The following is a 41982-nucleotide window of genomic DNA, read 5'->3' on the forward strand; positions in this document are numbered from 1 at the left end:
CAGTGCATGAATTAACCTCGTCTGAACAAGTTGCACCGGAGCTTGCTCAAGCTCTTAATCCCGATTTATTGGCAGCACTGGATACCGTCCCTCGTCTCGCGGTTCTTTCGCAACACGATATCCAAGCCTACCTTGAAAAGAACCCCGCTCTTCAACCGAAGGACTGTGAACCCGACGCATGTTTTTTCGAGGTCAGTAATAACTTCGAATCCGAATTACTTTTAACCGCAACCTTGGGCCGCATAGGTAGAAAATGGGTCGCAAGCCTCACACTGACCCATCTTGAATCCAATCAAGTTATTCGCCAGGCAACCGGAGCACGCACTGGAGACAACTCAACAGCGAAGGATGCCATTCTCAATGCCGTAAGAAATCTTTTTCGAGAGGAACTCCCAGCAAAGCTTCAAGGCCCCGGCTCTTTGTCTAGACTTGGGTTTCAAGCCGCCACGCTTGGATTCGCAAAAAGAGTCAGGCAACCGGACCAACCACTGAAACGGTACCGTAAGAGCATCATATTGGATCTGGTAGCAACGGAGCTTGAATTCGACGTGGCTCCAAAAATCGACATCCTCGACAATATTTCGAGAAATGAAATTGCCGCACTCAAACTTGAATCCTTTTTGGCTCCCACCCGTGAGAATTACTTCCACTACCTCAGGGCTGAGCAAACCTGGCGAGCTTTGCGTGAAGATCTCAACCGCGTCCGTGAGATTAGGGCCCGTGCCCGCACTCTAGGTATCAAGCCAACCGCACGTCCCCTACGCTTCGAAACCCCCGCACCCGTTGAGTGGCCAGCCCAAACCGAGATCGACGCCTATGTGGCCGCTGCCACCCCAATCATGCAAGTGATCGAAACCCTTATCCAAGGCTGGCAAACCGGGGACGAAAAACTCATGGGCAGTGTTTACAGCGCGGCACACCCAACAGCTTTGAGTTATCGAATTGGACTCCGAGGCGATCAATCAGCCGCGTCTAACAAACTCTTTAGAGCTATCCCGTTTCATAACCTTTCCGCACGTATGCTTGAGGCAGCCATCGAGGCTCACGCACGTGGAGAACTCCTGATATATCTTGCTGAACTCGAACAAAACGCCGTTAAAGCGGCCAGTAGGGTCTTCCTCATCCAAGACAACGGAAGCTGGAAAATCAGACACTGGTAAGCCGAAGTTCAGTCTTATAAACCAACGATTTTCATAAACACTTAAAAACAATGAGTTTTTTTACGATTGACAAAAAAGTGAACATTGTTTATTTAATAAACATGACTCACCCAATAGACCGGCGAAGCCGCAAGAGACAAGAGCGCACACAGCTTATTCTCGCCACGGCACAAACCATTCTCCTCAATGAAGGGCTGGAGGCCGTCACGGTCCACCGTATTGCTCGGGAGCTGGATCTCACGGTTGGAGCACTTTACCGCTACTTTCCGTCCAAGCAGGCCATGCTGACCGCCTTAGGGGAAGATATCGTTCGCAGTGTCACATCGTCGCTGGGCCAAATCGCCGACATTTACGAGGCAAGTGTTCAAGACTCTCAGGCTGCCTCACCCCTCACTCCCGTGTTGGTTATTTCACGCGCCTTTATAGAAATGGCAGAGAGCTCACCAGCGCGATACCGCATGGTCGACCTCATGCTCGTCGATCCACGAAGCATGGTTCCCGAAGAGGACCGCCCAATGGTCCTTCACACTCTTTTTGAAATGCTTGGCCGAGTGGAACAACTCCTTAAACAGTCCACTGCGGAGCATCTCATTTCGGCGGGCCAGCCCCGCGAACGCACCATCGTACTTTGGAGTGCACTTCTCGGCATCAACTCCATGTTGAAAATGCGCAGACTCTACCCTGAACAAGTACCAGCAAAAAACCTCGGGGAAGATACCATCACCGCACTCTTCGTTGCCTGGGGCTGCGATGCCTCCGTATTTAAAAATCATTTCAACGAAGCAACCGCATTTTTAGAAAACCTAAAAACCGAATCAAACTCTACCCATGAAGGAGATCTCTTATGGCGCTCACTATCTTAATCGCTTTCTCGTTGGGCCTGCTCACCTGGACTTTCACTGAATACGCAATGCACAACTGGGTTGGCCATAAAGCCAAGGGTAAGAATGCATTCTCCAAAGAGCATCTCAAGCATCACCGACTCGGCAACTATTTTACACCTTGGGCCGGCAAAACCTTGAGAACCGTTGTTGTCCTCTCAAAAATCTTTGCAATCACCCTCTTTATATTTGGGACAGTAATTGCTGCAGCATTCACGATTGGGTTTGCGGTCGGATATGCATGGTACGAATATTTACACTGGAGCCTGCACGTCAACCCGCCTCGCCACAGCTATGGGAGATGGGCGCGTCGCCACCATTTCCACCACCACTTTGAAAATCCCAAAATGAATCACGGCGTAACCACGCCGCTTTGGGATATCATTTTCGGAACCCATCAAGCACCAGCAACCATTCGGGTTCCAAAGAAAATAGTGATGCCATGGCTTATCGATCCGGTTAGCCGAACCGTCTACGGAGAGTACGTCGCAGATTTTAAATTACGTTGATTTTACTTTAAGGCGACCCACAAGGCCTTCGTAGTTTTGGTCAAACTCACTGATACCATAGTGGTCCATGTGAGCCTTGACCGCGCTTAAAGTGGTGTGAGCGGAAACCTTGTAGTCCTGCTTATCCGAACCACCGCTTTTCTCAAAGAGTTCAATAAAGCACTCGACTTGATTAAGTTGACCAATGCTCATCATCCGGGCGTCCCCCAATCTCGTCCAGAGATGAACCACTCTTCCAAAGACCACAGATGCCTTGAGCCAATCTCCCGTCAGTGCCGCTACACATGCAAGATTCCCATCTGAATGAGCGAGTAATTCAACTTTAGAGCCAACTTCTCGTAACTCTTTCGCCTTTTGATACATCGTCTGCGCGGTATCGAGTTCTTTTTTCCCGAGACTAATCGTTCCGATGGTATCGTAGTGGCGCGCCAATGCCTCAGCCATCGATGAGCCCTCAATCTCTAAGCCCTCGTATTGAGAAATGATGGACCTCGATATTTTCAATGCCTCGTCTTCCTGCTCCATTTCTCGAAGCGCCCAAGCAATCGACCCCTGAATATCAATCCGAGTGCATGGTGCAGATCCTGCATCGGAAAACCGAGAATATGCTTCCCGGTAAGCTACAATCGCCTGTTCAGGCGCGCCTCGTGTACGATAAACGTCGCCTCGCACTTTGTGTAGCTCTGCAGCAAACTTTTCAAGTTCCGACTCTTGTTCCCCATCTCGCTTCTCGGGCAATTGAAGCAGCTGAAAACCACAATCTATGGCAGCCATCGACTCATCAAGCTCACCTTGATGATAACAAACCCGTGCCCTTGCCTTATAATACCGAACACGTTTCGAACGCTCAGCAATACGCCCAATACTCTCCCCGGAATAAACATCCAATATATCTTGAATCTCGTCTAATAGATCCATTGCCTCTTGAAGAGAATATTCATCAAGACGACTCTCAGCTCCCAATAAAAAACAAGTCACTGCACAATCAGGTTTGTCTCCTAATTTATAGTGGCGCCCAAGTAGAGCTTGCTCAATATTCATATTAACCAGGCTGAGCGAGTGACCCACCGATTCATGAATCCGTTTACGCTCTCGTTGAACCAATGAGTCATAACAGACCTGTTGAAAAATCTCACTTTGAAAACGGTACTCCACGGCTCCTTCGAGCACCGATGAGCCGCGGCGGTGAAGCACCCCCGCTACCCGCAGCGACTGTAAGGCCCGCTGGATTTTGTATTCAGCGATGAGATCTGCGCAAACCTGAACCATCAACCTGTCCCAAAAAACTCGGCCTACCACCGCAGCTCTTTGCAATAAGATTCGCTGAACAGGGCTCATTGCATCCAACTCTGCCTGAAGAGCGCCATGGATCGTTGGGGGTAGAACCATATCTTCTGGTTTCTCTGATACGATTGCCCAGGTGCCTAGTTCAGCATCGATAGCAAGCAGTCCCAGAGCCTGAAGAGAGCGTAGATGCTCTAGAACATAGAGCGGCCGGCCCTCAGCTTGGCCAACGATCCACTCCGCAACCCAAGCAGGAACCTCTCCCGCTGGCGAGAGGATTTCTTGAACCATTCTCGTAATGAAAACATCTTCCAGCGGTATCATTTCCAATAAACCGACCTTTGAGCCCTCAAAGAGTAACCTTGCTGATTCTTGATTTTCAGTGTTCGTCTGCATTTCCCAGCACACAAGGGTACGGGCTTTATCTCCCTGATCTCCAAGGAGGTATCTTACAAATTCTTGCATAGACTCGTCGGCTAGATGAGCATCCGCCACCACCAACACACACACAGTGTCCTCTGCTATAGCCTTGAAGAGATGCGTCAACGCCCTAAACAAAGCCTTGCGGGTCAAGTTGGTCGCATTGCCGCTCTCATGGAAGACATCGTTACCAGCGAAAAAGTTGTCCAAAAGTTCCAAGCCGGCGCCACTGATCGTTTCAGGGCCGGCCACCGCTAAGGATGATGAGCCAAGTAATGTGTGGATACCATTGCCGACTGACTCAAACTGAGTTTCCAGATAACTTTCCAAACCCTGACGAATCGGGGCCATAAAAAGATTAACGCTGCGCGTGCACCGACCATACACAATCCTTGCGCCGTGACGCTCCGATGCTACCCGTGAGAATTCGGTAACCATCCGGCTCTTTCCTGAGCCAAGAGTACCCGCAACCTTCACAAGATGAGCTGTTGAAACACTGGCTACAGTTTCTAGAGAATCCAGCAATAGATCGAGTTCGCCATCGCGTCCCAAAAACGGTACAGCCTGGCCCTCGAAAAAATCAGCCATATCGGCGATTTTCATTTCACGTTCTCGAACCACATAAAATGCTTGAACAGGTTTCGACTTGCCCTTCACATCGAAGGTACCTGCGTCCTCTGTCACATAAGAGTTCAATATAGAGCGCTGCGTATTGGATGCCACAAGAACTCGGCCGCGCTCACATGCCGACTCCAGGCGACTCGCAAGATTAACCGCATCTCCCATCACCGTATAATCGCGATGCCCTTGGCCTCCCACAAAACCAGCCACCACCATACCGGTATTGAGCCCAACGCGAATCTCTAGCTTGCTGCCTATTTCCTTTTCAAACCGCTTCGACAACTTACCCACTTCACACTGGAGCTCCAAAGCAGACCGAACAGCCCTTTCAGCATCATCTCCGTAAGAACGGGGTGCTCCGAAAAGAGCCATCAAACAATCACCGATGTATTTGTCGATGGTTCCGCCGTTTTTCACAACAACATCAGTCATGGCGTCAAAGACGGTATTCATGATGTCGCTTACTTCGTCAGGCTCAAGTCGTTCTGACAATTCTGTGAAACCAGAGATGTCGGCAAACAACATGGTAACAACCCGCTTCTCAGATGCTTTTTCGCTCCCAATCGGTAATTTAGAAATTTGGTTATTCTTAGTTGGGGAAATGAAGTCCCGAGCCGCTTGGCCCTGAACGCCGCCATCTGCCGCTACACCCTCGTCATTTCTAACCAGATGAATCCCAGAGTCCCCGGGTCTGACGATCTGCTGAACCGAGGCCACAGGAACCACATCCGAGGCGTGCTCTGAGTTATCAAAACCGCATCCACACTGATCGCAAAAACTTCCACGGGCCGGAGTGGGTAAACTGCAGGATTCACAGATACGCAGAGGCCAGACAGGGACACCACAGGCGTGGCAAAACCTAGCATTATGGCGAATATTCATCTCGCAGGCTGTACATTGGTCCAACATCATTGCGAGTTCAGCCTATCACGATCTCATAGACCAGAGCTAAGCCAACAGGCGACTCGCCGCACTGCGGCATACGTCTAGAAGCCTCTTTGTCCACCGGGTCAATAAAACACCGCTGGATCTGAACTTTCAAACTAAATACTGTGAAACGAGACACGATGCTCCGGATTAGAAGCCGGTCCATGTACTTGAGAAGGGACGCATTTTTTGCTGATTGTCCACGTTGAACCGCCGTACTACGCGAGCCAGGAAGCTGAACAACACGTCTACCGAACCGAACAACCGTGCCGGTCGATCGGCGCTCTTGCGAATACTTATATCGCCAGTGGTTCATTTCTCACACCCGCCATCCAAACGATGATGTGGAGTGCTGACCTTCTCATTCTCTGCGATACCTCTGATGCTGACTACCTGCCGATATTGGCCCACAGGCGCGCTCGAGGCTTACCTACAATATTCGAAATCAACAGTAATATCTCCGTGGCCCAACCTTGGATTCGAGGCGGGGTTTTGGACCCAAGAGAACAAAGTACCTACTACCAATTGGCCAGTCAGGCAGAAACGCTTATTTTCGCGACCTCGGCGCTCGCGGAAAATTTTGAGCACTTGGCCACCCACTGCGAGATTCTTCCAAGCCAACTCCGGGAAACCTTCGAAGCACCAAGCCCGCCCAATAAAGCAGCAAACGATGGCAACCAAAAAATTAGAATTGGATGGGGCGGCTCTAGAGGGCAGCGCGAAGACATTATCTACGCACTGCCTGCCTTAAGGCGCATTCTCGAAAATCATCCGGAGGCCACTTTGGCTATTATGGCCAACCCTGCAATCGAACATCACTTTGCCAATATCCCGTCCAACCAACTCGAATTCCACATGCCGGGAGCACTGGAGGAATACGTTTCATTCTTAAAAGGTTTGGATATTGGAATCGCTCCGCTTCTGCCTTCTGAATTCAACCATTGTCGTCATGATGTTAAATTTCTCGAGTATGCAGCAACCTCAACCGTTCCCGTTTGCTCCAACCTGCCGGTTTATCGTAACTCCATTAAGCATGGTGATACCGGACTGCTCTTTGATTCTGAACAGAACTTAGAGGTTGAGCTGGAGAAGCTGCTCACCAATAAGGCCTCGATTAATAAGATTGCCAGCAACGCTTATCATCATGTCCAACAGCACCGCATGGAGTCACAGCATGCACACAAACGCATGGAGATTTACGAAGAAGCTTGTAGTCGGGCACGGATGCTCGATACCAGCAGCGGCCGCCGCGATAGCTTTATGACGGCCTATGAGAGTCACGAAGAAGCCCCAACCTACCCCAAGACACGCTACCGCAAGATCAAATATGGACGCATGGAAAAGCTACTCTACAACGGGCAAGCAAGCATCACCTCAGACTTAGCTGAGCGTATTCACAACTTGGAACGCGCCCGCGACTTAGAGCCTGAATTTTACTTGCCTCATTTATGGCTCGGGAAAAACTACCCAGAGCCTGACCAAGCAGCTCAAGCACTGCGACAGGCGCGGGAACTAAGCCGAAAATCCTGCAGCGTTTATTTTGAATTGGCAAAAGTATTTGAGGAAGCTGGCGACATAGATCTTGCTCGTCGCACAATGAGACAGTCCGTGGAGAATGCTCCAACATACGCTGTCGGCTTAGACCTGCTAGCAGATTATGCCCTATTGGAAAGCGAACTCATCGCAGCCGAGCGGCTTCGTCAAAGGGCGCTGGAAGCCAACCCTTGGTACCGAGTGCCGGCCCGTAAGCTTGCCCAAGCTGCCTGGGACGAAGGGCGTATGGAGGTTGCGCGTAAGTTACTCCAAGAAAACATCGAACACTCACAGCCCATTTGGACAGACCACTATCTACTGGGGCAAATCTATGCCTCCGAGCACCGCTACGAAAATGCCGTCAAACATCTTGAAAAAGCTCAAGACCTTGAACCCGATTCCAGAGAGATCCTCACAACTTTGAGCCGGGTTTATCTCGCACTTGGAAAACCGGCCGAGGCTAAACTCATTATGGCAAAACTCAAACAATCACCTCGGCGCAATGTGAAGTAGGTGCTCGGCTCATCACGGTTCGCTCAAGCGAACTTCGGATTCTTTCGAACTCTACCGTTTTGAGTTCACGATCTTTAAATCAGAGACAGAAAAACACACTCTAAACCTAAAAAGATCACAGGGCTAAAACAGGGTCATGATAAACCCAATAACGACATGCACTTACACCCGCTCCTGGGTTTAACCCAAGAGGATTCAAGCCCGATCCCTGGCAAACCCTCCAAAAACAAAAGTGCGTTAAACCCCAATTATTAAACGATTTTTTAAGAAATGGGGTTTTCAGTACTCACGGGCTGTGACATCCGCCCTTCCGATAGAGGGAAAAATAAAAATACAAATATCGCCCCGGTAAGCGTCAAACTTTTGAGGCCCGGAGCAACCGAATAATTGGTAGCACTTAAGCCTCAGCGCAGAGAGGAAAGGTGTTGAAACCAGAGGGTGCCCCCCCAACGGAAACAACATCTCATTTACCGAGGACCGAAGATATGAACGTCGCAAGCAATCCCATTTTGGGGGAGGCTCACCTCCCTGAGTGTCAAGAAGAGTTCGTTAATACCATGGCTGCATTGTCAGGTATCCCTACAGGAGAACGCATCACGCGCTCAGCATTTAATGTTGATACGACAGGTGTGAACCAAAACCTAAGAGGATACAGCGCAAATCGCTCGGTGAACGAAGTGCAAGAAGTGAACAAGCTCGATTCAAACAGCCTTCTGGAGATGGCTGGCTTGAAGAAGCGCCGACGCATTCAGATGGCAGGCGCCCTTGCCGCAACGACCGCAGCGTTAACTGCGGCCGGTACGCTTTTGAGCCTTTTTCCTTTAGTTCTCGCTTAAGCAAGAAAAGCGAGAGTCCCGTCGGCGACATATTGCACAGCCAAGGCTGCTAGCAATACGCCTAGGATTCGGGTCACCACGTTGATGCCAGTGGTACCAAGAACTTTAGCAATTCTCTCGGCCAGCCTCAGAGCGGCCCAACACAACACTAAAACAATGGTCGTGCAGGCCAGTACAATGCCTGACCCCAAGGGATGCAACAACGCACCCTCACCGGCCAAAATCATAACACTTGCCATCGCACCCGGACCTGCCATGAGCGGAATTGCTAAAGGAAAGATACTGATGTCTTCCTTAGCCATCGCTTCGGCCTGCTCTTCTTCAGTTTCTCGCTCACGCTGAGCAAAAACCATATCAACGGCTATCTTAAACAAGAGTAACCCACCGGCGATTCTGAAAGCACTTAATGAGATTCCCAAAGTCGCCAGAAGTTTTCCACCGATTAAAGTAAACGACCACAATACGATTCCCGCAGCCATGGTTGAGCGGCGCGCAACCTGGCGATGGTCATCAGGGCCTAAGGAACCACTCACTCCCAAATACATCGGAACCAATGCAATCGGATCCATTACAACCAACAATGTCAAAAAGCTCTTAATCGCTAACGCTTCCATTACAAGCCTCCACGTTATTAGGAGATGGCAAATGCCACCCTAAGTCCACAAAAACCGCAAAACTGTCTCATTGAGAACAAATTTCGCTTCACTTCGTTTGATACGAATAATCAAGATCACAGGAATGTGATCTATCTTTTCAATTAGGGTCTAATGCTATTGGTTGGCTTCTCAAAATGGGAAGCTTACACCGATCTGAGCACCTGCACGGCCAACATGGCGATAACCAAGTTCAACCCGCAAATCTACGCCCTGACCCAAATGCCAATAAATGCCAGCTATTCCGCCGCCATCTGGCTCAAAAATATCTGCACCAAGCCCGATGACCAAGCCTGTGCGCGCGCCTACATATGCTGTGAGTTCCTCGAGAATATGAAAATTCCACTTCACGCCAGCAGCAGGCTCTAAAAACAAATAATCTGCGTCGCCTTTGAAATACCAAGCAACGTAACCGCCAAGTTCGAGATCGAAAGAATCGTTAAGTCCGGGAACGAATCCGTCATGCAACACGGGCATCACGAACCAGCCTGCGCCGCCAACAACATGGTTACTGACTGAACCCAAAATATCGAATCGCATATCTCTCTCAAGAGAAACATTATCCTGAATAATGGGCTGCACCTTGGCAGATACGAGGGCAGGCATACACAGGCAAATCACGGCTGCCAACACATAAAAAACAGTCTTATTGCTCATAACCTCAAACTCCGATCGCAGGTCCCTACCCTTAACCCGCTATAGCGAAAGCATTCACTCTCTGCCACACCCCTTGGACACGCAACATTAAAAAATACGGCAAAAAATGTTTAAATAGCTTGTTTAACTGCACTATTTCTTCGTCAGCCAACCATCGGCCAATGCTTCGGCCGCCTTGATAGTGGGGGCCCCCGATTTATTTCTTACTTCATGTCCATACTCTTCAAAGCCTTTAAGGCCTTGTACCAAGATACGAAGCTCTGAGCCCTGGGCACTTTGGCCCCGCACAGTCACCGCACAAGTATAACCGATAAGAGCTGCGAAAGGCCGGCCATCACGCATTCGCCAAGTAAGCTTTTTAATCTGCTGACCGGCTTCGCATCGAATCACGGCTGCAGAAAAAGCAGCCCCCGTGTTTTCCAGCGTAAGTTGTTCACCCATCGGTGTCTTATAAATCACCGCTTGGTATCCTTCAGGGCCAGTACAGGTTTTTATTTGAGATGGTCCTGCGGCTGAGACACTGCAGTCTCGAATCATATCGACATTCACAGAGCTTCGTGGGGTCGCCGCGACCGCACCAACCGGTAACAAAAGAAACACCGCGAAAGACATCAAGCCACGTATCATAGGACTCTCCTGGATATGAAACATCAACATGCCGCACTGCGCAATGTTGTTCATGGAATACTCTATCAATTTCAACATCTTGGCTACTCTTTGGGCAGCTTGCAAGACGAGAAATCAAACTGTATCTAGCCGGCCGTAGAAGCACCAGAACCAGGGAGCAAGGCAATGCCAGAAGGCGTACACGCGCGTGCAGTCAAAGATGCGATGGTCGAACCCTATCGCGAAATGACAGCTGCAGCATTCATACTCGGGGTCATTCAAGGAATCATTCTTAATCTCGCGTTTGTATACGCGGCACTTAAACTTGGATTCTCGATTGGTGGCTCAACCGTTGCGTCCATCATGGGTTACGCGTTGCTACGGGGTGTTCTTGGTAAAGGCACCATGATTGAAAACAACATCAACCAAACCATTGCCTCTGGTATCAACACCGCAGGTACGGGTGTTGTCTTTACACTTCCCGCACTCTTCATGCTGGACGCAAAATGGAGAGCCGAGGGGCTGCCTGGAATCGAGTTCGATGCTCTGCCGCTCATCATTGGCGGAATCTCCGGTGCTATCCTCGGGGTCGTTCTAATCATCCCTCTTCGCAAGCAAATGATTGACCTTGACCGATTGCGATTCCCGTCCGGTGTTGCGGTCTCAACGATTATCCGCTCCGGCTCATCAGGCATTGAGAAAGCCAAACTGCTGGGCATAGGCTTCGCCATCAGCGCTGCTTGGAAGCTCGTGATGGTTTCTGGGGCATTGGATGCACCCGGCATTCTTTCACATGAAGAGCTCAATATCAGTTTTGGCGTTATTCCTGATTACCTCTCTCCCGTCATTTATCTTTCGCTTATGAACCTCGCCGCCGGTCTTCTTTCTGGCCGAGGTGGTCTCCCATTTTTCGTTGGGGGTGTTATCGCTTGGTGGGTTGTCGCTCCCATCGCCTACAACATGGGCTGGACACCGCCCAATATTCCCACGGACCTTCTCGCCAACTTCACCGCTGGTGCCATCTCTGATGGAACGCCAGCCTTTGGCGCCCTCTACGGAAAAATGATTCGCCCTCTGGGCATCGGTGCATTGATTGGAGGCGCCTTGATGGGCGTTGTGGTCAGCTTTCCCGCTATTAAGAGCGCCATTCGCTCGCTCTCAACCGCTGCTAAAACCGCAAAGGCTGGTGGTAGCAAAGTTGGAACCGATGAATTGCCCCTCAACGTTCTAATCGCCGGCACCATTGGCGCGGTAGTTCTTTTCTTCATTGCGTCCATTCTGACTCCCGGCGTAAGCGTCCCACAGGCATTGCTTGCCTCTGTTGTGGGAACCATCTGGCTAGGCCTTGCCGGGCTTATCGTCGCCCAAGCAACTGGTATGACAGACATCTCCCCTATGAGCGGGATGGCTCTTATCAGCGTGACGCTGATGATGTTCCTCCTCAACGGAAACATTGCAGGCGCCATGGTCGTTGGTGTTGCGGTATGTGTCGCCATCGGACAAGGCGCAGATATGATGCAGGATCTTAAGACCGGTTTTCTGATTGGCGGGCGTCCTATCAAGCAACAGATTGCACAATTTTGTGTTACCTGGATTGGAGCTGTCCTTGCACTTGGAGCCATCTACGTGCTCTGGACCAATGGCCCAGGTGGACAAGGCGGATTTGGCGAGGGCACTGCTCTTCCAGCTCCCCAAGCCGGCGCACTGATGGGAATCATCGATGCTGTGCAAAGCGGCAATGTGCCTACCGACAAATACGTCATGGGCGGTATTGTAGGTGCACTGCTAGGAGCAGCTCCCATGAGTGGACTCGGCGTCTTGATTGGACTTGCAATGTACCTGCCATTTTCTATCACGCTTGGTTACGGCGTCGGTTGCCTGACCAACATGTACATCATGAAGAAAAAGGGCTCAGCCTTTGTTGAACATAAACTTGTTCCACTCGCCGCTGGATTAATTGTGGGAGAAGCCCTCTTGGGCATCGGACACGCAGCCTTCGAAATCTTCACAGGAGCTTGAGCATTATGACTACTGAATCACAATCATCGCGTTCATTCGGACCGTACATTTTTGCGGCAGGCATTCTTGTGGCAATTGCCGGCAGCGCAAAGCTTCCTCTGGAACGTGGCCAATTCCCCGACACGCTACCCGTGTTTATTGTCGGAGCAGTTGCCGCAGCCATCGGAATCTATTTATGGCGCAGGCAAATCAAAATCGAGCAGGACCAGCCTGATAATGACCCCAATGCCGTCAACCCGTTTGAGCGGCTCGAAAGCATTCAAGCCCCTCTCGCAGACCTTGGTTCAGACGCTAACGGTTTAACCACCGCCCAGCTCTGTGACCGCGTAGACGCTATTCTTCAAGAATATGTCGTTCCCTTTGCGATCGCTCGCAATAAGGTCGTCGAGAAGCTGGGGATGGACAAGGGCGCTGAACTTTTGGTTGTTGTGGCCTACGGCGAGCGCATGCTTAACCGTGCCTGGTCTGCAGCAGCAGATGAACACGCACCAGAATCAATTTCTTCAATACTAGAAGCAATAGAGGCTTTTAAAGAAGTGGCGCCTTAAGCGACGTTGTTCCGAGCCGCATATTGAGACGAGACACGGCCCTGCATCTCTTGATAGGTTGGATAAGCAGGCACAGATTCATGCCGTAACCTCAGCCATTCGATCTCCGAACAAACATTGTAGATCCCAAGAAAACTCTGAGTAAGATCTTCTTGTGATGGAGCGAAGCCCCGTGCACGAAAGTCCTCGCAGACCATTTCAAAAATGGTTTTCAATGACCGCTCGCCATCAATGTACTTCATGATTCGGCCGGTCAACGGGGTATTCGTAATCGCTATAGTCAGCCCCGTAGGATGCCGCACGACGTACTGCTCACCTGGATTACTTTCTAACCAACTACAGGTTTCCCCAAGGTTAAGCTCGGTAAACACGGGTTCCCCTCCGCAATGACAATCACTGAAAAATGGAACCATCTCTAAATCGAGAGGGCTTGCCTGTGTGTCACTTTGATACGAGCAATAAAAAGAATGGAGACCAATCTTGGAACTTACGAGTTCCGCGACCGCCTGTCTTTTTGGCAGTGTAAACTTCATCACACGGTCTAATAGATTTTCATCTTTAATATAAAGTTCAGGTCGATACTGAATCTTCTCGCCCATGGTAGCGTTGAAGTTTGTGAAACCATTCATTTCCAAACCGCAAGTATTGAGCCACTCGTATACTTCCGCCACGGTGTAAGCTCTATCCTGCGAATGCAGAAAAGTATCATACAAGTTGATAGGGTCATTAAAGAAGCCTTCAAGGTGGCGCTGCCGGTGAATACCGTGGCCAAGAAAAAACGTCTCCGGCAACGATTTCATTGCCGCCATTGTATTTTCAATTTTTTGCTCAGGTGCCTCTTTGTCATCGTTGATAAGCCCCATCATTTCCTGAACGTGATAGTAGGAAGCGCGGCCGTACTTGCCATAAACCATGAGGCCCATTGCACCGTCTGGTTTAAGCACAGAGCGCAACGCCATGAGGCCTGCTGTTGGATTTTCAAGGTGGTGCAGCACTCCAGTACAGTTGATGTAGTCAAACTGACCAATACCCATCGTTGGAACATCTAAGAGCGACCCAGAGATCCAGTTGATATTGGTAAGCCCACGAACTTCTGCACGCTTTTGGGCGACTTCTCGCGAGGCCTTACTTAAGTCCACATAATAAATTTCGGCGTTCATCTCTCGCAATTGTTCAGCTAAAAAAACAACGGCGTGCCCCGTGCCACCTCCAGCCACCAATACGCGAAAGTTGTCTCTGAAATCTTTTTTTCCACCGAAACAATAGTGGTTGATATTTTGGAGCATGTCCTGCGGCATCACCTGCAGTCGCCACGTATCGTCGTACGCCTCCACGGTTGGGAAAGGATAATCCTCATATTGCTGCTTAACGTCGGGAAGATAATTCGTACTGTCGTTCATGGAAGCCCTCCACCTCACTCGCTATCGCCAAACCACCACGCCTCGACGCGGCAGCACCACAAAAATGTATCGACGTTATCGGGTAATTCTTGAAGGAAAAAAGAGTGAAGACCGCTAAAGTTTGATCACATCTCCAGAAGACGTGGCAAAATCTCGACAAGGTTGCAGGGGCGAAATCGGTTATCTAATTGATATTGTAGTATTTTATCCCATCCATCGCGGCAAGCGCCCGGTGAACCGGGCAGCGCAAATAAATAAGTTCCACCGGCCACACCACCCGTTGCTCTACTTTGAAGGCTAGACGTTCCAATGGTTTCATAACTCTGTGCGCGAAAGAGCTCACCAAAACCAGGGATTTGCTTTTCATACACCGCAGCAAACGCTTCGGGCGTCACATCGCGACCTGTTAGCCCGGTACCACCGGTAGAAACCACAACATCAATAGCTTGGTCGGCAATACACTCCTTCAACGACTCTTCAATGGCGGCCTGCTCGTCACGAACAATCCTCTTAAACCGAACGGAATGACCTGAGTTCTCAATCCGCTCCACCAAGGTTTGCCCAGAGACATCATCAGCTTCGGTTCGCGTATCAGAGATAGTGAGGACAACGATGTTCAATGCGATAAACGGTTTTGATTCATCTAAGCCTGCCATTATTTAAACTCCAGCACGTTTCACTTCAACGGGCACTCCAGAGAAACCAGCGTTGCCGGTAAGACTGTCGAAGTGCTCTTCGTCCGTAAGGTCGTTGATGCTCACACCGGCATTCTTATTGGCCACGTCCAGGCTTGAGCCTTTCTTACCGTGACCAAAACCGTGTGGAATACTCACCACGCCTGGCATCATCGAATCTGTTTTTTCCATGGTTATCTCAAGGCTTCCAACCCGCGACTCTACAACAACGGTATCGCCGTCATCGACCCCACGCTCTTGAGCGTCATCGGGATGCATCAATAAGGTACAGCGGTTCTTTCCGCCCATTAGCCTCTTACTATTATGCAACCAAGAGTTATTGCTTCGCAGTTGGCGACGACCAATCAGAACCAATTCATTTTCGCTTTGCTCCGCATCCAGTAAAGAGCGCAGACGCTCCACATCGGCTACAATCACTTCTGGAGCTAAGTCGATAAGCTTATCTTCGGTGTAGAGACGTTCCGGCATACAGGGTTGTAATGGACCCAAATCCACACCACCACGGGTCTTTTTGACCTTGTCCAGGGTAAGCCCGTCACCAAGAGGATTAAGGCCTGCGCCATAGGCTCCGAATCGCAGCGCCATATCTAAAGCACGCGGCGGCCCACCCAATTGCTGAATCAACGAGAACATTTTACCCTGAGCCTGCTTCGCCTTACCCGGCCTCAAGGTCATCAAGCGCTTGCTGAGCTCAACAATAATTTCCCAGTCGGGCTTGGTGTTCCCATCTCTCTCAAAAAGAGGTTCACAGTATTTGACGGTGTTACGAACCGCGAAATTATGAAAAGCCAAACCAAAATGGTCTCGTTCCAGAGGGCTTACCGTCGGTAGAATAATATCGGCATGCCGCGTTGTTTCATTGAGATACATATCCACTGAAACCATGAATTCGAGTTGCTCCAAGGCTTTGTCTAAGCGCTTACCATTTGGAGTACTCAACACAGGATTGCCCGCCAACGTTACCAGCGCACGTATTTGACCTTTCCCGGGTGTATCAATCTCTTCAGCCATCACTGATACAGGCAGCTCGCCGCCAAATTCAGGTAAACCACTCACTCGGCTTTGCCAGAGATTAAAATGACCCAGGTTTCCACTTTTTCCTGCAAGATGCGCGAAGTCGACAGCTGGCTTGGTGAACATCACACCGCCGCGGCGATCTAGATTACCGGTAAGAATATTCAATACGTTGAGTAGCCATGCACTGAGGCCGCCAAACTTTTGCGTGCAGACACCCATGCGACCATAGATAGCCGCAGAGGGAGCATCACACACTTCCTGAATAATTCGCTCGATGGTTTCAGCGCCCAAGCCAACATGCTTAGAAACAGCCTCAGGTGTAAAGGGTTTACAAACCTCTCGCACCACATCGAGCCCTTTAACGTAGTTTGTCCATGGGCCATTCGAGACCAATTTTTTGGAAAACAACACATTCACCCAGGCCATCATTAACAAAGCGTCTGTGCCGGGTTTTACGAAATGGTGTTCATCGACCAAGCGCGCCGTTTCCGTTCGACGAGGATCAAAGAGGACCACTTTTCCACCGCGAGCCCGAATGGCCTTTAAGCGCTTGGGCATGTCGGGTGCCGTCATTAAGCTGCCATTCGAAGCGGCCGGGTTCCCTCCTAGAATCAACATATGATCGGTATGGTCAACATCCGGTACAGGAATAACCAACTGGTTACCAAACATGTAGAGCGCGGCAAACATGTGCGGAAGCTGGTCGGCTGATGTGGCCGAGAACCGGCTGCGTGCTCCTAGCGCCTTATGTAATACTTGGCTTGTCAGTATGCTTGCATAGTTGTGAGCGTTCGGGTTCCCCGCATAGACGGCAACAGCGCTTCGACCGTCCCGTTCTCGAACCTCGGTCAACTTCTCAGCCACGATATTCAAAGCGGTGTCCCAATCAATGGGAACAAAGCCGGACTCAGTTTTTTTCAAAGGCGTTCTCAGCCGATTGGGATCTGTATGCAGATCCTGCATCGCCACCCCTTTGGGGCAAAGATATCCCTTGCTTAGAACGTCATCTGCATCACCCCGAATAGAGACAACCTGGTTGTCTTCCACAGTTAACTCAAGTCCGCAGAGGGCTTCGCAAATACTACAGGTTCGGTAATGTTTCGTTTTCATTAGAGCAACACACAAGCAGAAAGGATACAGCGTTGTTCGGGCCGGCAATCGCCATCCACGTCACATCCACTGCACACGCCAAAGATACTGCAATCATGGACCTCGCGGCATTCATCATCTGAATCGCAGGTTCCATCTGCCGGATAACAGCTGCCGTCAAGCGGGTCACAAGCCTCCGTGGCTTCATCGCATTCAGCGGCTGAGCATGGATCTGAGCCCACCGGATTAGGAAGGCATGCTCCAAAAGTACAGGTCAAGCCGGGCTGACAATCCGTATCATCAGTACAACCGACACAAACCGTTCCCACGCATGTTCCCGTCACACAATCCGCGTCTGTCTCACATTGAAATTCTGGTGTACAAAACTGTGTAATGGCCGAGCAAAATTCTCCGTCAGGACAATCCGTATCTTCGCTGCAGTTCGGTTCGCAGATACCGGTTTGCCAATTACACGTTTGCCCTTCAGCGCATTCCATATTGATACAGTCACCGGCTGTACCAAGATCAGCTTCAACGCAAACACCTAAGATGCAGCGGGCATCGCCGGCACACATCAAGTCATCCAAGCAGCCAACACAAACACCAACCTGACACGTCATCAGCAGTGGGCAGTCGCCATCATCGCTGCAGACCGTGACCAATTCTCCGCTAAGCGGAACGCATGCGCCGTCGACGCAAGTTTCTCCAAACGAACAATCAAACACGCCGCCGCAACCACCATCTTCGATCGGAACACACTCTGACGAGGAGGCATCATCGGGGCAGGTGTAGCCATCAGGACAGTTCGCAGGATCACACGGACCGTCTGATGTTGTGTCTTCTTCGTCCTCGTCATCATCGCTTGAATCAGCGTCGGGCTCACACAAGTCCGAATCCTCATCACAGGTATAACCGGGAGGGCACTGGTCAAAAATACACCTTGGCACGCACTCTCCGTCGTCGTTGAGTGCTTGGCCCCATCCGCAATCATCATCTTCAGCATCGCTCTCTGAATCGTCTTCAGACCCGGACGATGAATCCGAATCATCCGTGTTTTCGTCTGTGGTCTCTTCAGAGCCTGCCGGGTCATATGGAGGCGCTACGCACGACACCACCAAACCCAATGCGCACAGGGTAAATATCAGCCAAATAAATTGTCGAACAAAGTCTTTGCGGCGATGCATCATCGTGAGCCTCCAGCGCTATTATCAGGTCGACAAAGCGTATACGCTACGCGTCAAACCGTCAATCAGGACATATTTTTACTTCGACTTTTCAACCACTTACGAATTAAATAGTTTTTTCCGTAAACCGAACTGATGTTTGAGGCATCTAACCTATGTCATGAGAATCAAAACCGAGAACATAGCTCATCCAGGCATCGCGACCGTATTTGAGTCACCGTCTGAAATCAGTCAGCAAGCCTGCTTCGACGAGCTTATCAAGCGCCATCATAGTCAGGCGCTTTCAACTGCCTGGCGCCTACTTGGAAACCATGACTCTTTGGCCGAAGATGCCGTTCAAACCGCCTTTCAAAAAGCATGGGGAAACTTTTCCCAACTCGAAAACCCCAAACGTCTCAAAAGTTGGTTTTTCCAAATTCTCGTCAACGAATGCCGGACAATTCAGCGTCGCCATAAAACACGAAAGCTTCTTCGTCAGATCTTTTTACCCAGCAGATCCGTTGAAATGCCTGATTCTACGGCCGACCACGGACTACAAAAACGTATTCACAAAGCCATGACCAAGCTCAGCCCTCGACAGCGCGAAGCATTTGTTTTGGTTCACCTCGAGGGATTCACGAATCAAGAAGCCGCTGACACTATGGGCTCCCCTCTCGGTACGCTCAAGAGTCACCTTCACCGAGCAACAGAGACTCTGCGCAAACAACTCCACGACATTAGACCCACGGAAGTCGAGAAAAAGTCATGACTCAGCCTGAACAAAGCGATGATGCCTGGATTGAGGCGATTGCTCAAAATTACAAGCATGAACCTGCCTCGCCTTTTGAGTTGAATACGATGGAGGCGAAAATACGCCGCGACCTTCAAAAAGGAGACCCGGGAGAACGAAATGTGTTTCCAGCATTTGCTGCTGTGTTCTCATTGCTTCTTCTCGTCGGGGCAATTGTCACTCAAACCAATCTATTCGAAGTCTCTGAACAACAATTAGCTGCAACGGTTCTAGATGAACCAACGGTTCAGCTCTTTTCAAACTACGACCCAGACAACGACCACGAAACTTATTTACCAGATGACTACATCACCATTTCACAGGTGATGTTTGACTAATACCCAGGCCCCGAAAGGATTCAGTTCAATGAACTCAAAATTATTTCTAACACTTGCTGCAGCATCTATGCTTTTCGTTTCTACCTCAGGCACAGCTTGGGCACGTGGGCATGGCGGTAAAGGCAACGCCATGGGGCCAGATCTTGAAAAGGTGGCCGCAGAGCTGGGTCTCGACTCAAGTACCGTTGCATCTATGAAAGAAATCCGGCGCGAAGCACGAGATGCCATCATGGAGATTAAATTCGAAGTTAAAAAGCTTAAAGTTGCCATGCACGATTCACTCGATGTCGAGCAACCCAACGAATCAGAGATCATGCGAATGGTTGAAGACATTGGTAAACTGGAAATCGAGATTCACAAGACACGTGTAAAGGCAATGCTTAAGGCTCGTGCTCATCTCACGCCGGAACAGCGCGATCAGTTTAAGGCGATGAAAAAAGATGCTCGTCGCAAGAACGGTAAGCGTAACAAGAGACGAGCAAATTTCTAATCAACGGGTGCGGATGCTCAAGATACCTTCTTGGGCATCGTCCTGTACTGGCTGACCTGCAATATAGGGGTCAAAGCCATTGTCTGCATTCAGATGCTTACCAAAAAATCCCACGATACTTCTTCTAGCGATTTCCTTCACAACATCATCACCTAAATCACCGCTTTGGCAGAATGAACAAAAGAGGCAATTGGGATTATCTAGAAAGTCCATGTGGCCTACTCCAAACAACTCAATCTCAATCGTCCCTGGGCGCGATGATTCAAAGAACTGACGAAAATTATCAGCTTCTGGTGCACAAGCTTGAAAAGAACCCGTTGAATCTAGCATCTCTCCTAAAATCAACACAGGTGCTTCAACATCCATCATACGATCTGGAGCAACCGGCTCATCGTCACTGTCCACAGGGTCCAGCGCCACTACTGCTCCAATACGTGCATCTTGAGAGGCTGCAAGCAGGCTTAGCTTTCCGCCGAGAGAATGTCCCACAAGCCCTACTTCACCATTCCAAGATGGGAAGTTACCGGCTCCTTCGGTTTCCAACCAGTCGATTAGTCCAGTTGTATCTGCAGCCAAGTTGCCATGGCTCATAAAGAAACCGCTCTCAGAGTATGTTTGTAAAATGGCGATGTATCCCCAGGATGCTAAATGAGCGCAGTAGCTCTCATACAGTTCACGACCCAATTGAAAGCCTGGCGATACCAAGACGATGGCATGCTCATTGCCCGTTGATGGCGTGCAGACAGTAGTGGTCATCACACGGCCATCAGCGCCGGGAAGCTCCACGCCGTCTTCGCGAGTTTGCTCATAATTGCCCGTATCAGCGATATTACCGTAGCTTGCCTGGTTATTTCCACCTTGGGAATCAGTGTCATCGCCGGTATCGGTATCGGTATCGGTATCGGTATCGGTCGTGTCGCTCGAATCTTGATTAGAATCGGTCGTATCGCCTGTGCTCTCACCGTTGTCCGAATTACCCGCGTCTTCATTGGTCGAACCATCATCGGTCGAGGGCTGAGTATCCTCACCCGCGGTCTCATCAGTACTCGAATCCGTGTTCTCGTCATCCATGCCGGCGTCATCTGCGCCAGCTGTATCATTTTGCTCTTCGCCAGCTTGCGTATTTTCTTGGTAGTTCTCAGCAGTTGAGCTTCCACAAGAAGAAGTAACTAACCCCAGTGCAAGCCACGAGGCTGCTACAACAATACATTTCAATTTCATCAATAATCCCTAAACCCATAAATTCAGTGCGCGCTATTTTATATTATTGAGGCGATGCCCCGCCCATAAGTTTCGTTACTTCTCGTAAGAGTAATTGCGAGCGAATTGCCAAAACGAGACGCTCGCTCAAAGCCGTTGCATTTCGTGCAACTTCATCAAAGGGTTGGTCCGGTAAATCCGCACCATCCAATACTCGCTCTCTGAATAATGAAAGTTCACGCTCGACCAGCGTTCCGATAGATTCGATGTATGGCTCTAGGATTTCCATCGGGAAAATATCGCCCATGCCAGCTTCCCGGGTCTCATGAATAATGCGAACCATGTCCAGGCCAACGCCCTCATAGATCCGCTCCCCGTTTTTATCGTGAGCTTCGGGTGTCATGCCCAGCTTATCGAGAATCGCCAGCTCATCTTCAGAAATTTCCAGTTTGAGAATCTCGCTGCGGCTCAACACATCGCCAGCCTCATCGGCATTACGGTCGAAGCGGCTTGCGGAGGTTGATTGCTCGATCACTTCACCTATGCGCCCCAACCGTCGTCGCATCTCAATATCGATGTCGTCGCGGATGTTTGCACTCGGTGCTGGCTCTAAGATTTCGCCAATCATTTTGAGAGGAAAGAAGTGATTGCTTTGTAAATCTTTAATCACTTTGACCCGCTCGGCGAGAACCGGATCGTACCAAGCCATGTTACGACTGGTTTTGAGCGCGGGCCCAGGAAGTAACCCTTCGGTCATATAATACTTAATCGTAGGCGTAGAAACGCCTGACATAGCAGCCAATTTTGAAATTTTGACCAATGAGGCCTTATCCACCGGGTTCGCCTGAGGCATGTCTTGTTTCTCCCAACACGTCGTAGAGTATCTGCCCAACACAGAAGTGGCAAGTTGAACCTTCCACTTTTCCGAAGGTCTTACTTTCCACTTCTCGATATAACAAGATTCGAACGCTGGGCAAAACTGTCCAGTCCTGATCGATAACCAAGATTCAAATTAGGTTCTTTTGTAAAGGAATTCTCGGAACAAGGGATTGGGAAAAAGAAGCCAGGAAACGATTAAGTCACTAATAAGATTAGCTATTTTATCTTTTCGAAGTAGGGACCCAGTTGCATTTGCGGAATCATAAATCGCAACGCCATCACACTGCCTTTTGAACTAGCATCAACCCGAATCACTCGCGCTGGCGTGCTAAACGGCATTGAGCCATCCTGAAGATCGATTTCCATCACGACCAAGGTGTCTTTGGTGTAACCACGCTCCACTAGACAGCTGATCCCACCATAGCCCAGGCTCAACGGCTTGAAAAATTGCTTTCCTGGAATCATTTCACGCACATTCACCGGGGCGGGATAGCGCTTATGAGCACGTCTTTCAGGGCCATGGTACTGCGTTACGGTCGCGTTATGTTGCACAACAATGCCTCACATCTTCACTGGCGCGTCCCTGCGCCATCAACTCAGAAGATAAGGGGCGTTAAGCAAGAGATCAAAAAACTCGCAAACTCAACAATCTGCAGTAAATCTAGGAACTTATGACTTTGGCTTCAGAGCAACGAAGAGACCGGCAATCACCAACAACCCGCCGATGATCTCCAAAGAGCTGGGGATCTGCACCAAAAAGACAAAAGCCAGGACCGCCGCGCCAATGGGTTCCAAGAGCGTCACCGCGGTGACTGTGGAAGCTGGTAAGAACTTCAGAACATAGTTGAGCCCGTTATGCCCAATCAGTTGCGGGCCTGCGACCAAAGCCGCCAACAAGAGACACTCTCGAAGGCCAAACCCCCAAAGAGGAGCCCCTGAGACCACAACCACGGGCAAAAGTGCCAATGCAGCAACGCCGCAGACCACCCACATATAGGGCATGACCGCCATGCGCTTGCGCACCTCACTGCCGATCACGAAATAGGCTGCGCCGCTTATTCCACCTAGAATAGCGAGCCCATCGCCCACCCATTGCCCTCCTCCACCGAAGCCATCGGTCATCACACCCACGCCTGGAATGGCAACCGCTAAACCCAGCCAGAACTGGCGTACCGGTGGCTTGCGTAAAACGCCCCACTCAATCAAACCGGCCCAAATCGGAGCAATCGTAACCAATAAGGTAGACCTCATCACCGGGATATAGCGTAAGGATGCGAACCACGTGGCAAAGTGGATTGCCAAGAATAACCCCGCCAGCGCCATGCGCCAAGCTTCACGCCATTGAACCTGGCGACAAAATGGTGCGAGGACGACGAATGAGCCCAGCATACGCCACCAAGCGATGACTCTGGCGTCCACCGTTTCATTCGATGCAACCAGGACCCCAGCTGAGCTAATCGTTGTGACCGCCACAAACAGGACGACAACCGCCCGCATGGGGACATTGGGCTCAACCGCTTTTTGGATATCATTCGACATAACAACCGTGTACCGAAGCGGGGCGCTAATGTGAAACCCATAAAACGACAGGCGTTCTCTAAACCTTTTATCGACCGAAATGGGAATCCTATGCTAGAATTTTAGCAGTGGATAAAAGAACAACCACAAGCGGAGCGGGGTTGATTTTGAAGTTGCCGTGGGACCGAGACAATCGCAGGAAATTCGAGCGTATCCGGGTGCTTGTGCCCTGTAAACTCATTGCTGGCGACAAGACATTTCTTGGTAAGACTTACGATATTGGACTTGGCGGTGCTAGGTTTGACGCAGGTCTAGAACCCGATCTTCCAAATCAAGTACTCGAAGACTTCGGCAACCTTCATCTGCTCTTGCCGGAAATAGAAATCGTTATTCACAGTAAGATCTTACGAGCTGCCTCAACTTTTGTCGCGCTTCAATTTACCACCGAGAACCCTACGGAGACGATGAAGATTCTCAAAGATTTCCTCGAAACTCAGGTAAGTTACATCAACCTCTAACTCACAGAGCTTTGCGCCACGCACCCAGAGGACACTCTTTGTTTGCTGCGCGTCGTATTTTCGAATTCTGCCGCGTTGCACCTGCAAGATCACTGTGTATATAGACCACGAAAGCTTCAGACCGCGAGAACGTCTATGACTCAAGTCCAAACATACCTCGATCAGTTCGCTGCCTTGGTGCCAAAGCACGGTGGGCCCATACCTTGGACCCTTTCTTTCGACTTTGGAAAACACGACCAACATATGGTTTTTGGTGCCATTACACATGGTAACGAGACCGGAAGCCTCCCCGGCTTCGTCCAAATGGCGCAAGCCCTGGCAAACGGTGAGTTTGAGTACGGCGGCCGCGTCACCCTGATGCTTGGAAATATCGAAGCCTGTAAAAAAGACCAACGCTTTCTTGAGGCCGATCTCAATCGAGTCTTCCTTGAGGAGGCTCCAGAGAGCCTCGAAAAGAAGCGGGCTTTTGAAATGATGGAAGTCCTCAACCAGGCCGACGTCTTCATCGATTTTCACCAAACCATCGAGCCATCTGAAAAACCGTTTTACATTTTCCCTTTTCATGAGTCTGGATACCAATGGGCTAAACTGCTCGGCGGTGGCACCAGCTTGATCACACGTGACTCCCGCCACGCTTTCTCCGCAGGTTGTGTTTGCGCGGATGAGTTCGCTCGCAACCGCGGTATTCCCGGCATCACATTGGAAATGGGCCAAAAGGGGATCACGGAAATTGCCAAAGAGCTTACATGGCAAACCATGGAACGCGCATTGAACGCATTGAATGCCGTCGCCGCGGGACAGAGCATCAAAGCACAACTCGAAAGCTCAAACCCGCCGGAATTTGAATTTATCGAAATTCAATATGCAGAAAGCTTCTCCGGGCCCGGTAGCCAGCTTGAACCAGGCCTTCTCAACTTTACCTGGGTTGAAAAATCCCAAGTGATTGGTAAGCACGACGACGGGTCCGATATGGTAGTGCCGCAAGCGGGTTACTTGGTCTTTCCAAAGTATCCACAGCGTGACGAGCATGGCATTGTTATCGGCCGAGCGCCGGGACAAATCTATAATCTTGCAGTAAAAATGGATGAACATCCATTAATTGCATTTGCGTAAAGAGCAACACGTGACGACAAAATCCATAAAACCAATCAGCGTACCCTCTATTGAGGCCCTCGAAACAGCGCACTCGTTTCCGGCCCAGTACCTCATCAAGATTATTGGTCCTGATACTGAAGCCTTTCGCGCCGATGCGAAAACAATCTGCGTGAAACACTTGGGACCCGATGCACAAATCGAAACGAGTGAGCGCCAAAGTAAAACCGGTCAACACTTGGCATTAACACTCAGGTTTCAAGTTGCTACCCCACTGCTGGTCCAAGAAATTTATAAAAACCTAGCTCAACTCACCGGACTTAAGTTTATAATTTAGCTGCCGATATGACACGCCTATCTTTAAAGATATTCTCACTGCTCTTTGTCCTGAGCACTTCTCTCCTTGCTACGACCGCGCATGCCAAACCTGCCCCAGATATTTATATCAGTGAGTCTAAAACGTCCTTGGGAGCCGATGCTTTAATCTTGAGGGGCTCACCCACTCAACTAAACGCAGAAGCAATACCTGAACTCTATGCATCAGACGCATTTCATATATCAAACAACCATACACCATCTTTAGGCATAACCGATGATGTCGTTTGGGTAGCGTTACCCATCAAATTGATATCTTCAAAATCAGGGAAATTCTATCTAGAACTCGGTTACTCTCAGCTCGATTCGGTCACTCTCTACCAACTCACAGAGAACTCGCTCGAACATCTTCACTCTACTGGCGATACATACTTTTTTAATCAGCGCCCGATCATCCATCGCCACTTTATCTTCCCCATTGACCTCGCTGATTCTCAAACCAACACATTCTTCTTGCGAATAGAGACAACGGGCTCCATGCAGTTCCCGATTAATCTTTGGACTCAACGCGCATTTTGGGACCATGACCAAGGCAGACTATTCCTCCAGGCAATCTACCTCGGAATCATTCTCGTTATGGTCATCTACAATCTCTTTCTCTTCGTTAGTACTCGGGAGCGCGTCTATCTTTATTATATATTAAGCATCTCTTCGATCGCAGCCATGCTTCTTACACTCACAGGCATGGGTTTTCAGATGATCTGGCCCGACGCGCCCGCATTCAACAACCTTGCGACCCCATTGTTTATTACACTGGCCACCATCTTCTCTGCACGCTTTGCGGACGACTTCCTCTCACTTCCAATTCAATTACCTTGGGCCTCACGTATTCTGCGATTCATTGCTTTTGCTGGCCTGATTAATCTCTTCATCATTCCCTGGGCGCCCTACACCTTTAATATTCGTCAATGCGGAGTCGTTTCCGTCTTTTGCCTTGTCATGAACCTAACCGCTGGCTCTATCTGTTTTCAAAAAGGCGACCGCTCGGCCGGGTATTATATGTTGGCATGGTCCACATTTCTAATCGGCGGCCTGAGCGTGGCTTTGAACAAATTTGGCATCATTAGCAAAGCTCCTGCATCGGAATATGCTCTACAAGTAGGATCCGCTCTGGAGGTTATTCTTCTCTCGTTTGCCTTGGGTTATCGAATGAACCTACTGGAAGAGCAAAATCACGAGGCCAACCGGCAGCGCACGATGCTTCGCAAAGAGATGACGAGCCACCTACAATCACGATTGCACATCTTTTCTAGAGTCACCTCGGAACTGAATAAACCTCTCGGCGAGATGCATCGTTTGCTGCGCTTACTTTCAGAGAACATGGTCGGCGCCTCAAGCGTTGTAGACTTTCTCTTCCCGGGCAGTATCGGCGATGACAACAAAACCAAAATCGATCTTGAACGCAGTGTCGAAGAGCGAAGATCCCATTTGAAGACTTTGGATGAGTCATTTAAGAACGTCTCTCTTGTGGTCCGCGAACTTCAAGGCATGGGAGTAGTGGGTGGCCGGCTCAACGAAAAAATATCTCTGCAACACCTCATTAAAAATGCACTTGAGCGCGTGAAAAATGAGCACGGTGTACGCAATTATCAGAAGATTAGTTTGAAGATAGATAACTCAAACCTAGACGATATTGGGCATACCTTTGGTAATCCATACATCATTGGACATGCCACCTCCGCAATCATCTTAAATGCTTTTACTTATTGCCTCGACTCCCTCAATCCCTCCGTACTGATTGTCGTCACCGAAGGCGCTCAAACTAGAACCATTACTGTTAAGAATAATGGACCGGCCATACCTCTTGATACGGTATCCACTCTCTTTGATCATTCTCGGTCTGTTACGGGCAACCAAGCTACCAGCTTACCGGTCCTGAGAACCGTTCTGCAGCAACAGGGCGCGAATGTTCGTCTGCTCGATTCAGGCAACCAAAGTGGATGGGTCCAATTTGAGATTATTCTACCCAAGAATAAAGCGATAAGACCACAATCGGAAAGGACTGTGGCATGAAGTACTTCTCTGTGCTCTTGGCTGTACTGTCCTTTCTAGCACCGCAGTACGTTTCTGCTGATCCTGTCAAACCCTGGACTCTTGGAAATACGAACACTGAACAACTCATGGGGAATGGGTCGCAGTTCATATTTTTCGACCACAACAACGACCTAACTCCATTAGAAGCCATGCGATATGCTCGAGAAGGAAAGTTCACAACAGTCGCAATCGAGACTCCCTCTTTGGGTTACACCGAAACGACAACTTGGATTTACATCAAGTTAGATGCAGCGAATATTTCCGCTAAGGATTGGTACATCGTACTCAGAAACCCTTCCCTGAGTTTAATCGACGTCTACGAGTCTTCAGGCAGCCGAACCATTCCAAGGTGGCGAACAGGCAGTACTCGCTCCTTTTACTCCCGTCCGGTTTCTCACCGAGACTTTCTCTTTCCGGTCGACTTCAAAGTTCACACAAGCCAAGAGTTTTTAATTCGGGTTCGCTCTGCAATTGCAATGCAACTCCCTCTCTCAGTACAAAGTTACGATGGGTTTTGGGCTGACGAACAATACCACCAAGCTCAGATAGGGCTCTTCTTCGGTATGGCCATCGTCATGGTCATCTTTAATCTCTTCATTTTTCTGATGATTGGTGACCGTGGCTATATTCCGTATGTCATCTTTGTCATTTCACTGACAACATTCCTCGGTACCATTGAAGGGCTCGGCTACCAGTTCTTTTGGCCGGAGAGTTCGCGTCTAAACGGGGCCGCACTCACGGTATCTCTCGCCGCATCTGCCGCATCTGGACTGCTCTTTGTAAATTGGTTCCTCGAAATGGAGACCATTCGGCCTCGAACCTCTATTGCTCTAACCCTTGTAACAAGAATGCTCTGGCTTGTGGCTTTAGCTGGAATCTTTATGCCCTTTAGCACCGTCATCAAGCCCGCCATTGGACTGTCTGTTCTCGGCGTAACCATCGCATTTGTGACGGGCTTAGCGGAATGGAAGAATGGCTCGGCCACTGCAAGGTATTTTACCATCTCGTGGCTCGGCATCGTCTTTGGCGCATTCGCGCTTGCATTTAGTAAGCTGGGTTTTATTCCTCGTACTACTATTACAACCTACAGCTTGCATTATGGAGCCGCCGCGGAATTCGTGATGCTGGCCATGGCTTTAGGTGCTCGAATCAATCGTGTGCGAGAAGAAACAGTACAAGCCGACGCTGAATCCGAAAAACTACGCCGCCAACTCAATAAAGAGATGGAAGCCAGGATTCAAATCTTCTCAAATATAGCTCAAGCACTGGATAAACCACTGCGTTCCCTGGAGGATGCTGCCGGGCATTATCGCCAAAGCTTAGCAAGCGCGACCTACATCACCGACTCCGTGTTCGACCTCTCAGATGGTACCACACAGGTGAATGATATGAGTCTGCGCGCAGAAAAGAACAATATCGACCAGCGTCATCACCTAACGGCGCTTGAGCGGCATTCCCAAAGACTGGCCGACGTTGTTGAGGAGATGAATGCTTTAAGCAACGAGCCAAAGAAATCAAACCGCCTTATCTCGCTCAACGAGCTTTGGGAAAGAGCCATCGAAGATAGCCGCCAATCGGTTGGAGATGTTTTTAGTCATGTTCAATTTAAAGAAAATATCTCCAGCGCTTCCTCACAGGTTCTGGTGCATGGAAACCCGTTTATTCTAACAGATGCACTGAACTCGATGCTTACCTACGCTATTCGGCATGCGCTCACCGGCAGAATGCCTGTCTTACACGTGCGCATGACAGAGGAAAGCAACTGCGTTCGATTACTCTTCGGCAGCAATGGTAATCCCATCTCGCCAGAACTGGCTTTTGAAATCTTTGATGTTGAAAATGAGTCCATTCAAACTGACTTAGCTGTCACGCGAGCAATTATTCAACAACAAGGTGGCAATATCATTCTACGCAACCCTGGGCGTGCAGACCGAGCCACCGAGTTTGAGTTCACATTGTCCAAAGAGAGTTCCGGTTTATAGCCAGTCCGAGATGTAAGGAATGAGGTCATTCATATACCGATAAAGGCCTTTGCGACTCGACTTAATTTGCTTACGTTGATGCAATGTTAACTTACGTGCACTGTACGCTCTTCCCTGAACCACAACTTCTTCAAGGGTCGATAGATTCTCTAAATCCTTAGATGGGTCACTGGAGAGTACGAGTAGATCTGCTTGAGCGCCCTCTTTTATAACTCCGGTATCTTCCAAGCCAAGCCGCTGAGCCGCCACCACTGTAGCCGAGGCCAAAGCCTGCTCGCTTGACATACCCGCCTGAACCAACAAATTCAGCTCATCATAAAAAGACGCTCCGGGGACGATATTATCCATCGGGCTATCGGTACCCACCATGATCGGGACACCTGCTTTATGGAGGGCTTTAACCGTTTTCATCATTTTCGGAATAGCCACCTTAGCCGATTTTCGAACACTTTTTTTCAAGCTGTAATAATGGGTTCCATTCGTGTCTGAATACCAGTCGGGCATAAGTCTGAGCTTCGGTTTCGGTAATTTTCTATTCTTATGAGAAGCTAGGTATCCGATACCAACAAGGGAGGGTACGTGAGCCGACTTGTATAACTGCGCCATCCGAACCGAGATTCCAAGGCGCTCCTTATTGAATTTTTTACGCCATGACTTCAGCCAACCTGACACATCTTGGGTTCTAAAGCCCGGTGACACCACATCGAGCACACCGTGCAGGTGATGCACCTCGTCCATACTGGCGCCTTCAATCCCAAGTCGGTTATTCATACGACCGACGACCGGAAGCCCCAGTTCCTCAGAACGTTTCTTGATCGCTAAAAATACTTGAGGTGGCAGCGTTGGGTATACTTTAATGCAGCTCGCTCCGGCCTCATGCCGCGCATTCACCGCTTCAATCGCGTCCTCGGGGTTATCTAAATGCTCGGAAATCGAAGTGCCCTGAGGTCCATCTAACGGTGTTCCACAGCCCAGCAGTCTCGGACCGATTCGTTCACCCTTCGAGATATCTTGAGCCAGTTCAAAAATTTCATCTCCATCACTCAGGTTACGCACAGTGGTTACGCCATGCATTAAATAGAGTGTATTAAAGAGTTCTAAGTCGGGCTGGAAGCGCGGCGAATGAACATGAACATCGATTAAACCCGGCATCACATAACGAGCGATATTGCGGCGCTCTGTCTTCGCTGCCGGTACAATCGATTCGATGACCCCATTTTTAAGCGTGATGGTTTGATGTGAAAGTATGGGTTGTCCTGGATTAATGATGTGGACATTCGCAAAAGTTTTATCGAGGGTCAGTGGAACAGCAAGAGCCGGTAAAGCTGCGATATTCCAAACGATGGTCAACACACTTAGTGCGAGCACTATAATTGTGATGAAGGCATACCCTACGACCCTAAGCATTCGAACCCGACTTTCCAGCTGTAAGCTTTAGTGAAAACCTATATCGCAGGTTCGAGATCGCTACCAATTAGACAATGGTTAGCGGGTCGCGGCTGGCGCCAGCCTTCTCGAGGCGTTCGAGGTAATCGCCCCATAGGTGGTCTTGATTCTCACCCAACTCATAGAGCCATTCGAAGCTATAAAGACCTGTATTGTGGCCATCGTCGAAATCAATCCGAACAGCATAATTGCCCACCGGCTCGACCAATTTGATGCCCACCTTCTTCTTGCCTGTCTGCAGAACCGATTCGGACTCCGTATGTCCTCGAACCTCTGCTGAAGGGCTATAAACCCTCAGAAATTCATAGGAAAACTCGAATTCTTTTTCGTTCGAAAAAATCAACAACATCTTGTTGTCATCGTTATTAAGGCGAATCTCAGTCAATACCGGTGCCAAGTCCATCTCTACATTCCTCCTACAGGTGAAAATGTGTCTATCAGACTGAAGCGATAGATCCAGCCCGTATTTGCAGGGCTGACCCACCCCTGGTAGACCACCTCGCCAATAAAACTCGGAGAATTTTATGCGCTACATAACACTTACATCTTTGATATTACTTGCCGCCTGCGCAAACCAAAACCAGTCCGTCACAACTTTACCCTCACCGGAAGCCCAGTCCATGCAAGCCCCCATTGCTCAAATTAAGCCCCATGTTACCCAGCTTCATGGAACCCAACGTACCGATAACTATTTTTGGCTACGAGAAAAAACCAATCCGGAGACCATTGCGTACCTAGAGAACGAAAATAAATATACCCAAGCGCAAATGATTCACACAGAAGCGCTTCAAAAATCGCTTTATGACGAGATGCTGCACCGGATTGTCGAGGACGATGCATCCGTACCGAATCGCAAAGGCGACTACCTTTATTACTCGCGCACGGTAAGCGGGAAGCCCTACTCTATCTATTGCCGAAAAGAGATAAAACCAGATGCGCCCGAAGAGATCCTTCTTGATGTCAATGCGCTCGCCGATGGCAAAAAATACATGGATCTCGGAATATTTGAAGTAAGCCCCGACCACAGCATTCTCGCGTTTTCTACGGATTCCAGCGGTTATGAACAATTCACCCTGCAATTCAAAGATCTCAAAACAGGAAAAATGCTTCCAGACACCATTGAGAAAACTTACGACTCGGCCGCTTGGGGCAACGATAACGCAACGATATTCTACACCACTGTCGACGAAGCCAATCGCCCATACCGGCTGCACAGCCATCGCCTCGGCTCTGAAAGCCAAGACGACAAGATTGTTTACGAGGAGGCCGACGACCGGTTCTTCCTCAACGTAGAGAAAACTCGGAGTGGACAATTCATCACGATGTCACTCGAAAGCGCCATCACAACAGAGGTCCATACGATCAACGCCGATACCCCAAGTGAAGCCTTGAAAGTCGTGCTACCTCGCCAACAAGGTCACGAGTATGGAATCGACCATCACGGCGACCATTTCTACATACTCTCCAATTTAAATGCCCAGAACTTTAAACTTCTACGTACTCCCACAGCAAAGACAAACCTCGACTCATGGCAAACGGTCATTGAGCACTCCGACTCAGTTACCCTCAATAGTATCGCTGCGTTCCAAAACTACTTGGTCCTCTGGGAGCGGTCGGACGGGTTGCCTCAACTGCGGATCAAGGAACTGAACACGCAAGGTGCTGAACATAGAATTTCTTTCGACGAGGCAAGCTATGACGTCTGGCCCAGCACAAATGAAGAATTTTCAACTGATATCTTCCGCTTTAAATACACTTCCATGAAAACTCCAAGCTCTGTCTTTGACTATGACATGAAGACAAAGAGCAAGACGCTGATGAAAGAGATGCCAGTTCGTGATTACGACCGCTCGCAATATGTGACCGACCGAATTTTCGCGGAAGCCAAAGACGGCGTTAAAGTTCCAATATCGATTATTCGCAAAAAGACTGTGGCCGCCAATGCCAAAGCTCCCATGCTTCTCTATGGATACGGTTCATATGGCTATCCCTATGACGCATCGTTTCGTTCAAGCTGGTTTTCATTGCTCGACCGGGGCATGACGATTGGCATCGCTCATATCCGAGGAGGCGGTGAATACGGCCGCCAATGGAAACTAGACGGCAAGCTTGAAAAGAAAATGAACACGTTCACTGACTTTATAGCCTGTGCAGAGCATCTCACTCAAAATGGCTACACCCAATCAGACAGACTCATCATCGAAGGACGCAGCGCAGGTGGGTTGCTCATGGGTGCGGTCATGAACATGCGCCCCGACCTCTTCAAAGCAGTCGTTGCAGGCGTACCCTTTGTGGATGTTGTAAACACCATGCTCGATGAAACGATTCCGCTGACCGCCATCGAATGGGAAGAATGGGGTAATCCGAATCAAGAAAAAGATTTTCACACCATCAATGCATACTCGCCATACGATAACATCAAGGCGCAGAACTACCCCGCAACGCTTATCCTCGCGGGCCTCAATGACCCAAGAGTCCATTACTGGGAACCCGCTAAATTTACGGCGAAACTACGAGCCACCCGAACGGGTACCCAGAAACTACTACTAAAAACCAATATGGGCGCGGGGCACGGAGGTTCTTCAGGTCGTTATGGTCGGCTCAAGGAAAAAGCTTTTGAATATGCTTTTATGCTCGACCAGATAGGCGTGACAAAATAGGTCGTGGATTGAGCACCGAATCCATAATTGTGAAACGGTGCTCAACTCGCGCTTTAATCTCTACGATCACAGCAGTCCCTAGTTGTTGAGTGCGCCGCCGTTTATCCAGCTGCCAATCACATCAATGTCTGACTCTGAAAGCATCATTCCTGAGCCAGGCATCACGTTTCCACCAGAGTCTGGTGGGTCATTCGCAATCTTATCGAAAAGTGATGAGTTCGCAGCATCTCCAGGAACGACATACTTGGTAAATCCGCCAACGGTATCAGCACTCACGTCGCCGTTGAGCAGTACATCGTAAGTTGATGCTGCATCGACAAAGAGTACGTTCGAATTGTAGTATTCTTGTCCCGCTGCATCATGACAAGCACTGCAACGCGATTCGATAAGCGGCCAAACATCACCACTGTAGGTAACTTCCCCACCGGCGCCGCCGCAAGCGGTTAGTCCAAGAGTTAATAGCAAAGAGCAGAGTAAGAGCCTCATGTGCATTCCTTTCAAAGAGCTGTCGCATGAATAGGTCTGAATCATAAGTCTCTAGGGTCATTGCGTCAATTAACATCATCCTCGGTCAATACTTCATCAACACAGCTGACCAAAGCGTCACCATAATGCTCGCCGGCTATCATGCCCCCACCATTTTCAACCGAACAAACCTGAACGGGATCAGATGGCTGGCTCGAGACAACAATTTCAAAAAGCCGTCCATCTTCAACAAGTGAATCTAAAAACTGAAATTCGCCATCGCCCGATATTTCAAGCGCTGAGTTCCCCAAGGACAAGACCAAGCCCGCCCCAGTTAATCCCGTCACATTACCACCCACAGCATAGCGGTTGGTCGTGCACCGTACTTCCAAGCTCGTCACGTCTGAACCGTTGAGCGTGCCCTGACCATTTTCCACCACACAGGTTTGATTTGGCCCTTCTGGCTGCTCTAAAACTTCGACCGAAAAAGACGAACCGTCCGGCAGATATGCGGATTGAAAGGTCAGATCACCATTGGCCTCAGGTTGAAGCTCCCAAGTGCCATTGAGGCTCACAGTCAGGCCCTCGCCTGCCATCCCCGACAGCAAACCACCTACGCGAAAGGTGTTCACGCTGCAGCTCACTTCTAGATTCTCAATATTGGCTGCATCGATAACTCCTGAAGCACCAACAATGACACATTCCTGACTTGGGATGCGGGGCTGATTGGCCACCTCTACACTGTAAGTCTCTCCAGGCTGGAGGGGAGAATCTATAAATCCAAACGTACCATCTACCGCTACTTGGATTTGTGCATCGTCATTAAGCTCCAGAACGAGCCCTTCGCCTTGAAGACCTGCGACCGAGCCAGAGACATAATAAACTTCGTCCTCAGGGTCGGGGGTATCCGATGCATCATAAACGTGGGTGTGAATGACACCGTCAGTGCCACAAGAACAAAGTAAAGCCGCGAGACATAACAAACGACTGGGTTGATGCCAGGTTACACGCTGATTCATTTAAAGAGCTCCCAAACGCGGCGACTCCGACATTTGGGCAAATGTAGGGCGCCTCGAAGACGTGTCCTACGACCTTCAATCAACAAAATCAATGCTTAGGGCGTGAGGTACGTCTTCTTCGGGTTCATGATCCCATTGGGGTCAACGTGTTCTCGTGCTGCTTTCAGCATTCCCACACCCAAAGTCGATTTCTCAGCCTCAATCCATGGAAGATGATCCATCCCGACGCCGTGGTGGTGACTCATCGACGCCCCATGCTCACTTATGACTTGGGAAGCGGCTTTTTTAATCGCAGTCCATTGCTCCATCTCGCGCCCGGTGGCTTGCCCAAAGACAAACGTAAAATACAGGCTGCACCCATCATGGTATGAGTGAGAAACGTGGCACATCACCAATGCTCCAGCACCAGGATGAGCGGATTCTGCACGAATTGTGTCGTTGATTGTTTGAATCACGGCTCGGTGCAAGGTGCTTACTTTAGACCAACTGATCGCAGTTTCAAGGGTGTCGACACCCAGACCACGGTCCATCAAAGGGTCTCGTAGATAGGGCATCTCAAAACGATTTTTATACCAATTCTCACCAGCCTTCGGACCAACGGGCAAACCGCCGTGCTTCATGCATATGATATTGGTCTGCGCCACAGCCGGCTTCACATGACTATTATTGCCTTCGATTCCCAAAAGGAGAATACATGCGCCGTCCCCATAACCCGTTGCAGACAACACGTTATTCGTTAAAGCCTTTAGAGTCGTTTCTTCCGTTCCCAGAGACTTAAAATCCATCAGGAAAGCGGTCTCATCCGGATCTGAAAGACGTGCCATTGCGATCGGGATTTCCTCTTGAACGATCTCTCGCAATGCATCCACACCAGAGGCGAAATCTTTAAACAAATAGCCGCGATAATCACGTGCAGGAGGAAGCTTATGAATCTTCACCGTCGCTTCGGTAATAATACCTAAAGTCCCCTCAGAGCCCGCTATAAGGTGATTTAAGTCTGGTCCGGTGGATGCATGCGGAATGGATGCAACCGTGCCCCACTCGCCATTGGGGCTTACCACCCGCGCTGAAACCAACCATTTGTCGGCGGCTCCATAACGATTGGACTGTTGACCTGCACCCTTGGCGGCAATCCAGCCACCCAAGGTCGAGAACTCAAAAGACTGTGGGTAATGCCCAAGCGTAAAGCCTCTGTCTTGTAGAGCACGCTCGAGCTTCGGACCATAAACACCGGCTTGTACAGTTGCCGTCATCGAAACGGTATCAATGGCGATAATATTTTCCATCATGGAGAGGTCTACTGTCCACACACCTGCGTGGCCCTCCTCACCGATGGCTTCAACGCCGCCCACCACGCTCGAGCCGCCCCCGAATGGAACAACGGCTACATTGCGCTTCACTGCAAGCTGCATAATCGCTTCTACTTCGGCCGTTCCTTTTGGATAGAGAACAACGTCTGGAGCGCCTGGTAACTTGCCAGTTCGTAGTCGTAACAAATCTCGATAGCTTCGGCCCAGCGCATGAAAGACGCGCTCATATTGATCGGTACAAACACGCTCTTCACCCAAAATGGCGACGAGCTGCTTGCGCGTTGCTGCGGTCAGTTTAGATTTACCCGCATCGACTTCTTCCCATTTTAACGAAGGGGTGTCCGGTAGTTCGTGACTTCCCAAGTGGCCCTGCACGAACTTCCAAAAGTCGGTGTCTTTACCATGGAAGGGAAAACTTCGTCCGTGCCAGCCCCAACCATTCCACTTCAATCGTTTGCGCGAGTAATCCATAATTTTTCCTCTGAGCATGCAGCCAGTAATGCTTTGGTCCGCCTGCACCATAAAAACTTTGCAAGGCATCGGCAAGGTTATGACCCCTTGCGTCAAAAAAAAGGCTACTTATTATGACTTCCACCACAATACGCCTAGCTTCACAAAGTAGCCCAAAACGAGATAGGCTCCTAAGGGTTCAAAAAGGAAATCACGATGAAGAAACCTCAAGTGCCTGATTTAAATAATAAAATTGTTCTGATCACCGGTGCCACAAATGGCATCGGAAAGCAGACCGCCGAGGCAATCGCACCCAGCGGCGCTACATTGGTGATCGTCGGACGCAATCCTGAAAAAACAGCCCAACTGACCGCAGAACTCCAATCAATGCCTGGCGCAGGTAAAATCCACAGCCTGATTGCCGATTTAAGCTCTCAAGCAGACATCCGAAAACTCGCCGAGGAGTTTAAAAGTTCATTCAGTAGGCTCGATATCCTCATTAATAATGCAGGTGCTCTTTTCACAAGCCATGAAACCACCGTCGATGGCTATGAACGAACCTGGGCCCTTAATCACCTCAACTACTTTTTACTGACGACGCTTCTCAAAGATCTACTCCTCGCCAGCGCGCCTGCTCGGATTGTCAATGTGTCCTCAGATGCACACAAGCCGGCTAAAATGCTTTGGAACGACCTCCAATTCAACCAAGCAACTTTTGCATCGGGCTGGCCTGCTTACTGTCAATCTAAGCTGGCCAACATTCTGTTCACGAAGGAGTTGTCTCGAAAGCTTGCGGGCACGGGAGTCATCACCAATTGCTTGCACCCCGGCTTCGTGAATACCGGATTTGCCAAAAACAATGGTAAATTAGCCAAAGCTGCGATGCTGATTTCGCGTCCCTTTCAACGTAACGCACTCAAAGGTGCAGAAACCGTCATCTGGGCTGCCACAAGTATCGATGCAGGAAAGCTCTCTGGGGAATACCTTTACGACTGTAAGGTTCGCAAACCAACGAGAACCGCTAGAGACGTTGCCGATGCCAAACGGCTATGGAGCCTAAGTGAAGAAATGACCACGACACAGGGTGCCTGGGCCACCGCTTAGACCACTCCATTGGCTACAGAGTTAAGAGATTCAATTTACTGGGCTACCGATAGGTGCGGTCGCGGATGAACCGTTTGTGAAATGAGCTGAACCCAATGGCGGGGGCTTTGAGTCTTGGTGATACTGCCGTGCGCGCCTGCCAACATCGCCGATGCAAGCTGATCTTGCTCATCGAACATCGTCATCACCAATACTTTAACTTGTGGGTAGTCGTTACGTATTTTCCGGATGAAATCGGCACCACGTCCCGTACCGAGACAAAAGTCGACCAGTAAAACATCAACGACTTGGGAATCTAATATACCAGTGACCTCAGCAGCCGTAGAAGTCTCAGCTACAACATCTAGCTTCGCTTCACCTGACAAAAAGCCGGTAAGTCCCATCCGAAAAACCGGATGCTCATCAAACAATAAAACCCTAATCTTAGGGTCGAGATTTTTTATAGTAAGGGATGCAACTGGTTTTTGAGACATCTTCAACCTCAAAGCCGCACGTGCACAAGCCGGCTCTAAATTATTCATATAAGATTTCAATATAAGCTCCCGAGAAAGCCGAGGCGCCCATAACATACCAAACTCAAAGGTCCAGAAAGCAGCATTTATACCAAGTGGTTTATTTTGAGACCGCGAACCATTCAAAAGTGGACTGCCGACAAGCACCACTTTGTCGACAGTCCTAAGCATACTGAGCCCATGGGGCCAGCAGGCGATAAATCGTATGCAGCTTTGCCGGTTTGCCGGTAAGACTCTCTTACTAAAAGCCAAAATCATGCCATCTCCAGATTTTTGGGAAAACTCTTATTAATCAGGTCTTTCTTTGATTTTTGTTCGATTTACATTTTTCTAAATCAACAAAAATGTCATTTCCTGGAGATAAAACGACGTTTTGGTGGTTCTAATCGTCATTCGCACCCAACGTCCAAGCTCGCTATAGTGAACGCTTAAAGCCGTTTTAAATACGACGAAGACGAAATAAACGATGAACCTGTCAGAAGCTGAGTTTACATTTTTTCAAGAGCTGATCATCCAGCGATCGGGCATTGAAATGAAGTCCCGTAAAAGAGCGGTCGTTGCTCAGCGTCTGGAACCCCTCATGGATGAACTTGGACTTATCGCTTTTGGTAAGCTCATCGACCTCATCAAACTAAGCGGTCCCAAAAGTAGTATATACCGGCAAACCATCGATGCACTCCTCACGGCTGATGGCGGACTGTTTCGCGGATTTGGTGCTTATCGCTTTATGAAACACATCGGCATTCCCGAACTGATGCACATCAAGGGGCCGGACAAAAAGCTGAGGATATGGTCTATCGGTTGCGGAGCTGGTGAAGAGCCCTACTCCATAGCCATCGCACTGCGCAACAGCATCCCCGAACTCAGTAAGTGGGATGTGGAAATCATCGGCACCGATATTGCGACCAGCAATATCGAAAAGGCTCGAACCGGACTCTACTATAAAAAAGACATTGCCCGCGGGGCTCCTAAAGAGCTTGTAGAAAACAACTTAGAGTCATTCGGTAAACAATGGAGTATCAAGAAAGAGCATCGAGAGTGGGTTCAGTTTAAGACCATGAACATTCTTAAGCCTTGGGCTGAATTACCCATTTTTGATGTCATCCTGATGCGCAATGTTTTGCTCTACCTAGATGCCAACGGTAGAAATAACGTCATCGCTAAAATATTAAATCAAGTGCATGAGCATAGCTTCATATTCCTGGGTCCCGGTGAGCTGCCTCCCTGCTCTCACCCCATGTTTATGTCCGTCTCTGATGAGCGAATCAGTGCTTATCGTCTGATGCCTGAGCTCATGGAGTCGGCTAAGACCAAACCCCACGCACCTAAAAAACCAGAGCCATCACAAGGCCCTGATTCAGTGATGCTCTCCGGCGTCATGAAGCTTACGCCAACCAATTCCGACCTAATAAAACTCTCCAAACTCGTGAGCGATATTTATCTATTTCGGGCAATGCCGCCTCACATCATTGATAAAGTTTGTGACCGGCTAGAACTTTTTGGCTTTGGGAATGACGAAGCCCTGATTAAACAAGGTCAGCAAGGCGAAGCTTTCTTCATCCTCTTAGACGGAAAAGTCGACGTCATCGTCAACCGGAGCCTGTTTCGAAAAGGTACAACTCTGGCGACTCTTGAGGCGGGAAACATTTTCGGTGAGATGTCCTTGATTATGGATCAACCATGCAATGCCAGTGTGGTTGCGTCGGGTGGTGCACGTGCATTTCTCGCAAGTCGAAGTCTTTTTGAATATTTACTCGTAGAAAATGAGCCCTTCGCCCAAACCATCCAAGAAATTATTATTGAACGTACGGCAGACTCTTCAGTAAAAAATCAAACGAAAACAAAAACTCGACATGTAAAAAAATTAGCCCCCACACCAGATGAGAGCGATGCTCCGCTGAGTGCCGTCAAGCCCAACACAGCCTCCAAGACAGACCTAGAGTTCACTCAAGTCATGCAACTTCCACTCGACAATCAAGTCTACGGCCAGCTCTCTAAACTGGTTCGCAGCATTTATCTTTTCAAAGGACTGCGGGCTGGTGAGATCGATTCAATCTGCCAAAAAATTAAACTCTATGGGTTTCCAACTGACCACGCCATTCTCAAGCATGGTGAAGATGGGTCTTCATTTTACATCATTTACGAAGGCAGCGTGAAAGTAATGAGTAAGGGTGGATTTTTAAAAAAAGGAATTGAACTCGCCAAGCTGGGACCGGGTGATGTTTTTGGAGAGATATCACTCATCCTCGACAGACCTTGCGGAGCCAATGTGATTACCGACGGCTCGATGAAAGCTTTTCGCGTAAGTAAAAATCTCTTTGACTACCTCTTTGAAGAAAACAAAACATTCGCAGCCACCGTCAATGCCATAGCCCTTCAAAGGCGCGCTGACACCGCAGTTAAAATGCAGATGTCCTAGTCTCAACTGAACCGATTCGAACCAACTCACCAGGAGTATTTATGTCCCAAGAATCCCCAACACACCCTCCTGTTACAAAAACTGAAATTGGTGGCTGGGCCTGTTTTGATTTTGCAAACTCAAGCTATGTCACCGTCGTCATTACCGTCATTTACGCTCCTTTTTTCGCAGAACATATTGTTCCCGCAGAATCCGGGTTACGAACATCCTACTGGTCTCTAGCCATCGCAATCAGTACGCTTATCGCGTTGACCATGGCTCCGCTGGTAGGTGCAATTTGCGACTTGAGTGGTAACAAAAAAAGATATCTCATTGCCACCACCTTGGTATGTTCTGTAGCAACAATGCTTCTAAGCATGGTCGGTCCCGGAGATATTGAATTTGCGATTATTCTCGTGGCCCTAAGTTACGCGACGTTCATGCTCAGTGAGAGTTTCTGTGGTGCGTTCCTAACAGATATCGCTACTCCCAAAAATATGGGAATCATCTCAGGCATTGGTTGGGGAGTTGGATATTTTGGCGGGATTGCCAGCCTCTTAATGGTCAAAGCACTTGTCACCGCGGATCCCGCAACAGACCTCCCCCTTTATATTGAGCAAAACCAAACCGCGATGGGAGCTACGGGACTCTTTTTCTTGGTCGCAGCATTACCGACATTTTTGCTAGTAAAAAATCGTACCGCGCCCAAGCCCGGCTTTGAGGAAGCGGCCCTTGGAACACTCTTTTCCGAAGGCTTTAAACAGCTCAAATCCACCCTAGCCAATGCCAAAGAGCACGATACTTTTTTTAAATTCTTAAGAGCCTTCTTGTTTTATTACGCGGGAATGTCAGCCTGTATAAGCTTCTCCGG

General features: G+C 49.4%; 37 protein-coding genes. 19 read left to right on the forward strand and 18 right to left on the reverse strand.

Features of this window, described 5'->3' with window-relative positions:
- The 3 genes from HOK28_08675 to HOK28_08685 all read left to right on the forward strand — a co-directional run.
- On the forward strand, positions 1 to 1160 hold a 1160-nt coding region (locus tag HOK28_08675; protein ID MBT6433150.1), incomplete at its 5' end, for a hypothetical protein.
- Between the two features lie 101 nt (positions 1161 to 1261).
- The gene (locus HOK28_08680) at positions 1262 to 2023 is read left to right on the forward strand and encodes a TetR/AcrR family transcriptional regulator (protein ID MBT6433151.1); all 762 of its coding nucleotides are present in this window, start codon (positions 1262 to 1264) and stop codon (positions 2021 to 2023) included.
- Complete coding sequence (locus HOK28_08685) at positions 2005 to 2550, forward strand: sterol desaturase family protein (GenBank protein ID MBT6433152.1); 546 nt, start codon at positions 2005 to 2007, stop codon at positions 2548 to 2550. Before HOK28_08680 ends, HOK28_08685 begins: the two co-directional genes overlap by 19 nt.
- Here the strand turns inward: HOK28_08685 and HOK28_08690 are convergent.
- Complete coding sequence (locus HOK28_08690) at positions 2542 to 5787, reverse strand: AAA family ATPase (protein MBT6433153.1); 3246 nt, start codon at positions 5785 to 5787, stop codon at positions 2542 to 2544. The genes HOK28_08685 and HOK28_08690 overlap by 9 nt on opposite strands.
- Before the next feature lie 204 nt (positions 5788 to 5991).
- Here HOK28_08690 and HOK28_08695 point away from each other — a divergent pair, with 204 nt between their 5' ends.
- Positions 5992 to 7848 (forward strand): tetratricopeptide repeat protein, encoded by a 1857-nt coding sequence (locus HOK28_08695; protein ID MBT6433154.1) that lies wholly within the window; start codon positions 5992 to 5994, stop codon positions 7846 to 7848.
- Positions 7849 to 8333: 485 nt separating this feature from the next.
- Positions 8334 to 8684, forward strand: coding sequence for a hypothetical protein (locus tag HOK28_08700; GenBank protein MBT6433155.1), 351 nt, complete (start codon positions 8334 to 8336; stop codon positions 8682 to 8684).
- On the opposite strand, the gene HOK28_08705 is transcribed toward HOK28_08700, so the two are convergent.
- The 3 genes from HOK28_08705 to HOK28_08715 all read right to left on the reverse strand — a co-directional run bounded on the left by HOK28_08705 (position 8681) and on the right by HOK28_08715 (position 10699).
- A complete protein-coding gene (locus HOK28_08705; protein MBT6433156.1) occupies positions 8681 to 9298 on the reverse strand; it encodes a MarC family protein in 618 nt (205 codons plus the stop codon). The genes HOK28_08700 and HOK28_08705 overlap by 4 nt on opposite strands.
- 171 nt (positions 9299 to 9469) lie before the next feature.
- Positions 9470 to 9994, reverse strand: a complete 525-nt coding sequence (locus HOK28_08710; GenBank protein MBT6433157.1) for a hypothetical protein — start codon at positions 9992 to 9994, stop codon at positions 9470 to 9472.
- Between the two features lie 132 nt (positions 9995 to 10126).
- Positions 10127 to 10699, reverse strand: a complete 573-nt coding sequence (locus tag HOK28_08715) for a hypothetical protein (protein MBT6433158.1) — start codon at positions 10697 to 10699, stop codon at positions 10127 to 10129.
- An 87-nt stretch (positions 10700 to 10786) separates the two neighbouring features.
- Between HOK28_08715 and HOK28_08720 the strand changes: the two genes are divergently transcribed.
- Together HOK28_08720 and HOK28_08725 are read left to right on the forward strand one after the other, a co-directional pair.
- Complete coding sequence (locus HOK28_08720; GenBank protein MBT6433159.1) at positions 10787 to 12619, forward strand: peptide transporter; 1833 nt, start codon at positions 10787 to 10789, stop codon at positions 12617 to 12619.
- A gap of 5 nt (positions 12620 to 12624) precedes the next feature.
- Complete coding sequence (locus HOK28_08725; GenBank protein MBT6433160.1) at positions 12625 to 13167, forward strand: hypothetical protein; 543 nt, start codon at positions 12625 to 12627, stop codon at positions 13165 to 13167.
- Here the strand turns inward: HOK28_08725 and HOK28_08730 are convergent.
- The 4 genes from HOK28_08730 to HOK28_08745 form a co-directional block, all read right to left on the reverse strand.
- Positions 13164 to 14567, reverse strand: coding sequence for a class I SAM-dependent methyltransferase (locus HOK28_08730; protein MBT6433161.1), 1404 nt, complete (start codon positions 14565 to 14567; stop codon positions 13164 to 13166). The two genes, HOK28_08725 and HOK28_08730, sit on opposite strands and share 4 nt — an antisense overlap.
- A gap of 125 nt (positions 14568 to 14692) precedes the next feature.
- On the reverse strand, positions 14693 to 15223 hold the full coding sequence (gene moaB, locus HOK28_08735; protein ID MBT6433162.1) for a molybdenum cofactor biosynthesis protein B: 531 nt from the start codon (positions 15221 to 15223) through the stop codon (positions 14693 to 14695).
- A gap of 3 nt (positions 15224 to 15226) precedes the next feature.
- Positions 15227 to 17389: a molybdopterin-dependent oxidoreductase gene (locus HOK28_08740; GenBank protein ID MBT6433163.1), complete on the reverse strand. Its 2163-nt coding sequence runs from the start codon at positions 17387 to 17389 to the stop codon at positions 15227 to 15229.
- Positions 17389 to 18555: a hypothetical protein gene (locus HOK28_08745; protein MBT6433164.1), complete on the reverse strand. Its 1167-nt coding sequence runs from the start codon at positions 18553 to 18555 to the stop codon at positions 17389 to 17391. Before HOK28_08745 ends, HOK28_08740 begins: the two co-directional genes overlap by 1 nt.
- Positions 18556 to 18712: 157 nt before the next feature.
- Here HOK28_08745 and HOK28_08750 point away from each other — a divergent pair, with 157 nt between their 5' ends.
- The 3 genes from HOK28_08750 to HOK28_08760 are packed head-to-tail and all read left to right on the forward strand — an operon-like array spanning position 18713 to position 20149.
- Positions 18713 to 19300 carry an RNA polymerase sigma factor gene (locus tag HOK28_08750; protein MBT6433165.1) on the forward strand — a complete coding sequence of 196 codons (588 nt, stop codon included), beginning with the start codon at positions 18713 to 18715 and terminating at the stop codon, positions 19298 to 19300.
- Entirely contained in the window at positions 19297 to 19659 is a 363-nt protein-coding gene (locus tag HOK28_08755; protein ID MBT6433166.1) for a hypothetical protein, read from the forward strand. Before HOK28_08750 ends, HOK28_08755 begins: the two co-directional genes overlap by 4 nt.
- Positions 19660 to 19687: 28 nt before the next feature.
- On the forward strand, positions 19688 to 20149 hold the full coding sequence (locus HOK28_08760) for a periplasmic heavy metal sensor (GenBank protein ID MBT6433167.1): 462 nt from the start codon (positions 19688 to 19690) through the stop codon (positions 20147 to 20149).
- Here the strand turns inward: HOK28_08760 and HOK28_08765 are convergent, their stop codons facing one another.
- The 4 genes from HOK28_08765 to HOK28_08780 form a co-directional block, all read right to left on the reverse strand.
- Positions 20150 to 21370 (reverse strand): hypothetical protein, encoded by a 1221-nt coding sequence (locus tag HOK28_08765; GenBank protein ID MBT6433168.1) that lies wholly within the window; start codon positions 21368 to 21370, stop codon positions 20150 to 20152.
- Positions 21371 to 21413: 43 nt separating this feature from the next.
- On the reverse strand, positions 21414 to 22202 hold the full coding sequence (locus HOK28_08770) for a MerR family transcriptional regulator (GenBank protein ID MBT6433169.1): 789 nt from the start codon (positions 22200 to 22202) through the stop codon (positions 21414 to 21416).
- A 242-nt stretch (positions 22203 to 22444) separates the two neighbouring features.
- Positions 22445 to 22780, reverse strand: a complete 336-nt coding sequence (locus HOK28_08775) for a PilZ domain-containing protein (GenBank protein MBT6433170.1) — start codon at positions 22778 to 22780, stop codon at positions 22445 to 22447.
- A gap of 117 nt (positions 22781 to 22897) precedes the next feature.
- Entirely contained in the window at positions 22898 to 23767 is an 870-nt protein-coding gene (locus HOK28_08780; GenBank protein MBT6433171.1) for an EamA family transporter, read from the reverse strand.
- A 107-nt stretch (positions 23768 to 23874) separates the two neighbouring features.
- Here HOK28_08780 and HOK28_08785 point away from each other — a divergent pair, with 107 nt between their 5' ends.
- From HOK28_08785 to HOK28_08805, 5 genes are all read left to right on the forward strand, one after another.
- The gene (locus HOK28_08785) at positions 23875 to 24264 is read left to right on the forward strand and encodes a PilZ domain-containing protein (protein MBT6433172.1); all 390 of its coding nucleotides are present in this window, start codon (positions 23875 to 23877) and stop codon (positions 24262 to 24264) included.
- Positions 24265 to 24399: 135 nt separating this feature from the next.
- On the forward strand, positions 24400 to 25377 hold the full coding sequence (locus tag HOK28_08790; protein MBT6433173.1) for a hypothetical protein: 978 nt from the start codon (positions 24400 to 24402) through the stop codon (positions 25375 to 25377).
- 10 nt (positions 25378 to 25387) lie between these two features.
- Entirely contained in the window at positions 25388 to 25693 is a 306-nt protein-coding gene (locus HOK28_08795; GenBank protein ID MBT6433174.1) for a DUF493 domain-containing protein, read from the forward strand.
- Positions 25694 to 25701: 8 nt separating this feature from the next.
- The gene (locus HOK28_08800; protein MBT6433175.1) at positions 25702 to 27744 is read left to right on the forward strand and encodes a sensor histidine kinase; all 2043 of its coding nucleotides are present in this window, start codon (positions 25702 to 25704) and stop codon (positions 27742 to 27744) included.
- Complete coding sequence (locus HOK28_08805; protein ID MBT6433176.1) at positions 27741 to 29747, forward strand: sensor histidine kinase; 2007 nt, start codon at positions 27741 to 27743, stop codon at positions 29745 to 29747. The genes HOK28_08800 and HOK28_08805 overlap by 4 nt, the downstream gene beginning before the upstream one ends.
- Here the strand turns inward: HOK28_08805 and HOK28_08810 are convergent.
- Positions 29742 to 31154: an amidohydrolase family protein gene (locus HOK28_08810; protein MBT6433177.1), complete on the reverse strand. Its 1413-nt coding sequence runs from the start codon at positions 31152 to 31154 to the stop codon at positions 29742 to 29744. The two genes, HOK28_08805 and HOK28_08810, sit on opposite strands and share 6 nt — an antisense overlap.
- 67 nt (positions 31155 to 31221) lie before the next feature.
- Positions 31222 to 31596, reverse strand: a complete 375-nt coding sequence (locus HOK28_08815) for a DUF971 domain-containing protein (protein MBT6433178.1) — start codon at positions 31594 to 31596, stop codon at positions 31222 to 31224.
- A 121-nt stretch (positions 31597 to 31717) separates the two neighbouring features.
- On the opposite strand from HOK28_08815, the gene HOK28_08820 reads away from it, so the two are divergent.
- The gene (locus HOK28_08820; GenBank protein MBT6433179.1) at positions 31718 to 33853 is read left to right on the forward strand and encodes a S9 family peptidase; all 2136 of its coding nucleotides are present in this window, start codon (positions 31718 to 31720) and stop codon (positions 33851 to 33853) included.
- A 78-nt stretch (positions 33854 to 33931) separates the two neighbouring features.
- Here the strand turns inward: HOK28_08820 and HOK28_08825 are convergent, their stop codons facing one another.
- The 3 genes from HOK28_08825 to HOK28_08835 all read right to left on the reverse strand — a co-directional run bounded on the left by HOK28_08825 (position 33932) and on the right by HOK28_08835 (position 37118).
- Complete coding sequence (locus HOK28_08825; protein ID MBT6433180.1) at positions 33932 to 34339, reverse strand: hypothetical protein; 408 nt, start codon at positions 34337 to 34339, stop codon at positions 33932 to 33934.
- 65 nt (positions 34340 to 34404) lie between these two features.
- Entirely contained in the window at positions 34405 to 35337 is a 933-nt protein-coding gene (locus tag HOK28_08830) for a hypothetical protein (GenBank protein ID MBT6433181.1), read from the reverse strand.
- 95 nt (positions 35338 to 35432) lie between these two features.
- On the reverse strand, positions 35433 to 37118 hold the full coding sequence (locus HOK28_08835) for an FAD-binding oxidoreductase (protein MBT6433182.1): 1686 nt from the start codon (positions 37116 to 37118) through the stop codon (positions 35433 to 35435).
- A 195-nt stretch (positions 37119 to 37313) separates the two neighbouring features.
- Here HOK28_08835 and HOK28_08840 point away from each other — a divergent pair, with 195 nt between their 5' ends.
- The gene (locus tag HOK28_08840; GenBank protein MBT6433183.1) at positions 37314 to 38201 is read left to right on the forward strand and encodes an SDR family oxidoreductase; all 888 of its coding nucleotides are present in this window, start codon (positions 37314 to 37316) and stop codon (positions 38199 to 38201) included.
- A gap of 35 nt (positions 38202 to 38236) precedes the next feature.
- Here the strand turns inward: HOK28_08840 and HOK28_08845 are convergent, their stop codons facing one another.
- Positions 38237 to 38674 carry a response regulator transcription factor gene (locus tag HOK28_08845; protein MBT6433184.1) on the reverse strand — a complete coding sequence of 146 codons (438 nt, stop codon included), beginning with the start codon at positions 38672 to 38674 and terminating at the stop codon, positions 38237 to 38239.
- Between the two features lie 505 nt (positions 38675 to 39179).
- Between HOK28_08845 and HOK28_08850 the strand changes: the two genes are divergently transcribed.
- Together HOK28_08850 and HOK28_08855 are read left to right on the forward strand one after the other, a co-directional pair.
- On the forward strand, positions 39180 to 41132 hold the full coding sequence (locus tag HOK28_08850) for a cyclic nucleotide-binding domain-containing protein (protein ID MBT6433185.1): 1953 nt from the start codon (positions 39180 to 39182) through the stop codon (positions 41130 to 41132).
- Between the two features lie 41 nt (positions 41133 to 41173).
- On the forward strand, positions 41174 to 41982 hold an 809-nt coding region (locus HOK28_08855; GenBank protein ID MBT6433186.1), incomplete at its 3' end, for an MFS transporter.

This window comes from Deltaproteobacteria bacterium (assembly GCA_018668695.1).
Classification (GTDB): Bacteria; Myxococcota; XYA12-FULL-58-9; order XYA12-FULL-58-9; family JABJBS01; genus JABJBS01.

Coding starts and splice junctions, on each gene's coding strand:
- HOK28_08680 (MBT6433151.1), top strand. CDS start 1,262: ATGACTCACCCAATAGACCGGCGAAGCCGCAAGAGACAAGAGCGCACA.
- HOK28_08685 (MBT6433152.1), top strand. CDS start 2,005: ATGGCGCTCACTATCTTAATCGCTTTCTCGTTGGGCCTGCTCACCTGG.
- HOK28_08690 (MBT6433153.1), bottom strand. CDS start 5,787: ATGATGTTGGACCAATGTACAGCCTGCGAGATGAATATTCGCCATAAT.
- HOK28_08700 (MBT6433155.1), top strand. CDS start 8,334: ATGAACGTCGCAAGCAATCCCATTTTGGGGGAGGCTCACCTCCCTGAG.
- HOK28_08705 (MBT6433156.1), bottom strand. CDS start 9,298: ATGGAAGCGTTAGCGATTAAGAGCTTTTTGACATTGTTGGTTGTAATG.
- HOK28_08710 (MBT6433157.1), bottom strand. CDS start 9,994: ATGAGCAATAAGACTGTTTTTTATGTGTTGGCAGCCGTGATTTGCCTG.
- HOK28_08715 (MBT6433158.1), bottom strand. CDS start 10,699: ATGTTGAAATTGATAGAGTATTCCATGAACAACATTGCGCAGTGCGGC.
- HOK28_08720 (MBT6433159.1), top strand. CDS start 10,787: ATGCCAGAAGGCGTACACGCGCGTGCAGTCAAAGATGCGATGGTCGAA.
- HOK28_08725 (MBT6433160.1), top strand. CDS start 12,625: ATGACTACTGAATCACAATCATCGCGTTCATTCGGACCGTACATTTTT.
- HOK28_08730 (MBT6433161.1), bottom strand. CDS start 14,567: ATGAACGACAGTACGAATTATCTTCCCGACGTTAAGCAGCAATATGAG.
- moaB (MBT6433162.1), bottom strand. CDS start 15,223: ATGGCAGGCTTAGATGAATCAAAACCGTTTATCGCATTGAACATCGTT.
- HOK28_08740 (MBT6433163.1), bottom strand. CDS start 17,389: ATGAAAACGAAACATTACCGAACCTGTAGTATTTGCGAAGCCCTCTGC.
- HOK28_08745 (MBT6433164.1), bottom strand. CDS start 18,555: ATGATGCATCGCCGCAAAGACTTTGTTCGACAATTTATTTGGCTGATA.
- HOK28_08750 (MBT6433165.1), top strand. CDS start 18,713: ATGAGAATCAAAACCGAGAACATAGCTCATCCAGGCATCGCGACCGTA.
- HOK28_08755 (MBT6433166.1), top strand. CDS start 19,297: ATGACTCAGCCTGAACAAAGCGATGATGCCTGGATTGAGGCGATTGCT.
- HOK28_08760 (MBT6433167.1), top strand. CDS start 19,688: ATGAACTCAAAATTATTTCTAACACTTGCTGCAGCATCTATGCTTTTC.
- HOK28_08765 (MBT6433168.1), bottom strand. CDS start 21,370: ATGAAATTGAAATGTATTGTTGTAGCAGCCTCGTGGCTTGCACTGGGG.
- HOK28_08770 (MBT6433169.1), bottom strand. CDS start 22,202: ATGCCTCAGGCGAACCCGGTGGATAAGGCCTCATTGGTCAAAATTTCA.
- HOK28_08780 (MBT6433171.1), bottom strand. CDS start 23,767: ATGTCGAATGATATCCAAAAAGCGGTTGAGCCCAATGTCCCCATGCGG.
- HOK28_08790 (MBT6433173.1), top strand. CDS start 24,400: ATGACTCAAGTCCAAACATACCTCGATCAGTTCGCTGCCTTGGTGCCA.
- HOK28_08800 (MBT6433175.1), top strand. CDS start 25,702: ATGACACGCCTATCTTTAAAGATATTCTCACTGCTCTTTGTCCTGAGC.
- HOK28_08805 (MBT6433176.1), top strand. CDS start 27,741: ATGAAGTACTTCTCTGTGCTCTTGGCTGTACTGTCCTTTCTAGCACCG.
- HOK28_08810 (MBT6433177.1), bottom strand. CDS start 31,154: ATGCTTAGGGTCGTAGGGTATGCCTTCATCACAATTATAGTGCTCGCA.
- HOK28_08815 (MBT6433178.1), bottom strand. CDS start 31,596: ATGGACTTGGCACCGGTATTGACTGAGATTCGCCTTAATAACGATGAC.
- HOK28_08820 (MBT6433179.1), top strand. CDS start 31,718: ATGCGCTACATAACACTTACATCTTTGATATTACTTGCCGCCTGCGCA.
- HOK28_08825 (MBT6433180.1), bottom strand. CDS start 34,339: ATGAGGCTCTTACTCTGCTCTTTGCTATTAACTCTTGGACTAACCGCT.
- HOK28_08830 (MBT6433181.1), bottom strand. CDS start 35,337: ATGAATCAGCGTGTAACCTGGCATCAACCCAGTCGTTTGTTATGTCTC.
- HOK28_08835 (MBT6433182.1), bottom strand. CDS start 37,118: ATGGATTACTCGCGCAAACGATTGAAGTGGAATGGTTGGGGCTGGCAC.
- HOK28_08840 (MBT6433183.1), top strand. CDS start 37,314: ATGAAGAAACCTCAAGTGCCTGATTTAAATAATAAAATTGTTCTGATC.
- HOK28_08845 (MBT6433184.1), bottom strand. CDS start 38,674: ATGTCTCAAAAACCAGTTGCATCCCTTACTATAAAAAATCTCGACCCT.
- HOK28_08850 (MBT6433185.1), top strand. CDS start 39,180: ATGAACCTGTCAGAAGCTGAGTTTACATTTTTTCAAGAGCTGATCATC.